The following is a 57,671-nucleotide window of genomic DNA, read 5'->3' as shown; positions in this document are numbered from 1 at the left end:
CCAGCGACCGTCTGTTCGCCGGCCAGATCGACCAGTTGGCCTGGTTCTCCCTGCGCTACCACACCCTGGAACATACCAGCCGCCAATTGCAGTCTTCGCTTTGGGGCCTGGGCGGCGTACGTGCCCAGCCGATCGCCCACCAATTGCACATTGCCCGTGAAGTGGCCGACCGCATCGCGCCACGGGTATTGCTGGCAGACGAAGTGGGCCTGGGCAAGACCATCGAAGCCGGCCTGGTCATTCACCGTCAGTTGCTGTCCGGCCGCGCCAACCGCGTCCTGATCCTGGTGCCGGAAAACCTCCAGCACCAGTGGCTGGTGGAAATGCGCCGACGCTTCAACCTGCAGGTCGCGCTGTTCGATGAAGAACGCTTCATCGAAAGCGATGCCAGCAACCCGTTCGAAGACACTCAGTTGGCCCTGGTGGCGCTGGAGTGGCTGGTGGACGACGAGAAGGCCCAGGACGCGCTGTTCGCCGCCGGCTGGGACCTGATGGTGGTCGACGAGGCCCATCACCTGGTGTGGCACGAAGACCAGGCCAGCCCGCAATACGCACTGGTCGAGCAGTTGGCCGAAACCATCCCGGGCGTATTGCTGCTGACCGCGACCCCGGAGCAACTGGGCCAGGACAGCCACTTCGCCCGCCTGCGCCTGCTGGACCCGAACCGTTTCCATGACCTCAAGGCCTTCCGCGCCGAGAGCGAAAACTATCGCCCGGTGGCTGAAGCCGTGCAGGAATTGCTGGACAAGGGCCGTCTCTCTCCTGGGGCCCACAAGACCATCCAGGGTTTCCTGGGGAACGAAGGCGAAGCGTTGCTCACCGCCGTCAGCGATGGCGACGTCGAAGCCAGTGCCCGCCTGGTGCGCGAACTGCTGGACCGCCACGGCACCGGCCGTGTGCTGTTCCGCAACACCCGCGCCGCGGTGCAGGGCTTCCCCGAGCGCAAGCTGCACGCCTACCCGCTGCCGTGCCCGGCCGAGTACCTGGAGTTGCCCCTGGGCGATCACCCCGAGCTGTACCCGGAAGTCAGCTTCCAAGCCCAGCCGGACGCCAGCGAAGAAGAACGCTGGTGGCGTTTCGACCCGAGGGTCGAGTGGCTGATCGACACCCTGAAGATGCTCAAGCGCACCAAAGTGCTGGTGATCTGTGCCCACGCCGAAACCGCCATGGACCTGGAAGACGCCCTGCGCGTGCGTTCCGGCATCCCGGCCACGGTGTTCCACGAAGGCATGAATATCCTGGAACGCGACCGCGCGGCGGCCTATTTCGCCGACGAAGAGTTCGGTGCCCAGGTGCTGATCTGCTCGGAAATCGGCAGTGAGGGGCGCAACTTCCAGTTCGCCCATCACTTGGTGCTGTTCGATCTGCCGGCGCACCCGGACCTGCTGGAGCAACGTATCGGTCGTCTGGACCGGATCGGCCAGAAGCACACCATCGAGCTGCATGCGCCGTACCTGGAAACCAGCCCGCAGGCGCGGCTGTTCCAGTGGTATCACGAAGCCCTGAACGCGTTCCTCAACACCTGCCCGACCGGCAACGCCTTGCAGCACCAGTTCGGCCCGCGCCTGCTGCCCTTGCTGGAAGAAGCCGACGATGGCCAGTGGCAAGCGCTGATCGATGAGGCCCGCGCCGAACGCGAGCGCCTGGAGGCCGAGTTGCACACCGGCCGTGACCGTTTGCTGGAACTCAACTCCGGGGGCGCCGGTGAAGGCGATGCCCTGGTGGAAGCCATTCTCGAACAGGACGACCAGTTTGCCCTGCCGATCTACATGGAAACCCTGTTCGACGCCTTTGGTATCGACAGCGAGGACCATTCGGAAAACGCGCTGATCCTCAAGCCGAGCGAAAAAATGCTCGACGCCAGCTTCCCGCTGGGGGACGACGAAGGCGTGACCATCACCTACGACCGCAACCAGGCACTGTCACGCGAAGACATGCAATTCATCACCTGGGAACATCCGATGGTGCAAGGCGGCATGGACTTGGTGCTGTCCGGCTCGATGGGCAACACCGCGGTGGCGCTGATCAAAAACAAGGCGCTCAAGCCCGGCACCGTGTTGCTGGAGCTGCTCTACGTCAGTGAAGTGGTTGCACCGCGCTCGCTGCAACTGGGCCGCTACCTGCCGCCGGCCGCCCTGCGCTGCCTGCTCGACGCCAACGGCAACGACCTGGCTGCCCGAGTCTCGTTCGAAACCCTGAACGACCAGCTCGAAAGCGTGCCCCGCGCCAGCGCCAACAAGTTCATCCAGGCCCAGCGCGACCAGCTCGCGCCACGGATCAACGCCGGCGAAGAGAAGATCGCCCCGCGTCACGCCGAACGCGTGGCCGAGGCCCAGCGCCGCCTGGCCGCCGATACCGATGAGGAACTGGCCCGCCTGACAGCCCTGCAAGCGGTCAACCCGACCGTGCGCGACAGCGAACTGGTGGCCCTGCGCCAACAGCGGGAGCAAGGCTTGGCGATGCTTGAGAAGGCGGCGTTGCGTTTGGAGGCGATTCGGGTGTTGGTGGCGGGGTGATTTCGGCTGGGGTGCCTTTTATCGGGTGTATATCCGTTTCTTTGGTAACGGATATACACCCAAAACTCAACTCTAAGGACTGTAATACCCCACAGCCACCAGAAAATGCCCAACCTTCTTCAGGTACGCATGCTTATCCTCGACCTTCCCGGTCACCGGGTTCTTCCAACGATACTCATATTCCCCCACGTCCTGCTTGCCGATCATGGCCAGGATCGGTTCCCCCACCGGTTTACCATCGGGGTCCTTGATCTTGGCAAAGTCGGTATTGATCAAGCGCAGGTTGGTGCCATGGCCCACATAGCGCCGGGTATCGAGGTCAACGACAAAGACATACAAATCATCCAGCAGATAACCGCCCTTGAGGGAGTTGACCGCCGTCAGCGTGGCCTTCTCGTTTTTCAACAGGTCATTCGAGGCCTTGTCCAGCAACGCCCTGGCCTGTTCGGCGGAAGCCCGGGGCAAGTAGTAGCCGACAGCCAGGATTCGCTCACCGACACGCTGGAAATACACATGTTTGCGTTCCACCTTGCCGTCCGCCCAGTTCTGCCAGCGGTACTCGGCTTGCTGGATGCCACTGGCCTCGGGGGTTTTCAGCGCGTCCTTGAAAGCTTTGCGCAAATCAGGCCCCAGCACCTCGGACACGTCTCGCCCGATCAACGCCGAGGACGGACCGCCGCTGGCGAGCATCACCCCCTGGGTATCCACCACAAATACGTAGCGATCCTTGTCGACGAATTCCCCTTGGCGGCTGAAGGCGGCAAAGGCTTTGTCGCCATTGTCGTGGTAATAAGCCAAGGCCTTCTCCAGCAGCGCCCGGGCCGCCTGGCCATCGTCCGCAGTGGCCGTCTGGGCCTGAGCCAGCCCCAGCATGAGCATTGCGCCCAGCCAGGCCATCCTGTGAAAAAAACCCATGCGCGTGCCCCTCGTTCTTGTTGGTATTTCAAGAGCGTAGACGGCGTGGGGTGATGTTGGAGTATTCAGGGGATTGCTGGGGAGTCGAGTCAGTGGGGATTGATATCGACTGAAATGGCGCTATCGCGAGCAAGCTCGCTCCCACACCAGACCGCGTTTCCTGTGGGAGCGAGCTTGCTCGCGGTGGCGGCGGCACATTCAGAATGTGCGCCTGATGCTTCACTATCGCGAACAAATGCCCGCAGGCTTATTGAGCCCCGCCGCGGAGTTGCTGCTGCAAGTTCTGGATCTGCGCCTGCAGGGTGTTGATATTACGGGTGACCTGTCCGCGGAAAGCGTCGAACTCGGCGGTGTTGCCGCCCTTGTCCTGCTGGCTCTTGAGCACGATCACGTCCTGTTCCAGGCGGTCGATGGCAGAGTTGGAGGTGGCTCTTTTCAAGGCGGTAATGTCAGCGCCGATGCTCTTGAGCTGGGCATCCAGCGCACCGCCCTCGCCCTGGCTTTTCAATGCGGCAACTTCGGCCGCCAAGGCCTTGACCTGGGCTTGAAGCTCCTTGTTGGACGCTTGCAACTGAGTGTTGGTGTTCTGCTGTTCAGAAGCCTGGGCGATGAGCTGGGCAAGTTCCTTGTCCAAGTCGGCAGACGGACCGAACGTGGCTTGTTGTTGCCGGTACTGCTCCTGCAGCTTGCTGTCGAATTGCCGGCTCTGTTCCTGCAGCTTGGTGTCCAACTGCTTGAGCTGCAACTTCAAGGCTTCACTGTCGCTCATGACGTTGGACTGCCCGGCGACCACCTTGCCGGAAATGTCCTGCAAGCGTCCCGCCGCATCCTCACTGATCCGGGCGAAGCTCTCCTGGGTCGCCACCAATTGTTGTTCCATCATGGAAATCTGCTGGAAGCTCCACCACGCAAGAAAGCCAATCGCACACAGCAGCGCGCCGATCAATGCCCACAGCGGCCCGGTGCTGGGCCCCTTGACCTTGGCGGCGGCAACGGGCGCCGGGCGCGCTTGCGCGTGGGGCTGGCGGTTGGGCAGGAAATCATCGTCATCGGGGATGTCGGCCCGCATCCGCAGGCTCGGTACATCATCGAAGTCGTCGTTGGCATCGTTACGCATGGGCATGGTTCGACCTTTGGGAAACCGGTAATGGCTTGATGCGACGAGTATAACCCTCTCGCCCGCCGCACCGATTGACCCCGAACCCGGCTATCGGTTCATGACGGGCCGATCAGCGGGCACTTTGGACCCGCCACCAGGCGCAAAATTCATCGAGGGCAGTCCACAAACTGACCTGCGGATCGTAATCGAGATAATGCCGGGCCCGGCTGATGTCCAGGGTGAAATTTCTGTTCATCACCTGCATGCCCAGGCGCGACAGCGTCGGTTCGGGGCGGCCCGGCCACAGTTTGCAGAGACCTTCATTCAGGGCGGCAACGCTGTAAGCCAAGCCGTAGGAACGATAACGTCGCACCTGTGGGACTTCCATCTGGCGCATCACATAGTTGACCACATCCCACAACGGGACCGGTGTGCCGTTGCTGATATTGTAGGCCTTGCCCAAGGCGGAATCGGTCGCCAGCAGACTGCTGAGCAACGCCTCATTGAGGTTTTGCACACTGGTGAAATCCACCTTGTTCAACCCGTTGCCGACAATGGCCAGGCGTCCCTTGCGCTGCATTTTCAGCAAGCGCGGGAAAATGCTCATGTCACCGGCGCCGGTCACGAAACGCGGGCGCAGGGCCAGCACTTCAAGGCCGAACTCCTGGGCGCCAAAGACTTTCTGCTCGGCCAGGTACTTGGTGGCGGCGTAAGGGTGTTTGAAGCGCTTGGGCACCTGCTCTTCGGTCAATCCGAGGTGGTCACGGCCGTCAAAGTAAATGGACGGCGAGGACAGATGAACCAGGCGACGCACCTTCTGCTTGAGGCAGGCCTCAACGACATTTTCCGTGACCTGGACGTTGCCCTGGTGGAAATCCTGATAGCGGCCCCACAGCCCCACGGAGCCTGCGCAATGCACCACGGCCTCGACATCCAGGCACAAGTCGCGGGCCAGCAGCGGATCGCTCAGGTCCCCTTGGACGAACTGCGCACCGCGCCGCACCAAGTGCTCCACACTCTCGGCCCGGCGACCAGTGACCCGTACATCCAGGCCCTGCTCCAGGGCGAAACGCGCAAAGCGCCCGCCAATGAAGCCGCTCGCGCCGGTGACCAAAATCTTCATGCATGCTCCTAAAAATCAGATTCGAGCTACAAGCTCCAAGCTTCAAGCCAAGCGCTCTTCACTTACCGCTTGCAGCGTGCTGCTTGCCGCTGCGATCAGTCGCTCGGTCAATAAGCCGAGCAACTGTCCACCATTGCGCCAATGATGCCAGTACAGCGGCACATCGATCGGTTTATCTGCCAACAATTCCACCAGTACGCCTCGCTCCAGCTGTTCGCGCACTTGCAGCTCCGGCACCAGTCCCCAGCCCAGTCCCGCTTCAGCAAGACGGATGAAACCTTCGGACGAGGGGCACAAATGGTGCTGGAAACCGCCCTCCACGCCCACGGACGCGAGGTAGCGGTGCTGTAGGAAATCATCCGGGCCGAACACCAGGGCCGGGGTACGGGCCAGTTGATCGGCCCGCACGCCGTCGGGAAAATGCCGAGCAATGAAGGCCGGGCTGGCCAACGCCCGGTACCGCATAGCCCCGAGCAACACGCTGCGGGCGCCCGCCACCGGGCGTTCGCTGGCACAGACACAGGCCGCCACTTCACCGGCGCGCATGCGCTTGAGGCCAACGGTCTGGTCTTCCACCACCAGGTCGAGCAACAGATGATGACTGGCGCAGAAATCGCCCACCGCAGCGGCCCACCAGGTCGCCAGGCTGTCGGCGTTCAAGGCGATGCGCAGACGCTCCGGCAGTCCTTCCTCATCCAGCGCCGGCACCAGGCTTTGCAGATCGCGCTCAAGCAGCCGCACCTGCTGCACATGATTGAGCAGCCGGCGGCCGATTTCCGTCGGCGCCGGCGGCGTGGCACGGACCAGAACGGGCTGGCCGACACGCGCCTCCAACAGCTTGATCCGTTGGGAAATGGCCGATTGCGACAAACCCAGCACCTGGGCCGCACGCTCGAAACCGGCCTGCTCGACCACGGCAGCCAGGGCAGAGAGCAATTTGTAATCGAACATCAGTTTCCCTAATGAGCAATCAGCAATATTGGTTTTTCTTATACAGCCAACCCCGGGAGAATGGCCAGCAATTCAGTAACTGACCGGGGGATAAAACGATGTGGCAAAGCTATCTGAACGGGCTCTTGGTGGCCCTCGGGCTGATCATGGCCATCGGCGCCCAGAACGCATTCGTGTTGGCCCAGAGCCTGCGTCGCGAGCATCACTTGCCCGTCGCGGCGTTGTGCATCACCTGCGACGCCCTGTTGGTCGCCGCAGGGGTTTTCGGCTTGGCGACTTTGTTGGCCCAGAGCCCGTTGCTGCTGTCGATTGCCCGTTGGGGCGGCGCCGCGTTCCTGCTCTGGTATGGCAGCCAGGCGTTGCGCCGGGCCTGTTCGAAGCAAAGCTTGCAACACGGCGCGAACCAGACCGTGCGCTCGCTGCGAACGGTGCTGCTCAGCGCGCTGGCGGTGACCCTGCTCAATCCCCACGTCTACCTCGACACCGTGCTGCTGATCGGTTCCCTTGGGGCCCAGCAGAGCGTGCCCGGCGCCTATGTGGTGGGGGCGGCCAGTGCCTCGCTGCTGTGGTTCCTCACCCTGGCCATCGGCGCGGCATGGCTGGCGCCGTGGTTGGCCCGCCCAAGCACCTGGCGGATCCTGGACCTGTTGGTGGCGGTGATGATGTTTACCGTGGCGATGCAATTGATTGTCGCCGGCTGATTATTCCAAACCGCTCTGGAACCTCTATTCCACACAGTTGTTGCGTGGTTATGCCGCACCCCCGGTGCTATGATCCGACTCCTGCGCCGCAAAGAGTACAAACTCCCCGGCGCTAGTCTGGCCGCCCGTGATCGGCCTTGCGCTCACCGCAACCTGACCTGATTAGGAGAATCACCATGGCTTTCGAATTGCCGCCTCTGCCCTATGCACACGATGCACTGCAGCCGCACATCTCCAAAGAGACTCTGGAATACCACCACGACAAGCACCACAACACCTATGTCGTGAACCTGAACAACCTGGTGCCTGGCACCGAGTTCGAAGGCAAGACCCTGGAAGAAATCGTCAAGACTTCCTCGGGCGGTATCTTCAACAACGCCGCTCAGGTCTGGAACCACACCTTCTACTGGAACTGCCTGGCGCCAAACGCCGGCGGTCAACCAACCGGCGCCCTGGCCGAAGCCATCAACGCAGCCTTCGGTTCGTTCGACAAGTTCAAGGAAGAGTTCAGCAAGACGTCCATCGGCACCTTCGGTTCCGGTTGGGGCTGGCTGGTGAAAAAGGCTGACGGCTCCCTGGCCCTGGCCAGCACCATCGGCGCCGGCAACCCGCTGACCAACGGCGACACCCCGCTGCTGACCTGCGACGTGTGGGAACACGCCTACTACATCGACTACCGCAACGTTCGTCCAAAATACGTCGAAGCGTTCTGGAACCTGGTCAACTGGAAATTCGTCGCCGAGCAGTTCGAAGGTAAAGCTTTCACTGCTTAAGCTCGATGCCAGACAAAGGAAACCCGGCACCGTGCCGGGTTTTTTTTGCGCGAAAAAAATTGACCGTGAGCAAAAATACCTCGCGTCTGGAATCCAAGAAAAAATCCCGACAGGCCTCAAGTTGCGGTGCCTTTCAACCGACACAATGGTCGTAGAGCAATCACTCTGGAAAAAACGTATACCGGTCAGGTTTCAAGCGAAAACCCTTGTGTTTGATTGTCCCTTTGACTGACCTCACAGGATTGCCAATACTCATGGCAACTTGACGCTACCCGCACGGAACAAGGAACCACTCTTTGAAGCTGGAACTCAAGAACAGCTTGTCTGTGAAGTTGCTCCGGGTCGTGCTCCTCTCGGCATTGATCGTTGGCGTGGTCTTGAGCTGCGCCCAGATTGTGTTCGATGCCTACAAAACCAACCAGGCCGTCGCCAGCGACGCCCAGCGTATCCTCGACATGTTTCGCGACCCTTCGACCCAGGCCGTCTACAGCCTGGACCGGGAAATGGGCATGCAAGTGATCGAAGGCCTGTTCCAGGACGAAGCCGTACGCATGGCGTCCATCGGCCATCCCCGTGAAACCATGCTCGCCGAAAAGTCCCGGCCCTTGCAGCACTCCGACAGCCGCTGGCTGACCGACCTGATCCTGGGCAAGGAGCGCACCTTCACCACGCAACTGGTGGGACGCGGCCCCTATAGCGAATATTACGGCGACCTGAGCATTACCCTCGACACCGCCACCTACGGCGAGGGCTTCATCGTCAGTTCGGTGATCATCTTCATCTCCGGGATGCTGCGGGCCCTGGCCATGGGCCTGGTGCTGTACCTGGTCTATCACTGGCTGCTGACCAAGCCGTTGTCGCGGATCATCGAGCACCTGACCGAAATCAACCCTGATCGCCCCAGCGCGCACAAGATCCCGCAGTTGCGCGGCCACGAGCAAAACGAGTTGGGCCTGTGGATCAACACGGCCAACCAACTGCTCGAATCCATCGAGCGCAACACACACTTGCGCCACGAAGCGGAAAACAGCCTGCTGCGCATGGCCCAGTACGACTTCCTCACCGGTCTGCCCAACCGCCAGCAGCTTCAGCAGCAACTGGACAAGATTTTGGTGGACGCCGGGCGCCTGCAACGGCGGGTGGCGGTGCTGTGTGTGGGGCTGGATGATTTCAAGGGCATCAACGAGCAGTTCAGCTACCAGACCGGCGACCAATTGCTGCTGGCCCTGGCGGATCGGTTGCGGGCCCACAGTGGTCGGCTCGGCGCGCTGGCGCGGCTGGGGGGCGACCAGTTCGCCCTGGTCCAGGCCGACATCGAGCAGCCGTACGAGGCCGCCGAGCTGGCCCAGAGCATCCTCGACGACCTGGAGGCGCCCTTTTGCATCGATGATCAACAAATTCGCCTGCGGGCCACCATCGGCATCACTCTTTTCCCCGAAGACGGCGATAGCACCGAGAAGCTGTTGCAGAAAGCCGAGCAGACCATGACCCTGGCCAAGAGCCGCTCGCGCAATCGCTACCAGTTCTACATCGCCAGCGTCGACAGCGAGATGCGCCGCCGTCGCGAACTGGAGAAAGACCTGCGCGAGGCCCTGGCCCGCGAGCAATTCACCCTGGTGTACCAGCCGCAGATCAGCTACCGCGACCTGCGAATCGTCGGGACCGAAGCCCTGATCCGCTGGCACCACCCCGAACATGGCCTGGTACCGCCGGACCTGTTCATTCCCCTGGCCGAGCAGAACGGCACCATCATCGCCATCGGCGAGTGGGTGCTGGACCAGGCCTGCAGGCAATTACGCGAATGGCACGACCAGGGTTTCCTCGACCTGCGCATGGCGGTCAACCTGTCGACGGTGCAACTGCACCACGCCGAACTGCCACGAGTGGTAAACAACCTCCTGCAGATGTACCGGCTGCCGCCGCGCAGCCTGGAGCTGGAAGTCACCGAGACCGGCCTGATGGAAGACATCACCACCGCAGCCCAGCACCTGCTGAGCCTGCGCCGCTCCGGTGCGCTGATTGCTATCGATGACTTTGGCACCGGCTATTCGTCCCTGAGCTACCTCAAGAGCCTGCCGCTGGACAAGATCAAGATCGACAAGAGCTTCGTCCAGGACCTGCTCGATGACGAGGACGATGCAACCATCGTCCGGGCCATTATCCAACTGGGCAAGAGCCTGGGGATGCAGGTCATTGCCGAAGGCGTCGAGACGGTCGAGCAGGAAGCCTACATCATCGCCGAGGGCTGCCACGAAGGTCAGGGGTACTACTACAGCAAACCGCTGCCGGCGCGGGAGTTGGGCATTTACCTGAAGCAGGCCGAGCGCAGCAAGGTTTCCATCATCTGATCAGTCTTCCAAGTGCCCACCCTGTAGGAGCTGGCGAAGCCTGCGATCCCTTGATGTTCGCTTGAGATTCAAGCATCCGTGGAAAGATCGCAGCCTCGCTTCGCTCGACAGCTCCTACAGACGCCGCCGAGAGGCGGTGATCTGCATTATTAAACAAGAAATATTTACAACCATAACCCTTTACACATAATGCAAATCTTTCGCATTATGTCGCAGTTTTGCGCACCCTCGCGCCTGTCCCATCCATTACCGAAGCAGGATGTTCGCCATGATTCGTATGCCCCTGGCTACCGCCAGTCTGCTGGCCATCGCTATTTCCCTCGCCGGTTGCGGCGAAGGCAAAGACAAGGCCGCCGCGCCGCAAGCGCCAACGCCGGCCGCCAGCACCGCGGCACCGGTCGCCCCTGCTGCTGCCGGTAAAGTCGACGAGACCGCCGCCAAGGCCGTTGTCGCGCACTATGCCGACATCGTCTATGCCGTCTACAGCGATGCCGAATCCACCGCGAAAACCCTGCAAACCGCCGTCGACGCGTTCCTGGCCAAGCCGAACGCCGAGACCTTGAAAGCCGCCAAGGCTGCCTGGGTCGCCGCACGCGTGCCGTACCTGCAAAGCGAAGTGTTCCGCTTCGGCAACACCATCATCGACGACTGGGAAGGCCAAGTGAACGCCTGGCCCCTGGACGAAGGCCTGATCGACTACGTCGACAAATCCTACGAGCACGCCTTGGGTAACCCGGGCGCCACCGCCAACATCATCGCCAACACCGAAGTCCAGGTTGGCGAAGACAAGGTCGACGTCAAAGACATCACCCCGGAAAAACTCGCCAGCCTGAACGAACTGGGCGGTTCCGAGGCCAACGTCGCTACCGGCTACCACGCCATCGAATTCCTGCTGTGGGGCCAAGACCTCAACGGTACCGGTCCGGGCGCTGGCAATCGCCCAGCGTCGGACTACCTGGAAGGCGCCGGCGCCACCGGCGGCCACAACGATCGTCGTCGTGCCTACCTCAAGTCCGTGACCCAACTGCTGGTCAATGACCTGCAGGAGATGGTCGGCAACTGGAAGCCGAACGTGGCCGACAACTACCGCGCCACCCTGGAAGCCGAGCCGGCTGAAAGCGGCCTGCGCAAGATGCTGTTCGGCATGGGCAGCCTGTCCCTGGGTGAACTGGCGGGCGAGCGCATGAAGGTGTCCCTGGAGGCCAACTCGCCAGAAGACGAGCAGGATTGCTTCAGCGATAACACCCACAACTCGCACTTCTACGATGCCAAAGGTGTTCGTAACGTGTACCTGGGCGAATACACCCGCGTCGACGGCAGCAAGATGACCGGCGCCAGCCTGTCGTCCCTGGTGGCCAAGGCCGATCCAGCCGCAGACACCGCGCTCAAGACCGACCTTGCCGACACCGAGGCCAAGATCCAGGTCATGGTCGATCACGCCAACAAGGGTGAGCACTACGACCAACTGATCGCCGCCGGCAACACCGCTGGCAACCAGATCGTGCGCGACGCCATCGCCGCACTGGTCAAGCAGACCGGTTCGATCGAACAGGCAGCGGGCAAACTGGGCATCAGCGACCTGAACCCGGACAACGCTGATCACGAGTTCTGATCAACGCCGGATGACTGAAAAGGCGACCTCCGGGTCGCCTTTTTGTTTGATGCCGCCGGCTCAGGGGCATAGGGCTAACTTTGTGGCGAGGGAGCTTGCTCCCGCTGGGATGCGCAGCAGCCCCACTCCCCTATGTAACTGACACACCGCAGGGGGCCGCTTCGCGGCCCAGCGGGAGCAAGCTCCCTCGCCACAACGGCATGCTCGGCTGTCCCTCGGCTATTACTGCAACCCGGCAAGCCTTGCTTCAATGAATCGCCGCTCCGGCAGTTGCTGCGTCAGTTCGAGCGCACGTCGGTAGGCGGCCCTCGCCTCGTCCACCTGCCCCAACTGCCGGCAGAACTCCGCCCGCGCCGAATGGGCCAGGTGGTAGTCCGTCAAATCGCCCCGGGCGAGTATCCCGTCAACCAAGCGTAACCCTTCCTGGGGCCCATCCCGCTTGGCCAGGGCGGCGGCGCGATTGAGTTCGATCACCGGCGACGGCACGGCCCGCAGCAATACATCATAGAGCCCGACGATCTGCGGCCAGTCGGTCTCCTCGGCCGTCGGCGCTTCGGCATGCACCGCCGCAATCGCCGCTTGCAGGCAATACGGCCCGAAACGCCGGGTCTTCAGCGCGGCTTCCACCAGGGCGCAGCCCTCGGCGATCAGCTCGGCATCCCACAAGGATCGCGCCTGTTCATCCAGCAGGATCAGCTCACCGGTTGACGAGGTTCGCGCCGGTCGCCGGGATTCATGCAGCAGCATCAACGCCAGCAGCCCCATGACCTCGGCCTCGGGCAGCAACTCCATCAACAGACGCCCAAGGCGGATGGCTTCGCGGGTCAGGTCTTCACGGGTCAGCTCGGCCCCCATCGACGCCGAGTACCCTTCGTTGAACACCAGGTAGATCACCCGCAGCACGCTGTCCAGGCGCTCCGGCAGTTCCGCGCGGGACGGCACCTGATAGGGAATCCTGGCATCGCGGATTTTCGCCTTGGCCCGCACGATGCGCTGGGCAATGGCCGCCGGGGCGGCAAGGAACGCCCGGGCGATTTGCTCGGTGGTCAGGTCGCAGACTTCCCGCAGCGTCAAAGGCACCTGGGCATCGGCCGCCAGCGCCGGGTGGCAACAGGTGAAAATCAGCCGCAGGCGATCATCTTCCACGTCTTCGTCACTCCACTGGCCTTGTTCCAATTCCTCGAGTTGAGCGATCAACATCGGTTGGGATGCGGCGAAACGTGCGCGCCGACGCAAACTGTCGATGGCCTTGAAGCGCCCGGCAGACACCAGCCAGGCCCGTGGATTATCCGGCACACCGTCGCGCTGCCAGCGCTCGACCGCAATGAAAAAGGCCTCGTGCAAGGCCTCTTCCGCGAGATCGAAGTCTCCCAGCAGGCGAATCAGCGTCGCCAGGATCCGCCGCGAGTCTTGCCGATAAACCTGCTCGACCCGCGCCTTGACCGTTTCGCCCGACATCAGTCGGGCATGCCCCGGGTAACCAGCGCTTCAAGCCGGTCCAGGCTCTCGCCCCAGCCCTCATGGAAGCCCATGGCTTCGTGTGCCTGGCGATCCTCCTCGCTCCAGTGCAGCGCACGGGCGGTGTAACGGGTTTTGCCGTCCACCTCCTCCAGCAGCACTTCGGCGGTCATGAAGGCCTTGCCAGAGGGGATCCAGCCGGGCAGGAACGCATCGGTGAACACCAGGCGCTGCGGCGCGAGAATTTCCAGGAACACGCCCATGGTCGGGTATTCACTGCCGTCGGGGGCGCGCATCAAGGTGCGAAACTGACCGCCGACCCACAGGTCCATGTCGCACTCCGGCGTGGTCATGCCGTGGGGGCCCCACCATTGCGTCAGCAAGGCCGGCTCGGTCCAGGCGCGGAAGATCTTCTGGCGCGGGGCGTCGATCACCCGGCTGATGGATAACGCGTAAGGGGCAGTTGTGAGGTTCATGAATGACATCCTGTTTGTGCTTGTTGTTCAGGGGTTCAGTTGGCGTACCGGTCGGACTTCAACGCAGCCGACCCGGGCCGCCGGAATGTTGCCGGCGACCTGGATGGCTTCATTGAGGTCCTTGGCGTCGATCAGGTAGAAGCCCGCCAGTTGCTCCTTGGTTTCGGCGAACGGGCCGTCAGTGATCGACAGCTTGCCGCCGCGCATGCGTACCGTGGTGGCGGTCTGTACCGACTCCAGGGCCTCGGCGGCAATCATGCGCCCGCTGCCCTGGATGGATTCGGCATAGGCCATGCACTCGGCGTCCTCCGGGCTGTCGGGCGAGTTGTGCAGCGTGTGTTCGTTGCTATACACCAGGCATAGGTACTTCATGGAAAGCTCCGTGATCGGACTGATCAACTATGGACGGCAGAATGACGCTCGGCGAAAAAACCGACGATCAGGGTTGCAGGTCGAACAGCGCCGTCCCGGCCATCGGGTCGAACGGGGCGGACCAATGTTCATGGACGATCCGCCATTGTCCGGCCACGCGCTGGTAGCAGGCCGTCACGCGCATCCAGCAGGCCTGCTCCTCGCCTTTTTCGTTGGTGCCGCCGCAATAGGCCAGCCAGTGGGCAAAGGCGATATTGTCGGCCGGGGTGATCTTGACCTGATGAAAGTCGAATTTGTGTGGGCCGGGGCACATCTCCATGCAGGCTTGCCAATGGGCCCGGTAGGCGGTCTTGCCCTTGAATTGCAAGGCCTGAATGGCATCGAACGAGACAATATCCTCATCATAGAGCGCCATGACCTTTTCAACGTCCTTGGTCATCACGGCCTGGCGATACGTGTCGATCAGGGCCTGGATTTCGCGTTCAGTGGCTTGGGTATTCATGGTGATTCTCCGCAGTTTTTTGTTGAAGACACCCTTTGTCGTTTGGAGAAACAGTGAATCGACAATCCAACAAAAATAATTCAAAGAAAAAAATTCGCTAGAATCCAGTTCTCATTTTGCCGGCAAACAATGGATGTTTTTGTGACCGCTCAGCTCGTCCCCTACGAAGACCTGACCCCGCTGCAACGGGAACAGGTCACCGCCATCGAAATCCACCCCGAACAGATCAAGTTCGCCGGTGATATCCACGGCGCCCTGCACACGCTGCTGTCCAAGCCCTGCCTCGGGGTCAAAGGCTTTGCGTTACTGGCTGAGGAGGTACCGGTGGCCTTCCTGCTGCTCAAGCGCCCGCCGGTACTGCCCGCCTGGGCCAACGAACACAGCGCCACCCTGCATGCCCTGCAAGTCGACCACCGGGCCCAGGGCAAAGGTTATGGCAAGGCGTGCCTGCAGGCGCTGCCCACCGTGGCGCAAGCCACCTGGCCGGAGATTCGCGGGCTGGAGCTCTCGGTCGATGCCGACAACGATTCGGCCATCGGCCTGTACACCCGGATGGGCTGGGTCGACAGTGGCGAAGCCTACAAGGGCCGCATCGGTTATGAGCGGCGGATGGGATTGCTGTTCTGATGGACCTTGCCCCACAGACTCAGGATGAATGAATGATGTTGACGTCGATTGAACAGTTGGAAGCCCTCTATGGCCAGCCCCACGAACGGGCAGTGCGTAAACAGATCCCGTTCCTGAACGAGGATTATCAGGCCATGGTCCGGGCCTCGCCGCTGGTGGTCATCGGTTCGGCAGGGCCCGACGGCCTCGATAGCTCGCCACGGGGCGATATGCCGGGTTTCGTGCAGATCCTCGACGAGCGCACCCTGGCCTTGCCGGATCGCCCCGGCAACAACCGCATCGACACGCTGCGCAACGTTCTGCACGATCCACGGGTATCGCTGCTGTTCCTCATTCCAGGTATTGGCGAGACCCTGCGGGTCAACGGCACCGCCCGCATCAGCGCCGAACCGGCCCTGCTGGAGCGCTTTGCGGTCAACGGCAAGCCGGCTCGCACGGTGCTGCTGGTGACGGTCGAAGCGGCATTTTTTCACTGTGCCAAAGCCATCGTGCGTTCAGACCTGTGGAACCCGGCCCACCACCTCGAGCGCTCGGCCCTGCCAAGCGCCGGAGCGATCCACAAGCGCTTGAATGATGGACAGTTCGATGCCGAGACTTATGACCGTGAAGCGCCTGCGCGGGTGCAGGCCAGTTTGTACTGATCAAGCATTGGAAGCTGCTGCCGGGTGAGCCTCGATCAGCTCGGCTTGAGCGGGATCCAGATTTCCAGGGTCCCTTGGCCGGTCCTGGGGTTGAAATCTTCGCTATAGCGCTCGAACTCCGGCAGCTCGGCCGCTTCGTGGCCGGAATGCGGCAGCCACTCGTTCCAGATGTATTGGAACGTGTCCGGCAGTTGTTTCAACGGCCCTTTGTGTTCGAAGACCGCGTAATACCCTGGCTGGATTTCGATCCAGCGGTATTGTTCCGTCAAATCGTCGAGCCGGCTGATCTCCACGCCAGCGATATATTCGAACCCACCCTTCCCGTCCGGGTTGCAACACACACCGTAGGTCACTTCATCTTTCTGCCCTGGCACCTTGCCGAGCCAGGGCAGGAACTTTTCCCAGAGCAAAGGGATGTCTAGGGCGGTTTCCGGGGTAAACCGGGCCCCAAAGCCGGCGATGAGCTGAAAACGTCCCTGTTCAAAGCGTGGTACGGCTGTGTAATCGCGTTTGGGCTTTTCCATGCGGCAACACTCCGGCAAAACGTGAAGTCGGGTTTGGCAGTATAGAAGCCAAACCGTAATTGCCAGGGCCGTTTCGCTTGTCAGATGCCCGGCAGGGCGCCGTTGACGGCTTTCCCTACAAACTCGTTGTAGCCAGAAACGATCACGTACACCGCGAAATAGCAGAAGATCGCTGCGGATGCCCAATAGGAATAACGCAACAGTTTATCCCCCAACAGTTTGCCGCCCTGGGTCGCCGCCAGGCACAGGGCCGCACACCACAGCAGCCCGGCGCAGAGAAAACCACTGAGGAACAGCGCCGAGCTGAGCAAGGTTCCGCCGCCCGAACGAGCGATCAGCGTGCCGCCCACCGCCGCAAACCAGAGGATGGCGCTGGGCGATGACATGGCCAGGAAAATTCCCCGGAAAAACTCCTGGCGCGAAGAGTTGCCCTGCACCTCGCCCGCCTCGGCCAGCACCGCGCTGTGATAGATCGCCGAGTGGATCATCTTCGCCGCGAAATACAGCAACAGCACCGAACCGCCAACCCACAGCACCCAGCGCACCGCCTCGTATTGCAGCAGTACGGTCATGCCGGCCAGGGCCAGGACGGCATAGACCAGGTCGCCCACGCAGGTGCCCAGGCCCAGGGCGAAACCCTGGAAATAGCCGCGCTGCATCGCCAGGGTGATCATCGCGATATTGGCCACGCCAATGTCCAGGCACAGGGAGAGGCTCAGCAGGAAACCGCTGGAAAATTCCATCATTCATTCCGTTCGATTGGGGTGCGGCGAATCAATTGCCCGCAGCTGCCGTTGATGGCTGCGTGGCAAGGGCGACAGTGTCGTCGAAAATAGTTGCGCGCCGCTACTGGACAATTGGCCATCAGCCCCCTTATCTTGCGCCGCAGGCCACCGCAGTGGCCAACGTCGCTCGGACGGTTCCGGGCGCTCACGTATCTCGAGGCAACAATGGCCGAACAAGGTTCGCCGCGCCGCTTTGCGCGCATCGATCGACTCCCCCCGTACGTATTCAATATCACTGCCGAGCTGAAGATGGCTGCGCGTCGGCGCGGCGAAGACATCATCGACTTGAGCATGGGTAACCCCGACGGCGCCACGCCCCCACACATCGTGGAGAAACTGGTCACCGTCGCCCAGCGTGAAGACACCCATGGCTACTCCACGTCCAAAGGCATCCCGCGCCTGCGCCGCGCCATTTCGCGCTGGTACAAGGACCGCTATGAAGTGGACATCGACCCGGAAAGCGAAGCCATCGTCACCATCGGTTCCAAGGAAGGCCTGGCACACCTGATGCTGGCCACCCTGGACCAGGGCGACACGGTGCTGGTGCCCAACCCCAGCTATCCGATCCACATCTACGGCGCGGTGATCGCCGGCGCCCAGGTGCGTTCGGTGCCGCTGGTGCCAGGTGTGGATTTCTTCGACGAGCTGGAGCGGGCCATTCGCGGCTCGATTCCCAAGCCGAAGATGATGATCCTGGGTTTTCCGTCCAACCCCACTGCCCAGTGCGTGGAGCTGGACTTCTTCGAGCGGGTCATCGCCCTCGCCAAGCAATACGACGTGCTGGTGATCCACGACCTGGCCTACGCCGACATCGTCTATGACGGCTGGAAAGCCCCGTCGATCATGCAGGTGCCTGGCGCGAAAGACATCGCGGTGGAATTTTTCACCCTGTCCAAGAGCTACAACATGGCCGGCTGGCGCATCGGTTTCATGGTGGGCAACCCGGAATTGGTCAGCGCCCTGGCGCGGATCAAGAGCTACCACGACTACGGCACCTTCACCCCGCTGCAAGTGGCCGCCATCGCCGCCCTTGAAGGCGACCAGCAATGCGTGCGCGACATCGCCGAGCAGTACCGCCAGCGCCGCAATGTGCTGGTCAAAGGCCTGCATGAGCTGGGCTGGATGGTGGAAAACCCCAAGGCATCGATGTACGTCTGGGCGAAGATTCCCGACGCCTATGCCCACTTGGGTTCATTGGAGTTTGCCAAGAAGCTGTTGGCCGAAGCCAAGGTATGCGTCTCACCGGGGGTGGGGTTCGGGGAATATGGGGATGATCACGTGCGCTTTGCGCTGATCGAGAACCAGGACCGGATTCGCCAGGCCGTGCGGGGGATCCGTGGGATGTTTCGGGCGGATGGGTTGACCGGCAAAGCCTGACAGCCAACCACAACCTCTGTGGCGAGGGAGCTTGCTCCCGCTCGACTGCGAAGCAGTCGCAAACCGGTCGCCTCACTCTATGAGTCGGAGTTGACTGGATTGGGGCCGCTTCGCGGCCCAGCGGGAGCAAGCTCCCTCGCCACAGTTAGTCCAGGGTGTTCTTAGATCACCAGCGACAACAGCAGGATGAAGATCAGCCCCACCACGGACAGGATGGTTTCCATCGCGGTCCAGGTCTTGAAGGTTTCGGCCACGGTCATGTTGAAGTACTGCTTGACCAGCCAGAAGCCCGCATCGTTGACGTGGGACAGGATCAACGAACCGGCACCGGTCGCCAGTACCAGCAGCTCACGGTTCACACCCGGCATCATCCCCACCACCGGCACCACGATCCCTGCACCGGTAATGGTCGCCACCGTCGCCGAGCCTGTGGCGATGCGGATCACCGCAGCCACCAGCCACGCCAACAGAATCGGCGAGATCTGCGCGCTGACCGCCATGTGACCGATCACATCGCCCACACCACTGGTCACCAGCATCTGCTTGAAGCCACCACCGGCACCGATGATCAGGATGATCGCGGCAGTCGGGGCCAGGCTTGCGTCCAGCCATTTGAGCATCTGGCTGGAGCCGATGCCCTGCTTGTAGCCAAAGGTGTACAGCGACAGCAGCAACGCCAGCAGCAAGGCCGAGATCGGGTGACCGATCATGTCCATCCAGACGCGGAAGAGGTTACCGTCCGGCAGCACGACGTCAGCAAAGGTCTTGAGCAGCATCAGGAACACTGGCGACAGCACGGTGATCAGGGTGATGCTGAAGCTTGGCAACTCGGCGGCGTTCGTCTCGCGGGCCAGTTGATCCACCAGTTCCTGGTTCGGATGGCCGGGGATGTGCTTGGCAATGAACGTACCGAAGATCGGCCCGGCAATGATGGCGGTCGGCAGCGCGACGATCAGGCCGTAGAGAATGGTCTTGCCGATGTCAGCGCCAAAGATGCCAATCGCCAGCAGCGGCCCCGGGTGCGGTGGCACCAGGCCGTGGACGGCGGAAAGGCCGGCCAGCAGCGGGATACCGATCTTGATGATCGACACGCCGGTGCGGCGCGCGACGATGAATACCAGCGGGATCAGCAGCACGAAGCCGATTTCGAAGAACAGCGGGATGCCCACCAGGAACGCGGCGAACATCATCGCCCATTGCACCTTGTCCTTGCCGAAGGCGCGGATCAGGGTCTGGGCAATCTGATCGGCCCCGCCCGACTCGGCCATCATTTTGCCGAGCATCGTGCCCAGCGCCAGGATGATGCCGACAAAGCCCAGCACGCCACCGAAGCCGTCCTGGAACGCCTTGATGATGGTGCCGGTCGGCATGCCCGACGTCAGGCCGAGGAACGCGGCGGCGATGGTCAGTGCAATGAACGGGTGGAATTTGAACTTGGTGATGAGGACGATGAGTCCGATCACCGTGACCACTGCATCAAGCAGTAGGAACGTCTCGTGGGACATGCCGAACATGGAAGGTGTCTCCTGATTTGTTGTTGTTATTGAAGCAGTTATTTATGGGCCGTCGGGACAGCGCTATCTTTCTGACGCAAATTTTTTGCAACTCAGCTGGCAAGCTTCAAGCCGTGGGCTACCCACCAGACGTAAGCCTGGCGTGCCAGTTCGTCGATGCTGTGGCTGGACGCGTCCAGAGCCAGGGTCAGGGGCTCGCCGACAGGGGATTCAAGGGTGGCGAACTGGCTGTCGATCAGGGTCGACGGCATGAAATGGCCGGGACGATGGGAAACACGGTCGGCGGCCACTTCTGGGGTCAATTCAAGGAATACGAAGCCCAGGCCGGGCAAGGCACTGCGCAAACGCTCGCGATAACTGTGCTTGAGGGCCGAGCAGGTCAGCACCGGGCGCTCGCCCGTGGCGTCGACACGGCGCAACTCATCGCACAGGCTGTCGAGCCAGCCGGCACGGTCGTCGTCGTTCAAGGGAATACCGGCGCTCATCTTCTGGATGTTGGCCGCGGGGTGGAACGTGTCGCCTTCGATGGCGGTGGCGCCGCTCAACTGGCACAAGGCCTGGCTGACGCAGGTTTTGCCGCAACCGGCAACGCCCATGATGACCAGGGCGGTGATGGGATTGTTCATGTAACACCTCAGCGCGCAGACAGCGCTACCTTTGCCAGTTATGACACCGCAGCAAAAGCAGAAGTTGCCGACGCCTTCTTGTCATTTTTGTGGTTGCAGCATGTTCGTTCACAACGCCAACGGATGGGGGATCAGGCAACCCCCGTTCACGCATTTGCAGCGGCGTCGAGACAGCGCTACCTTAGTACCTTGATTTTTGTTTGGCAAGCCACCCTGATGACCGTCCCTAAAAACGATAAGAATACTCGCACCACCGGTCGCCCCACGCTCAACGAAGTCGCACGCCTGGCCGGTGTCAGCCCCATCACCGCCTCCCGTGCCCTGCGCGGCGTCAGCACCGTCGCCTCGGATCTGGTGGAAAAGGTCCGCCAGGCCGCCGTGGAGCTCAACTACGTCGTCAATCCTGCCGCCCGCGCCCTGGCTTCGGCCCAGAGCCATTCGGTGGTGGTGCTGGTGCCGTCGTTGTCCAACCTGTTGTTCATCGACACCCTGGAAGCCATTCATCGGGTGCTGCGACCCAAGGGCTTCGAAGTGGTGATCGGCAACTACCACTACTCCCGGGACGAGGAAGAAGACCTGTTGCGCAACTACATGGCCTATCAGCCACGGGGGTTGCTGCTGACCGGTTTCGACCGCACCGAAAGTGCCCGGCGCATGATCGAGGCCAGCAACATTCCCTGCGTGTACATGATGGAGCTGGACCCCGGCGCCGGGCTCAACTGCGTCGGTTTTTCCCAGCTCAAGGCTGGCGAAACGGCGGCCGAACACTTGATTTCCAAAGGGCGCAAGCGCCTGGCCTACATCGGCGCGCAACTGGACCAACGCACCCTGCTGCGCGGCGAAGGCTTTCGCCGCGCCCTGCAGAAAGCCGGTTTGTATGACCCGGACCTGGAACTGCTGACCCCGCGTCCATCGTCGGTGGGCCTGGGTGGCGAATTGTTCCTGCAATTGCTCGACAGCCACCCGGATGTCGATGCGATTTTCTTCGGTAACGACGACCTGGCCCACGGCGCCTTGTTCGAGGCCCTGCGCTGCGGCATCAAGATCCCCGAGCAGGTCTCGGTCCTGGGCTTCAACGACCTGCCCGCCTCGGCCCACATGGTGCCGCGCCTGAGCAGTATCAGCACCCCACGGGAAGCCATTGGCCGCCGCGCAGCCGAACAGATGCTGACGCTGATGGCCGGCAACCGCATCGCCCAGCCGGTGGTGGACATGGGCTTTGAGCTCAAGGTGCGCGAAAGCACCTGAGCGGCTCCGGCACGAGGCGGTCGATCCATGCCGACGAACGGCAAGGATTGGCCGCCCCGCTCGCCGCAAGCCTGTCCAAAGCCCTTGGAATAAGGGCCTGGCGGTGGCGGCATGGGAATTGCTCCTGCCCATCGCTCAGCCATTACCTGCAGGTGCTCATCATGTTGGTCAGTGCAAAACAGCAAGCGATGATCTTGTCGCTCAAACGTCCGGGCGAAGATCCCACCGCCGAAGCCGCCAGCGGCCTGCAAAGCGCCGCGTTGCAGGCGTTGCGCGATAACGTCCAGGCCCAGGCCAGCCAGGGCAGTGCCCAGGTCCAGGACTCCTTCACCCGACAAGCCACGCAGCAGGTCAACGCCGCCACCGCCATCAGCGACAAGGTGGACGAGGCGTTCGCCAAGACGCGCGTGCACTTGCAGACCGTTGCTTCGTCAGCGTCCGAAGAAACCACGACGCTTGGCGGCTCCGCGACGGCAGAATTCAAGGACTACATGAGCAAGACGCCCGAAGAGCGCCTGCGCGACAGCATTCTTGAAGAGATGGGCATTACCCAGGAAGAGTTGGAGGCGATGCCGCCCGAGAAGCAGATGGCCGTCAGCCAAGAGATCGCCCAGCGCATGCAGGACAAAGCGGCGATGGCACAAGTGGAAAAGGCCCAGGAAAGCCGCACAGGCGACAAAGCCTCGGCCACGGACATGTTTCTCGCCTCGCTTTGAGCTTCGGCACCTAGCGAAGGGGTTGAGTTGGGGGTAACCGCCCCAGCTCAACCTGAGGCTCACCGAGACGATAGCGGTTCAATGACCGAACAGATTCACCTTCTTGGCCTTCTTGTCGGCACGCTTTTCATCAGCGCTCTTCGCCGGTTTTTTCTTTGCCGCTTTTTTTGAATCCATGCCTTTGGCCATGATACGTACTCCACTCATACGGGATGTGCAGTCAGGTATACACCTATCGCCGCACCTGCGTTCTTTTATAATCGCCTCCCCCTTCTACGCCACGACCCCTGCCATGTCCGACATCCATTACACGCAGCTCGAAGAGCCACTGTGGCCGCTGATGAACAAGTTTTACCGCGCCCACCAATCGTCGATGAAAGCGGTGCGTGACGCCCAGTTGTGGGTAGCAAGGCGCGATGAGATCGTCGCCGCCCTGTGCCTGCGGTCCGTGTCGGGCGGGCGTTGGTTGACCGGGTTGTTCGTCGACCCGGCGTGCCGCGTACAGGGCATCGCCGCGCGATTGATCGCCGAGGCGGTGAAAGGCGTGGATGAGCCGGTGTGGCTGTTCTGCCATCCGGACTTGCGCGGTTTTTATGAGCGACGCGGTTTCAGCTTCGACCCTGAACTGCCCTATGCCATGGCCGAACGCCTGAGCCGGTATGCCCGCAGCAAGCCGATGATTGCGATGGGGTTGGAACCCAAAATACTTTCTTGAGGCCAATGCAATCCATTGTGGGAGCGAGCCTGTTCGCGATTGCGGTTTTACATCCAGCAGAGGAGTTGGCTGATACACCGCTATCGCGAGCAGGCTCGCTCCCACAGGGGGGTATGTCGATCATGAGTTAATCGTCGGCCGTCGGGTCCAGGTCCGGGAACATCACTTCGGTAAAGCCGAACTTGCTGAAATCGGTGATGCGCGACGGGTACAAGCGCCCGATCAGGTGATCGCATTCATGCTGCACCACCCGCGCATGAAAGCCCGATGCGTAACGCACGATCGGCTCGCCCTTGGGATCGAAACCTTCATAGCGGATGTGCTGGTAGCGATCCACCGCACCGCGCAGGCCCGGCACCGACAGGCAACCTTCGAAGCCCTCTTCCATCTGTGGGCCCAATGGGGTGATCAGTGGATTGATCAGGATGGTCTGGGGCACCGCCTCGGCGTCGGGGTAACGGTCGCTGTGCTCGAAGCCGAAGATCACCAATTGCAGATCCACGCCGATCTGCGGCGCGGCCAGGCCGACACCACCAACACTTTCCATGGTCTGGAACATGTCGTCGATCAACTGCCACAACTCGGGACTGTCGAACATTTCTTCAGGCACCGGCGCAGCGATGCGCAGCAGGCGTTCGTCGCCCATTTTCAGGATTTCACGGATCATGGTCGGGCTTCGTCAGGGTGGGTATGGGGGATGGAATGGTCGCGGCCCAGGCCCGACACATGCTGTTTTTCGTGCTCGCCCGGGTTCTTTTCACCTGGGTTCTTGCCCTCGGCGGACATGTGCTCGATCACTGCATTCATCTCCGCACCAAGCAACAGCACCGCCGCGGAAATATAGAAATACAGCAACAACACGATGATCGCGCCGATGCTGCCATACATGGCGTTGTAGTTGGCAAAGGTCTTGACGTAGAACGCGAAGCCCAGGGAGGCAATGATCCACACCACCACCGCCAACACCGACCCCGGGGTGATGAAGCGAAACTCCTGCTTGACGTCAGGCATCACGTAATAGATCAGCGCCACGGCCACCATCAGCAAGAACACGATCACTGGCCAGCGCACGATCGTCCAGAGCGTGACAATGAACTCCTCCAAACCGACCTGGGCCGCGATCCAGCCCATCACCTGCGGCCCGAGCACCATCAGCGCCGCAGCGGCCAGCAGCATGCCGGCGATGCCGACCGTGTAGAAGATCGACAGCGGAAAGCGCTTCCAGGCCGGCCGGCCTTCCACCACGTCGTAGGCGGCGTTCATCGCGCTCATCATCAGCCGCACGCCCGCCGACGCGGTCCACAAGGCAATGACGATACCCACTGACAACAAGCCGCCCTTGGATTGCTGGAGCTGGTCGATCACCGGGTTGACCTGCTCCAGGGCCTGGGGCGGCAGCACCAGTTCCGATTGCAGGCGCAGCCAGGAGAAGAAGTCCGGCAGGTGCAGGAAGCCGATCAACGCGATCAGAAAGAGAATGAACGGGAACAGCGAAAACAACATCTGGTAGGCCAATGCCGAGGCGTAAGTCGACATCTCGTCGTCGAGAAACTCGGTCACGGTGCGCATCATCACACGATGCAAGGGCAAGCCTTTCAAGGCCGGGAACATCATGTGCGTCTCCTTTCGCCGCAAAAAAAGGTGGTCGCTGGGCGACTCGGGGCTGTTATCACGACAAAGTAGCCTGTTTGACGACGTTGGATCAATTTCGTCTTTTCATGCCTGACGCTGAGTTGACCGGCGATTGCCAAGCCAAGTTTCATCGTTCGTACAGGCGGGGCTTTATGTTTGCCCGGCAACCACCGAGAATGTCCCACGTATTCGGGCCGCGGCCTGAAGCTCCAACCCCGTAGGAACGTTATGAAACTCGATAAAAAACAGGCCATCGCCCGCAGGAACCAGGAACTGGGTGGCGCCGTACTGGGCGTCAACAACTGCCACTTCAGCGAATTGAACCGCAACCGCAACATCTTCTGGTTCAATATCCCAGTGGCGCGCCTGGCCATCGGTCAGTACGAATGGATCCACCTGCTGCTGCACACGCCGGCCACCGATGAGCTGCTGCACCTGAAGGTGCCGACCGTGTTCCTGCGCGAGAAAATGGAAGGCCTGGAAGTGCGCAACCAGGGCAAGCGCAAGGCCGCCTTGAGCCTGGAACTGAGCGCCGACAAGGACTCCTACCTGCAGGACATGCGGCCGGGTGGCACCCATCTGGATTTTGCGCAGTTCAGGTTGTAACCCCAAGCTCATGCCGTGGGGAAGCTGTTGTCGCGAGTAACCCGAATAAAAACCTTGCACTGACTAATGTCGATCAGTTAAGCCCTATCGCAGAGCTTTGAGCGCAAGAAATCAAAATCCGATGCCTGGACAGGCATCGGATTTTTTTATGCGTCACGCCTGGGCACTGGAACCGCCCCCCATCAAGCAGTCCCTTGAACAACCCTGCCCAGCGACGCGCTCCTCGCCTCGGTGATACAGCGCTGCGGCTCGCTCATTTCTCATCGTTGAGACTGATACCGAACTGATACCGAGCTGATACCGCCGTGGCCTGTCGCCATGAGCGCCTGCGACTCATATTGGCGCTACCCGATAAGGCCAAGGCCAAACTGCATAACGCAACTTCCTATCAACAATTATTGGGCAGGAGCAAACCATGAATGACGAAACGGACATGACAAGTGTCATCCAGGCCGCGGACTTCAATAAGCTCAACGGCGATCTCGGCTATGGTCGAAACCGCCTCAGCGCAGCCCGCGCACCGGATGAACGCGTATTTGACCCGGCATCCGGCACCGGCATCAATCGTCACACGGATACACGACGCGAAGATTACTCTTCGTTCTTCAGATCGATTCTGGACTATCGCCACACAACAAAGGCTGAATTCAATTCGACGGCCAGCTACGGTGAGTTCTCTGCAGAATTTCACCTCAACTTTGAAAAGAAATATACCTCCCATCAAGACAACACGGCCGCCGTGCGAATCCTGCGCCTCGTCTTCGGCGGCGCGAAGCTCGATGCGGTCTCGGCCGCAGCGCTCTCGCCCAAGTTCATCGAAGAAGCCGCCCGACTGCCGATGACGTTCAATCACGAGCAGGCGCATAAGTTCTATAGGTTCTTCGACATGTTCGGGACCGACGTGGTGACTTCAATCACGCTGGGCGGAAACCTGTACTTCCAGGCCCTGGTACAAAAATCCAAAGTGACGGAACTCGAAAAGATCAAGGTCGAACTGGAGGCCGAGTACGGCCTCTTCTTCACAGCCGACGGTTCGATCGATGATACGGTCGAGCGCAAGCAATACATGGAGAGCCGCGACGCCTCGGTCACCACCGAGGGCGGCGACAATGACATCTTCTCCGGCGTCATCTTCACGAAACCGAAGAAATATGACGACAAGACGAACCAATGGGTCGCTTCCGTCGGGAAAAAACCGGTTGTCGTCGGGCGGGAATTCAAGCCTGTTCACGCCTTCATTGCCGACGACAAGCGACGCATCGCGGCACAGACAGCCATGGATCACTACATGGGCCGCTATCTGAGCGTCCATTCGACCTGGGGCTACAGCAGCCTCACCGTCGGCAACATGACGCAGCGAGAGCTGGCGGCCGGTGCCGTCGGTACGCCCGGCATCAAGGTGCGCGTGATTGATCGCAAGACATTGCAGGGACGGGAAGAGTATTTCGCGGCCCCCGCCATCGGTAGCGCCGTATCCGATATCAATCAGTTCTGGAGTGCCTTCAAGTCCGGTGTCGAATCCATGGGGCTAGAACAGGCCATCGTACTGCTGGCGACGGAATTCTGGCCGCGGGAAAGCCGCTATAGCCCGCCGGATCACATCATCGCTTTCCTGAAAAACAAATGCGGCGGCTCGGAGGCGACACTGCATCGCTGGCGCGATGATTCCCTTCGCTGCGTGCCGTGTCCCTATGCCGGCGTCAGCTACGGGCTGATCGGCTACGGCAGCGGCACCTCCTATGACAAGGGTGGGGATGTCTACGTGATCGGTTTCGGCGATCCGGAGCGGACGCTGCGACCAGAGCTTGAGATCTTCGCTGACCTCTACACCACTGAAGACGGTACGGCGAAGTTCACGTGCAACGACATCTTCAAGGGGGAAGCCATCCCCTTCCTGAAGTTCCGCAGCCAGCATTGGAACACCTGGCAGATTGCCGTCGATCCCCATGTCCCGGAGCGCATCACCCTGGAAGACGATAGCGCGGGAGATGCCGCCAAGGCGCTGTGGTACGCGCAGCCGGCGGGAGCAAAATACGGCATGCACCCCTTTTACCTGATCAACGCCCAGACCTGCGGCGTCCTGCAATGGGACAGCGGCGGCGCGGCCCAGGAAAAGGAAGCCGTGCTGCGGCCTTTCGTGCCCAATCTCGACATCAATCTGTGGGACCTGCGCTATCCCTTCATTTTGTGCCTGTCCTACCAGCCGGATTGGGACCTGCGAGCCTTTGGAGATCGACGCGTGAAAGTGGCGTCGTACCGTGGCCGGGACACGGAACTGCGCTGGTCACCCAGTAACGTCAGTCGTGTGCTCTAACCCCCCCTACTTGAAAGGAGTATTGAAATGCCTAAGGGATATCAGTCGTTCCTGCAGAAATCGACCCGCACCACCTACTGCAGCAAGGAGAAATTTGCCAATCACGACCTCTCTGCAATATGGGTCGCCGCGGCGTTGAAGCACTTTGGTATCGAGGCATCGGACACCAAGGACTACAAATACCCGCTCGACAGCCAGCCGGCCCGAGCCAAGATCTGGCCGGCCTGACCGCAGACGTTCCAGGTACCGTGAAGGAAGGAGCCGGTCAGCCACTTCGCCGACGGATGGGGATGTAAAAACCGGCTCTGCGTAGCTAATGCCAGTCAGCTTGACGGACTGGCATTAGCCACCTTTTGCAGGGCTTGCGGGCAACATCCTTACTTCTTCAGACCCAACTTCCTGAGTTCTTCATCACGCAACTCACGGCGCAGGATCTTGCCCACGTTGGTGGTCGGCAGCGCGTCGCGGAACTCCACGGCCTTGGGCACCTTGTAGCCGGTGACGTTGGCACGCATGTGTTCCATCACCTGTTCCTTGGTCAACGTGACACCCGGCCGTGCGACGATGAAAATCTTGATCGCCTCGCCAGACTTCTCGTCCGGGATACCAATGGCCGCGCATTGCAGCACGCCCGGCAGGGTTGCCAGCACATCCTCCAGTTCGTTGGGGTACACGTTGAAACCGGAGATCAGGATCATGTCTTTCTTGCGATCGACAATGCGCATGTAGCCGTCCGGCTGGATCAGCGCAATGTCACCGGTCTTGAGCCAGCCTTCGCTGTCGAGGATCTCGTCGGTGGCTTCCTGGCGCTGCCAGTAGCCCTTCATGACCTGCGGACCTTTCACGCACAACTCGCCGATTTCGCCCAAGGGCTGTTCGACGCCCGCGTCATTGATCACCTTGCACAGTGTCGACGGCACGGGAATGCCGATGGTACCGACCTGGATGTTCTGGATCGGGTTGACCGTGGCCACCGGGCTGGTTTCGGTCATGCCGTAGCCTTCGCAGATCGGGCAACCGGTCACCGCTTTCCAGCGCTCGGCTGCTGCGAGTTGCAGGGCCATGCCGCCGGACAGGGTGACTTTCAGCGCCGAGAAGTCCAGCTTGCGGAAGGCTTCGTTGTTGCACAGAGCCACGAACAGCGTATTGAGGCCGACGAAACCGCTGAACTTCCACTTCGACAGTTCCTTGACCATCGCCGAGAGGTCGCGCGGGTTGCTGATCAGGATGTTGTGGTTGCCGATCAGCATCATCGCCATGCAATGAAAGGTGAAGGCATAGATGTGGTACAGCGGCAGTGGCGTGATCAGCACCTCGCAACCCTCATTGAGGTTGGAGCCCATCAGCGCCTTGCACTGCAGCATGTTCGCCACCAGGTTGCGGTGGCTGAGCATCGCGCCCTTGGCCACGCCGGTGGTGCCACCGGTGTATTGCAGCACCGCCACATCGTCGCTGGTGGGGTTGGCTTCGCTCACGGGTTGACCGTGGCCTTTGCTCAACACGTCGTTGAACTTGATGGCCTTGGGCAAGTGGTAGGCCGGGACCATCTTCTTGACGTACTTGATCACGCTGTTGATCAACAGGCGCTTGAGCGGCGGCAGCAGGTCGGCGACTTCGGTGACAATGACGTGCTTGACGCCCGTCTTCGGCACCACGGTTTCGGCCAGGTGCGCCATGTTCGCCAGGCACACCAGCGCCTTGGCGCCGGAGTCGTTGAATTGGTGTTCCATTTCCCGCGCGGTGTACAACGGGTTGGTGTTGACCACGATCAGCCCGGCACGGATCGCACCGAACACGGCCACCGGATACTGGAGAACGTTGGGCAACTGCACGGCGATTCGATCGCCCGGCTGTAAATCGGTATGCTGTTGCAGGTACGCGGCAAACGCCCCGGACAACTCGTAGAGCTCACCGTAGGTGATCGTCTTGCCGAGGTTGCTGAATGCCGGCTTGTTGGCAAAGCGTTGGCAGGACTGCTTCAACACCGCCTGAATATTCGGATACTCGTCTGGATTGATGTCGGCAGCAATCCCAGCTGGGTACTTATCCTTCCAAAAGTCTTCGATCATGGAAGCCCACTCCTCAGCAACGCGAATTCTCACCGCATTTGATGCGATTATTATTGGTGTGTGTTTATTGGTGAATCTGGCTTGAATCAAGGCCGAGAAGTCACAAAAGCGCGCCGAGAGTAGCAGCTTTGCCGAGGGTCGCCTAGAGCCAAAAACAACCCCCACAGTCATAAACATGACTCATGACTATCCAGTAGTCATTTTTAGAGTAAAAATTCCAAACCCAACTGAATCGCCCTGGATACACAAAAAAATGTGGGAGCGATCTTGCTCGCGATAGCGGTGTATCAGCCCACATCTCTGGCACTGATAGACCGTTATCGCGAGCAAGCTCGCTCCCACAAGGGTTCTACTGGGGCGCTCTGGCCTCAGGCGATATCCCGCAATTCCCGCCGCAGGATCTTGCCCACCGGTGTCATCGGCAACGATTCCCGCAACACGATGTGCTTGGGAATCTTATAGCCGGTGAAGTTCTCCTTGCAGTAGGCCTTGAGCTCTTCAAGGCTGACCCCGGCTTCCCGCGCCACCACGAACAGCTTCACCGCCTCTCCCGAACGCTCGTCCGGCACGCCGATTACCGCGCAGTTGGCCACCTTGGGGTGGGCCATCACCACGTCTTCGATTTCGTTGGGGTATACGTTGAAACCCGAGACGATGATCATGTCTTTCTTGCGATCGACGATGCGCACGAAACCGTCCGGGTCGATCACCGCGATATCGCCGGACTTGAACCAGCCGTCGCTGTCCAGCACTTCGGCCGTGGCCTCGGGTTTGTTCCAATAGCCCTTCATGATCTGCGGGCCCTTGATGCACAGCTCGCCACGCTCGCCCAGGGGCTGCTCGACGCCATCGTCGTTGACCACTTTCATCAACGTGCCGGGCACCGGCATTCCCACCGTGCCCAGCCGGGATTTGCCGCCATAAGGATTGGCACTCGCCACCGGCGAAGTTTCGGTCAGGCCATACCCTTCGGTAATGCCGCAACCGGTGATCTGCTGCCAGCGCTCGGCGGTGGCCTTGATCAGCGCGGTGCCGCCGGAATTGGTGACCTTGAGGTGGGAAAAATCCAGGGTCTTGAAGTCTGGATGGTCCATCAGCGCCACGAACAGCGTGTTGAGCCCCAGCAGCAACGAGAAACGCCAGTTCTTCAATTCCTTGATGAAGCCACCGATGTCCCGCGGATTGGTGATCAGCACGTTGTGGTTGCCGGTCACCATCATGCACATGCAGTTCGCCGTGAACGCATAGATATGGTACAGCGGCAGTGGCGCGATCATGACTTCCTGGCCTTCGCGCAACAGTGGCTGGCCGTCATCGCCGAGCTGCCCCAGGCACGCCCGGGCCTGTTGCATGTTGGCCACCAGGTTGCCGTGGGTCAGCATCGCGCCCTTCGCCAACCCGGTGGTGCCGCCGGTGTATTGCAGCACGGCGATGTCATCGAGGCTGACTTTCAACGGCTTGATGCCCTGGCCACGCCCCAGACGCAAGGCGCTCTTGAAGGCAATGGCCTGGGGCAGCGAATAGTCCGGGACCATTTTCTTGACCTTGCTCACCATCGTGTTGACCAGCCAGCCCTTGGCGGTGGGCATCAGGTCGCCCATCTTCGCTTCGATCAGGTATTGCAGGTCCGTATCGGGCAACACCTCCTGGACTTTCTGCCCGAACATGTTCAGGTACACCAGCGCCCGGGCGCCAGAGTCCTTGAACTGATGGCGCATTTCCCGCGGGGTGTACAGCGGGTTGGTGTTGACCACGACCAGCCCGGCGCGCAAGGCACCGAACACAGCGATCGGGTACTGCAGGACGTTGGGCATCTGCACCGCGATACGATCGCCCGGCGCCAGGTCGGTATGGGCTTGCAGGTAACCGGCGAAGGCCGCGCTGTGGCGCTCGAGCTCGGCATACGTGAGGGTCACTCCCATGTTGCTGAACGCCGGGCGGTCGGCGAATTTCTTGCAGGAACGCTCGAACACCTCGACCACCGACTTGTAGGCCCCGAGGTCGACATCCAAGGGCACGCCGGCCGGGCGTTTGTCATTCCAGAAATCAGGCTGCATTGTTTTTGTCCTCTTTACCTGAGCATATCCGGGCCGCGTCTGTATCGCTTGCAGAGGCGGAGCTCCTGGGACACTAGCAGCTATGGCGAATCAGGCAAATATGGCAACCTGCGTCATAGATTGTGTGAATCTTCTTGCCATGACGCAGGCTGATCAGGCGAGACGCAACGGATGCGCTATACAATGCTGCGACGCTGCACAAAAGGAATCGCCATGATCCACCAAACGTTCTGGCTGACCGCGACCGACCACAGCCGCCTGTTCGTCAACCAGTGGCTGCCCGAAACCGCTCCGGTGGCGGTGGTCATGCTGGCCCATGGCATGGCCGAACACAGCGGCCGCTACGCCCGCCTGGCCCAGGCGCTGTGCGATGAAGGCTACGGTGTCTACGCGATGGACCTGCGCGGCCATGGCAAGACCGGCGAGGAAGCGATTCTCGGTCACTTCGCCGACGAGGACGGCTGGGCCAAGGTCGTGGGCGACCTGGCCAGCCTCAACCATCACATCGGCCAACAGCATCCCGATACGCCCATCATTCTGCTGGGCCACAGCATGGGCAGCTATCTCGCCCAGGGTTACCTGCTGCATCACAGCGCCAGTCTGCACGGGGCGATTCTCAGCGGTTCGAACTTCCAGCCGGTGGCGCTCTACCGCAGCGCTCGCCTGATCGCCCGCTTCGAACGTCGACGCCAGGGTGCCGCGGGACGCAGCGCCTTGATCGAATGGCTGTCGTTCGGCAGCTTCAACAAGAAATTCAAACCAACCCGTACCCCCTTCGACTGGCTCAGCCGTGACCCGGTCGAAGTCGATAAATATGTCCACGACCCGCTGTGTGGCTTTCGCTGCACCAATCAACTGTGGGTCGACCTGCTCGGCGGCTTGCAGCAAATCAGCAAAGCGTCCAATCTCGCCCAGATCGATCCGGGCCTGCCCCTGCTGGTGATCGGTGGCGAATGTGATCCGGTGAGTGACGGCAAGCGTCTGAAGGATCTGGCCGACGCCCTGCGCGACGCCGGCAGCCAACACCTGCAATTGACGATCTACCCGCAGGCTCGGCACGAATTGTTCAATGAGACCAACCGCGATGAAGTGACCGCCGACGTGCTGGCCTGGATTGCCCAGGCCTTGAACCACAAACGGCCACCACGCAGCGAGTAGGCCTGCAACGTTTTTCTTTACTCCACAGGATCTGAAACAGATGACCCAGGTTACCAACACCCCTTACGAAGCCCTCGAGATCGGCCAGACCGCCAGCTACAGCAAGACCGTCGAAGAGCGTGACATCCAGCTGTTCGCGGCGATGTCGGGCGATCACAACCCGGTGCACCTGGACGCCGAATTCGCCGCGGCGAGCATGTTCAAGGAGCGCATCGCCCATGGCATGTTCAGCGGTGCGCTGATCAGTGCCGCGGTGGCGTGCGAGTTGCCTGGGCCGGGCACCATCTACATCGGCCAGCAGATGAGCTTCCAGAAACCGGTGAAAATCGGCGACACCCTGACCGTGCGCCTGGAAATCCTGGAAAAACTGCCAAAATTCCGCGTGCGTATCGCCACCCGCGTATTCAACCAGCGCGACGAGCTGGTGGTGGACGGCGAAGCCGAGATCCTCGCCCCGCGCAAGCAGCAGACCGTGACGTTGCCGACGTTGCCGGCGATCACCGTCGGTTGATTTCGAAGCGACACACCCTCTGTGGAGTGAATGAACTGTGGCGAGGGAGCTTGCTCCCGCTGGGGTGCGAAGCGCCCCAAAAAAAGCGCCTGCGTTGGATCTGATCAAACGCGGACGCTTTTTTTACGACGGCTTCGCCGCCGAGCGGGAGCAAGCTACCTCGCCACAGGGAATGCAGCGCGGCGGTTATTGCGGGCCTTCGCGCACCTGCACGCTCGCCGTCATCCCGGCGCTCAGGTTCACGCCCTCCGGCACCTTGTCCAACTTGATCCGCACCGGAATCCGCTGGGCCAGGCGTACCCAGTTGAAGGTCGGCTCGACCTCCGCCAGCAACTGCGCATCGGGGTTGGTGTTGCGGTCGGTAATGCCGCGGCTGATACTTTCGACATGGCCCTCCAGCGCATGGCCAGCACTCATCAGCCAGACTTTGACCGGGTCGCCCACACGAATCCTGGGCAATTTGGTCTCTTCGAAATAAGCCTGCACATAAAACGTCGAGTCATCGATCAGCGCCATGACCGGCTGCCCGGCATTCACGTAGTTGCCTTCGGCCAGGCGCAGGTTGGTGATGTGACCGCTGCGGGGGGCCAGGACCTGGCTGCGGGCGAGGTTGAGTTCGGCGACCTTGGCCTCGGCCTGGGCTTCGCGCAGTTCGCCGCGGGCGATGCCGGCGTTGATTTGGGCGTTTTCCCGCAATTCGGCACTGATGGCCTGGGGCCCCAGGGCGGCGCGGCGACTGGCCTCGTGTTCACGCAGACTCAACTGCTGCTGGCGTGTCTGGACCACGGCCCGGGCTTTCTCCAGCGCCGCCTCGAAACGCTCACGATCAATGCTCAACAGCAGATCGCCGGCCTTGACCTGCTGGTTATCCACCGCCTTTAGCTCGCGTACCCACCCCGACACGTCGGGTGCGATCACCACCACGTCGGCGCGGATCCGCGCATCGCGGGTCCAGGGCGTAAGCATGTAGTACTGCCACAGGTGAAACCCGGCGAAGATCGCCACGACCACCATGCACAGCGTGACGGCGACACGTACGGAAGTACGCATGTTCAACTCCTATAGCGGCCCGAGGACCACGGTAATAACAGTCAGGACACAGACATACAGGGCGCAGTCGAACAAGGCTTCATGCCAGATCCAGCGCCCGGCCGGCACCAGGCTGAGCAACAGGCGCAGCGCGCCGGTCACCAGCAAGGCCAGCACCACATAAATCAGGAACGGGCTGAGCAACACCCCACCCATCGACCACTCACGCAAGCCCATGGCTGTGCTCCCGTCGTTCAGGTTCGTGCTGGCGGCACCAGGCGCGCCAACTGTTTTGCAATTGCACCACCGCGCCCTGGGCCAACGTCAATGCGTCACTGGCCGGCTGGGCAGACAGCACGTTCAGGAACTCGGCGCTCGCCGAAGCCAGCGCATCGGCCTGGTCACCGGCCGGGCCGCGCTCGAGCACCTGTTCCAACGCTTCGAAATAACGGCGCTGCGCCCGGGTATCCGGCACTTGGGCGACGGCCAGGCTCAGGCGCAGATGCAACAATTCATCGCCAATGTCCAGGCCAAGCAGACCATCGTCCCAACGGCTGCGCGCCTGCACCGGCAGTTCGGGGTAATGCCGCGCCAACTGCAACAACCGGTCGGCCATGCGCCCGCCGAACCAGCTCTCGGCACCGCGCAGGCTGCGATGGGTCAGGCGCACCAAGTCGTGGAGGGTCGCGGCCAGCAGGCGACGGCTGTGCCAGGCCGGGTTGCGCAAGATCAGTAGATTGAAAGCCAGCACCGCCGCGCCCACGCCGATCATCATCGCCTGGGCGTTGTTGAAGAACGCCGCGACGTCGTATTTCATGGCATTGAGCGGCGAAATCAGCACCACGAAATGCAGGCAGAACGACGTCGCCGTGGCGAATATCTGCGGCTTGGCCATGCCCAATGCCCCGAAGAACAACGGCACGCCCATGGCCATGCACAGCATCGCGAAACTGCTCCATTGCGGGAGTATGAGCTCGCCGATCACGAACGCCGTCGGCACGGCCAAAAAGATGCCCCGCAGAAAACTCATGCCGATCTGCGCGCCGTTTTCGCGGCTGGCGAACAGGCTGCACACCACGCACGTCAGCACCAGCGCGCCCGACGCGGCAGGCCAGGCGGTCGCCAGCCAGAAACAGGCCACTGCCAGGAATGCCAGGGCGCTGCGAGCGCCAAAGACCATGGCCAGGGACAGATCGCGATGAGGCGTCAAGGTGCGAGGTGGATCCGCCGCTTCCCTGCCCTCCTGCACCGCCGTCAAGGCGGCGCAGGCGGCCAAGGCGGTATCGAGCAACAGGGCGAAACGCGCCAGGCAATAACTTTGCGCCGCGCTGAACTGCGGGTCGTGGGAGGCATCCCACACCCGGGGACGCAAGGCTTGCAGGGTCGCACTGTCGGCGTCGAGGGCTTGCTGCACCTCGTTCATCCACGGCTGGAGCGCCACCGTTTCCTCGGGATCGAGCTGTTTCCACTGCCGCCGCACCGAGCGTGAAAGACGCAACAGCATCAGCAATTTCTGGCTCAAGCCGCTGATGGCCCGGGCGCGCTGTCGGCCACGGCTGCCTTCGAACCAGGCATGTTCGCGCTGGGCATCCACCGCGACAATCCTGCCAAGGATTTCCAGCAACCCTTTACGGGCCTGGGCATCGCCGGCCAGGGTCGCACGGGCGGCCTGCATGCCGCTTTGCCAGGCAGCCAGGGCCTGACCGGCCAGTTGCCGCTCGACCCGCAAGGGCCAGAGCAAGGCACTGGCCGCCGTGGCGCAGACGATGCCCAGGCTGATCTCGGTGCAGCGCGCCACTGCCTGGTCGAACACCCCCAGCGGATGGGAAATGGCTGGCAGGGCAATGATCGCCACCGTGTAGCCAGCCAACACGAATGAATACGACCAGGCACTGCGCAGCAGCGTCGAACAGGCCGTGCACAGGCCCAGCCAGAGCGCCAAGGCCAGCAGGAACAACCAGGGCGCCTGGGCAAACAGGCCCATGAACACCACCGACATGACCGTGCCCACCAATGTACCGACCAATCGCGCCAAGCCCTTCTGCACCACCATCCCGGACAGTGGCTGGGCGACGATGATTGCGGTCATCAGCGCCCATGACGGTTGCTCCAGCCCCCAGCGCAACGCCAACCATAACGCCAGTCCACCGCCAAGCACGGTCTTGATGGCGAACTGCAAAGCGAGGCGGTCGGGGGCGAACAAGGCCTGGAAGGTAATGGGCACGCGGAAAACTCTTTGGGGGACGCCAGTAACGATAGATGCAATACGAGGAGATAGGCGATGCAATTATTAGCTAGCTACCTATTTGAGTCCAGAGTTGTTTGTCGCCCCGCCATGCGAAGGCTTTTTTTGGCGAGGGAGCTTGCTCCCGCCGGGCTCTGTAGGAGCTGGCGAAGCCTGCGATCTTTTGATCTTGATCTTTCGCTCTCGACTCAATTGTCAGTGGAAGATCGCAGCCTCGTTGCACTCGTCAGCTCCTACACAGCTCCTACACGCAGCCCAGCGGGAGCAAGCTCCCTCGCCACAACAGCGTTCACCTTCAATCTGAGTCGTCCCCCACAAAAAAACGCCAGGCGTGCTGGCGTTTTTTTTTCGGCGTTGGCTACGCGTTTAACTCCGGGCGCGCGCCTGGTTACGCAGCGCCTTGACCTGGTCATGGTTGCGTTGCACACCATGGTACTGGCGCTCAACCAGATCACGAATACCCACCAGGTTGTGCTTGGTGATTTTCTCAAGCGCTTCCTTGTAGGCCTTGAGCGCATGGTCTTCACCACGCTCGGCTTCGTTGAGCACCGCTTCTTCATCCTTGCCGGTGAACATGGCTTTCACGTCTACCCAGCGACGGTGCAGGTCACCGGAGACGCTGGTGGAGGTTTCCGGATCGCCACCCAAGGAGCGAACCGCTGCCTGCAGTTCGGCCGCGGCGGTTGCGCAATCGGCGGCACGTTGGACGAACAGCGACTTGAGTTCCGGATGCTTGATGTCTTCAGCGCAGGTCTTGAAGCCTTCCTGGCCATCCTTACTGGTCTCGATCAGGTCGTTCAAGACGGAGATGGATTCTTTGTTGATGTCAGTCATTTTTCAGTTCCTTTGCTGGTGAATAGAAAACCTGCAAGGGATATTGCATCGGCCATGCCAGCCATCCACATTAATAAAATCACTTTAAAATCAATAAGTTAATAACAATCCACAAATCTGTATCCGCGCTATTTGCATGATCTGTCATTTGGCCTGCATGCAGAATGCCTGTATTTTCGAGACAGTTTTGAATCAAGACAATTGCCATGAATCCGGAAAAGCTCGAATTGCTCGTCACACGTCAAATGCCCTTCGGTAAATACAAGGGCCGAATCCTCGCCGACCTGCCGGGTCAATACCTGAACTGGTTCGCTCGTGAGGGTTTCCCCAAGGGGGAACTGGGCGGTTTGCTGGCCTTGATGCAGGAAATCGACCACAACGGTTTGTCCGACCTGCTGGACCCGCTGCGCGCCAAACATGGCCTGCCCAAACCTCGCCATTGACTGACTGAGACCCGCCATGCCCGAAAACACGTTACGCGCCCACGACGAAGCTTTCTGGAAAACCTTTGTCGACCGCTACGACATCGATCCTGCCGGGCCGCTCAACCTGGAAAACGGCTACTTCGGGCGCATGTCCCGCACCGTGGTGGAGGAATACCAGCGCAACATCGAGTTCATCAACCGGGGCAATTCGGTGTACGTGCGCCAGCATTTCGACCAGGAGCACGGCGAAGCCATTCGGCGGCAGGTGGCCCGGCTGATCCATGCATCCCCCCAGAGCGTCGGGTTGGCCGGCAGCGCGGTGGATGCCTTGCAAACGTTGATTCGCAACTACAACCGCCTCAAGCCGGGCGATCAGGTACTGATCTGTGACGTGGAATACGCCTCGGTCAAAAGTGCCATGCGTTGGCTGGCCCGCCAGCGTGGCGTGGAGGTGATCGAAATCGTCCACCAGCACCCCGCCAGTTTCGAACGCCTGGTGGGCACTTATCGCGAAGCGTTCATTCGCTACCCGCGCCTCAAACTGATGGCGCTGACCTACGTCAACCATCTCACCGGGCTGGTGATGCCGGTCAAGGCCATTGCCGAGAGCGCCCGGGAGTTTGCCGTCGATATCATCCTCGACGGCGCCCACGCCCTGGGCCAGATCGATTTCGACCTGAAGAAGCTCGGAATCGAATTTGCCGGTTTCAACCTGCAGAAGTGGATCGGCGGCCCGCTTTCCCTGGGCTTCCTGTACATCGCCCCGCAGCGGCTGGCCGACATCGACCCGGACATGGACGAAGACAGTTACCCCGCCACCGATGTCCGCTCACGCACGCCCCACAGCACGCCGAACATCCCGGCCTTGCTGACCCTGCCTCTGGTTTTCGAAGAACACCGGGCCCTGGGCGGTGCCTTGGCCAAAGGCGCGCGCCTGTGTTACCTGCGCGACCTGTGGGTGAACGCCGTGCGCGATGTGCCGGGCATCGAAGTCATGACCCCGGATGACCGGCGCCTCTATTGCGGCATCACGGCGATGCGCTTCACCGGCCATGCCGATCAACAGGCGATGGCCGATCGACTGCTCAATGAGCATGGGATCTTCACAGTGGTGCGCAACACCAGCGTCGGGCCGTGCATTCGCGTTACTCCGGGGTTGATTACCTTGGCGAGTGATATCGAGCGGTTGACCCAAGCACTTACTCACCTGAGCCGTACCTAGCTCCCTTGCTCCCGCTGGGCTCTGTAGGAGCTGGCGAAGCCTGCGATCTTTTGATCTTGATCTTTCGCTCTCGACTCAATTGTCAGTGGAAAGATCGCAGCCTCGTTGCACTCGTCAGCTCCTACACAGCTCCTACATGCAGCCCAGCGGGAGCAAGCTCCCTCGCCACAGGAAATCTGTGCAGGCATAAAACCCCAGGCAAAAAAAAACGGTGCGCCGACCAAGCGCACCGTAAAACCGTAGAACACCCAACGAGGTTCGGTAAATCAATCAGTCCAGCAGCGCCAAGGCCTCGGCGGTGCATTCCTGAATGCGGGCCCAGTCGCCGTTCTTGATCCACTCCGGATCAAGCATCCAGCTTCCGCCCACGCACATCACGTTTTTCAACGCCATGTAGCTCTTGATGTTGGCTGGGCTGACGCCGCCGGTCGGGCAGAATTTCACTTCGCCAAATGGGCCGCCCAAGGCCTTGATGGCCGCGACGCCGCCGCTGACTTCGGCCGGGAACAGTTTGAAGCGGCGATAGCCCAGGCCGTAGCCTTCCATGATGCCCGAGGCGTTGCTGATGCCTGGCAGCAAGGGGATCGGGCTGTAGACGCTGGCCTCGAGCAGATCACGGGTGATGCCCGGGGTGACGATGAACTGCGAACCGGCCGCCTCGGCCGCGGCCAGCATGTGGCGGTCGAGCACTGTGCCGGCGCCGGTTACCAGTTCCGGACGCTGCTCGCGCAGCACCTGGATGGCCTTGAGCCCGTATTGGGAACGCAACGTCACTTCCAGCGCCGTCAGGCCACCGGCGGCCAGGGCATCGGCCAGCGGCAGGATGTCCTGTTCACGGGCGATGGTGATCACCGGCAGGATCCGCGCCTTGGCGCAAAGGCTGTCGATCAGGGCAACTTTGTCCGCCATGGAAACGGTCGGGGATGGGTTTGTCATAGCGGCTGATCCTTGGTTCATGGGCACCAGTAAATCTCTAACGTAGGTTGCAAAAACGCGCGGATCGGCATCTCGGCGACATCGTCACCCGCCACCGCGGCGTTCAGGGTGGTCAATTTCGACTGACCGGAAATCGACAGCACTTTGTGTTGCGCCGAGGCCAGCAAGGCACGGCTCATGGTCAAGCGCTGGTGCGGCACGGTCGGCGCCAGCATCGGCCAGCAGCGTCGTACGCCATTGGCGTCCAGGGCCTGGGACAGGTTCGGACTGTCGGGGAACAGCGAGGCGGTGTGCCCGTCATCGCCCATGCCCAATACCAGCACGTCGATGGGCGGCAGCTCAGCCAGCAAACGATCGGCCTGCTCGGCAGCCGCTTCCAGGTTGGCGCTGGCGCTGTAGAGGCTCAGGAACTGGGCCTTGGCCGCGGCGCCTTGCAACAGGTAACGCTTGAGCAGGCCGGCGTTGCTGTCGGCGTGTTCAACCGGTACCCAGCGTTCGTCAGCCAGGCTGACCACGACCTTGGACCAGTCCAGCGCCTGCTTGGCCAGGTGCTGGAAAAACGCCACCGGGCTGCGGCCACCGGAGACCACCAGGGTCGCTGCACCGCGCGCGTCGATCGCACTGCGCAACTGCTCGGCCACCTTCAGCGCCAGGCCTTCAGCCAGCAGCACCGGGTTCTTGAATTCATGGGCGCTGACGCCCTGCGGCAGTTTCACTTCAGATATCGCCATACCATGACCTCCCATCCCGCGTGATCAGTGCAATGGAGCTCATCGGCCCCCAGGACCCGGCCGCATACGGCTTGGGCGCATCGCCGGATTTTTTCCACCCGGCGATCAACTGGTCACACCACGTCCACGCGGCTTCAATTTCATCTTTACGGACAAACAGGTTCTGATTGCCGTTCATGACTTCCAGCAACAACCGCTCGTAGGCATCGGGAATACGTGCGCTGCGATAGGTGTCGGAGAAGTTGAGTTGCAGCGGACCGCTGCGCAATTGCATGCCCTTGTCCAGACCCTGCTCCTTGGTCATCACCCGCAAGGAAATCCCTTCGTCCGGTTGCAGGCGGATGATCAGCTTGTTGCTGATCTGCAAGCGCTGCTCAGGGGCGAAGATGTAGTGGGACGGTTCCTTGAAGTGGATGACGATCTGCGACAGCTTCTGCGGCATGCGCTTGCCGGTACGCAGGTAAAACGGCACACCGGCCCAACGCCAGTTGCGGATGTCGGCGCGCAGGGCGACGAACGTCTCGGTGTCGCTCTGCGTATTGGAATTAGGTTCTTCAAGGTAGCCAGGCACCGACTTGCCCTCGCTGTGGCCGGCAATGTACTGGCCGCGCACCACCTGGGTGGTCAAGCCTTCCGGGCTGATTGGCGCCAGGGCCTTGAGCACCTTGACCTTCTCGTCACGGATGCTGTCGGCGGACAAGTCAGCCGGAGGGTCCATGGCGATCAGGCACAGCAGCTGCAACAGGTGATTCTGGATCATGTCGCGCAGTTGGCCAGCCTTGTCGAAATAACCCCAGCGACCTTCGATACCGACTTTCTCGGCCACGGTGATTTCCACGTGGGAGATGTAGTTCTGGTTCCACTGGGTTTCGAACAGGCTATTGGCGAACCGCAGCGCGATCAGGTTCTGGACCGTCTCTTTGCCCAGGTAGTGGTCGATGCGATAGGTGCGGTTTTCCGGGAAGAACTGTGCCACGGCATCGTTGACCTTGCGCGACGACTCCAGGTCCGAACCAATGGGTTTTTCCAGCACGACACGGGTGTTTTCGCTCAAGCCGACCTTCGCCAGGTTCTCGCAGATCGCTCCATACACCGCCGCCGGGGTGGCGAAATAGGCAATGACCTGCTGGGCCGAACCGGCCGCTTCGGCCAGGGCGACGTAATCGTCGGCCTTGAGGAAATCCACGTGCAGATAGGACAAACGTGCGAGGAAGCGCTCGAGCACGGCTTCGTCCAGGTCTTTTTCACCCACGTAGCGACGCAGCTCGGCAGTGATGAATGCCAGGTGCTGTTGCTCGCTGCCGGGTTCACGGGCCAGCGCAATGATCCGCGTGTCCTCGTGCAGCAACTGGGCGCCATCGAGCTGGTACAGGGCAGGAAAGAGCTTGCGCAAGGCCAGATCGCCCAACGCGCCGAACAAGGCAAAGGTGCACGGTTCAACCGTAATCGAAGGCATGATGTTTGTTCTTTTATCAAGTTAAACTACAAATACCTTTTTTCAAGGCATCACTCAAGGAAAAATGTAGTAATAACCACAACATTTTTCGAAAATACCGATTCCGAGTGGTGGTCCGTCGGAGCCATCAGTAGGATAGGCCACCGCAAAGGGTCGTATCAAAGACCCGTCTTCCTAGGAATCTTGTATGGACCGCGTGCGAAACTTACTGGAACAGATCCAGAGTCGCCTTGAAGACCTGAACAAGGCCGAACGCAAGGTGGCCGAGATCATCCTGCTTAACCCACAGCAGGCGACCCGCTTCAGCATCGCCGCCCTCGCCCAGGCCGCTTCGGTCAGCGAACCGACCGTCAACCGTTTCTGCCGCTCGTTCGGCGTCAGCGGTTATCCGGAACTCAAGCTGCAATTGGCCCAGAGCCTGGCCAGCGGCGCCGCTTATGTCAGCCGCGCGGTGGAGGCCGATGACAACCCGGAAGCCTATACCCGCAAGATCTTTGGCAGTGCCATTGCCTCATTGGACAGCGCCTGCCAGGCCCTTGATCCCAATTTGATCAGTCGCGCCGTGGATTTGCTGATCCAGGCCCGGCAGATCCACTTCTTCGGCCTCGGCGCCTCCGCCCCGGTGGCGCTGGATGCCCAGCACAAGTTTTTCCGTTTCAACCTGGCGGTAACCGCTCACGCCGACGTGCTGATGCAGCGCATGATCGCGTCGGTGGCCCATACCGGCGAGCTGTTCGTGATCATTTCCTACACCGGCCGCACCCGCGAGCTGGTGGAAGTGGCGCGCATCGCCCGGGAAAACGGCGCCTCGGTGCTGGGCTTGACCGCCGAAAATTCGCCGCTGGCCAAGGCCAGTACCCTGAGCCTGAACATTCCCCTGCCCGAAGACACGGACATCTACATGCCGATGACCTCGCGGATCATCCAACTGACCGTGCTGGACGTGCTCGCCACCGGCATGACCCTGCGTCGAGGCGTGGACTTCCAGCCGCACCTGCGCAAGATCAAGGAAAGCCTGAATGCCAGCCGGTATCCGGTGGGGGATGAGTTCAACTGATTCGATCCAGAATCCTCGGTGTCTGATGGTCCCTTTTCGCGAGCAGGCTCGCTCCCACACTGGATCTTTGATGTTCACAAAAACCCTGTGGGAGCGAGCCTGCTCCGGGCGGCGATCCGACGATGAGGCCAGCAGCCTCACCCAATAACCTGAATCAAGCCCCCACCCGCGCCTGCAAACTCAGGTGCGCCCGCTCCCCCGGCGCCAGGCACAGGCTGTCGGTGCCGCCACTGGCCGCTTCGACACAGACAAACTCGCTGATCTCATCCCAACTCACCCCCAGCAACGGCCGCGCGCCGGGATGCCAGACCACGGTGTCGGCGCTGTCGCCGGTGTCGATGCACAATTCGCGCTGCCACGCGTGGTCCTTGAGTTGCAATTCGCCCTCATGCTGGAACACCCGCTGGCAGCCGCCCTCGACCCGCAACTCGCCTTCCTGCTGGCAAACCGCACGGTTCAATTGATCGTAACCCTGGGCACCTTCGAGCCCAGACAGCGCTACCTCGCCGACGTCACCAATACGCCAGTAAGCGTGCAAAGCCTGGCTCAACTGGCACGGCAGGCTGTCCTGGTGCTCGGTGCTCAAGCGCAGCTCCATGCGCTCACCCAAGTCGGCGTGCAGGTCCACTTGCCAATCGCACAGTTGCAGTTGCCAGTGCAAATGCACACCGTCTTCATCGCTGCGGCTGTCGAGCAGCTTCCAGTCGATCAACCGCGCCCAACCGTGGGACGGCCAGGCGTTTTCGCTGGGATGGCGGCCATACCACGGCCAGCACACCGGCACCCCGCCGCGGATCGCCCCGACTTGTGGCCACTTGGCCGCGCACCACAACCAGGGTTTCTGGCCACGCGGCTGGAAGTGCAGCAACTGCGCGCCCTGGCGACTGAACACCGCCTGGCACAACGGGTGATCGATCACCAACACATCGCGCTGCCGATAGCGCTCCCACGCGAACACCGGGCGTTCGCGCAAGGATCTGAAAAAGCGTTGTAGCGGATGCTCATGCATGGGCCGCGGTCCTGGAAATCATTCAATACTCAACGTTGGTACGACGCTTTTTTGTGGCCAGAGATTGCTCCCGATCGGCTGTGTAGGAGCTGCCGAGCGAAGCGAGGCTGCGATCTTTCCACAGCCCATTGAATCGAGAGCGAAAGATCACAATCAAAAGATCGCAGGCTTCGCCAGCTCCTACAGAGCCCAGCGGGAGCAATCTCTGGCCACAGGTTCTGCACAACCCAACGCTCGCCGCAAAAAAAAGCGGACAGCCTTGGCTGTCCGCAAATATGCGCACATAGAGAGGAGCTTATCGCAACAGCGTTAGAACACCGACTGAATTTTCAGGCCGGCCACCAGCGCGTTGTCGACTTCATCCACACCACCCGGGTGAGTAATGTACTGCAGGTTCGGACGCACGGTCAGCCAGTTGGTGACGTGGAAGCCGTAGTTGATTTCGTAGTTGTACTCGGTGCTGCGCAACGGCGCGAACAGCGGATCGTCGTAGTCGCTGACACCATTGGCGGCGTTGACCAGCTCAGCGTTTTTCTTCACGTCTTCGTTGACATGGATACGCGAGAAACCGATGCCGACATCGTCTTTTGGACGTGCATCGAACGGCCCCTTGTACACGAACATCAACGACTGGTAGTTGTCGACGACGTTGGTTTCCTTGTCATGGAAGGTGGCGTTGGCCGCGATGTTCAGGCCGCGCGAAGCATCACCGTTGTGGCTGGTGAGCTGTTGTTGCACGACGAGCCAGTAGCCGTCCTTGCTGCTGTGGCTGCGATAGGCGTTGCGGGTGGTCGCAGCGTCGTTGCCATCCTCGTCTTCACGGACGTCGTCAGCCTTGGCTGTACTTTTGTAGTAACCGACACGGTACTCGCCCGGCAGGTTATTGATCTTCGGCGACCAGACCAACTCGACCGGAATGAGAGTACCCTTGGTACCGCTGCCGCTGAGCTTGTAGCGGTTGTTGTTTTCCAGCTGCGAAGGGTTCTGGTTGTAGGCACCGATCTGCGCATAGAGCTCAGGCGTGAGGTTGTATTTGACGCGAATCGCCGCCTGCATGATCGGCCAGTTGTACCAGATGCCGGTCGCCCAGTTACCCGCTTGTGAACCGCAGAACGCCAGGTTCTGGAATTCACACGGGAAGGTGTTGAAGTCTTCGCCCTCACCGAAATAACCGGCTTTGACATCCAGCTTGCTATCGAAGTATTTCTGCTTGATCCACAACTGGGTCAGACGCGTGGTTTGTCCACGGCCCCAGACTTCCTGGGAAGAACTGAGGGTACCGGCACGTGGATCACCGATGCGGTCGTTGGAGATGTTGCGACCGTCACGCCGGGTGAACTGGATCTTGGCTTCCGTATCGCCCCAGCCCGCCAGTTTTTCCAGGTCGAGCGCGACCCCAAGGCCAAACTGCTGGGACCAGCGCGCAGTCTTGTCATCGTTGTAGCCGCCGTGGAGGTTGGCACCCATCTCACCGACGAAGTCCGCCTTGATATCGATACCTTGCTCGATCAGCTTGGTCCGTTCGCCGCCCCAGTCGCCCGTCATCCACTTCGAGTCGGCGCTGAACGCGTCGGCTGCGTGTGCGCTACCGGCCAGCATCATCGCCGCAACGGCTGATAACTGGCAGATAAGCTGGGCATTGTTTTTCTTTTTCATCCCTACATCCTCGTCTTTATTTATTGTTATTAACTGTTTTTATCTAACGCGGTTTACAACGATTGCGGCGAATGTCCCCATCCACCGCATACTCCTTTCCTGTGGGAGCAGGCTTGCTCCCACATTCATTCTTCAACGGCCTTTGAACTGCGCCACGTTCGCCGTTCGGGCATCTGTTTGCGGCTGGCCGGCCACACCCAGGCGCTCGCCGGACTGGGCGTCGAACAGCAGCACTTTCGACGGATCGAATTGCAGCGTCAGGGTTTCCCCCGGTTGCGGTGCCACGTCCGGCGCCAAACGGCAGCAGACCTTGGTGTCGTTGAGGTTGACGAATACCAGGGTGTCCGGCCCGGTAGGCTCGGTGACCTGGACTTCAGCACGAATGGTCGGCAGGCCATTGGGCTCGCTGCCCGCCAACGCGATCTGTTCCGGACGCATGCCGAGGATCACTTCGCGGTCTTCCAGGCCGGCGTCCTGCATGCCCAGCGGCAGCTCGCAACGGGCCTGGCCGCTGTCGAGCAACGCCAGCAGGCGACCGTCCTTGCGTTGCAGGCGCAGCGGGATGAAGTTCATCGGAGGCGAACCGATGAAGCTCGCCACGAACAGGTTGGCCGGGTTGGTGTAGATGTCTTTCGGCGTGCCGAACTGCTGGATGATCCCGTCCTTCATCACCGCCACTTTGTCGCCCAGGGTCATGGCTTCGATCTGGTCGTGGGTCACGTAGACCGTGGTGGTCTTCAGGCGCTGGTGCATCAGTTTCATTTCGGTGCGCATCTCGACCCGCAGCTTGGCGTCGAGGTTGGACAGCGGTTCGTCGAACAGGTAGATCTTCGGCCGCCGCGCCAGGGCCCGCCCCATGGCCACGCGCTGTTGCTGGCCGCCGGAGAGCTGGCCGGGCTTGCGATTGAGCAGGTGCTCGATCTGCAGCAGCTTGGCCACGCGGTTGACTTCTTCGTCGATGTCCGACTGTTTCATCTTGCGGATTTTCAGGCCGAACTCGATGTTCTCGCGCACGCTCATGGTCGGGTACAGCGCGTAGGACTGGAACACCATGGCGATGTCGCGATCCTTCGGGCTCATGCCGCTGACATCCTGGTCACCGATCATGATCGCGCCGCCGGTAATGGTCTCCAGGCCAGCGATGCAGTTCATCAGTGTCGACTTGCCGCAGCCCGAGGGTCCGACGAGGATCAGGAACTCACCGTCCTTGATCGACAACTCGATGTTCTTCAGGGTGTCCGGCAGGCCGGCACCATAGGTCTTGTTTACGTTGCGAAGTTCAAGCGTTGCCATGATTACCCCTTGACTGCGCCGGCCGTCAGGCCGCGCACGAAATACTTGCCTGCCACCACATAGACCAGCAGGGTCGGCAGCCCGGCGATCATCGCCGCCGCCATGTCCACGTTGTATTCCTTGGCCCCGGTACTGGTGTTGACCAGGTTGTTCAGCGCCACGGTGATGGGTTGCGAATCACCGCTGGAGAACACCACGCCGAACAGGAAGTCGTTCCAGATCTGCGTGAACTGCCAGATCAGGCAGACCATGATGATCGGGGTGGACATCGGCAGGATGATCCGCCGGAAAATGGTGAAGAACCCCGCACCGTCCAGTCGCGCCGCCTTCACCAGTGCATCGGGAATGCTCACGTAGTAGTTGCGGAAGAACAGCGTGGTGAAGGCCAGGCCGTAGACCACGTGCACGAACACCAGGCCCGTGGTGGTACTGGCCAGGCCCATCTTGCCGAGGGTGAACGAGGCCGGCAGCAGGACGGTCTGGAACGGCAGGAAGCAGCCGAACAGCAACAGGCCGAAGAACAACTGCGAACCGCGAAAGCGCCACATCGACAACACGTAGCCGTTCAAGGCACCGATGGCGGTAGAGATCAACACCGCCGGGACGGTGATCTTGATCGAGTTCCAGAAGTAGCCGTCGACCGTGGCCCAGGCCTTGACCCAACCGATGCCACTGACCACGGTCGGCCAGCTCAGCAGGTTGCCGGAGCTGATGTCTTCCGGGGTCTTGAAGCTGGTCAACAGCATGACCACCAACGGCACCAGGTAAAGCACTACGGCGAGGATCAGCACCGCGTAGATCGCGATGCGACTCAGGCTGATGGAAGGTTTGGCAGCGAGACTAGTCATGACGCTTGGTCCTCAGCTCGGAGTACAGGTAAGGCACGATGATCGCGAGGATCGCGCCGAGCATCAGGATTGCGCTGGCCGAGCCCATGCCCATCTGGCCGCGACTGAAGGTGAACGAATACATGAACATCGCCGGCAGGTCGGAGGAATAACCCGGGCCACCGGCCGTCATCGCCGCCACCAGGTCGAAGCTCTTGATCGCGATGTGCGCCAGGATCATCACGGCGCTGAAGAACACGGGGCGCAGGCTCGGCAGTACCACTTTCCAGTAGATGCGCGGCATGCTCGCGCCATCGATCTGCGCGGCACGGATGATCGATTGATCGACACCGCGCAGGCCGGCCAGGAACATCGCCATGATGAAGCCCGAGGCCTGCCACACCGCCGCGATCACCAGGCAGTACACCACCCGATCCGGGTCGATCAGCCAATCAAGGCGGAAGCCTTCCCAGCCCCAGTCACGCAACAATTTGTCCAGGCCCATGCCTGGGTTGAGCAGCCATTTCCAGGCCGTACCGGTGACGATCATCGACAACGCCATCGGGTACAGGTAAATGGTGCGGATAAAACCTTCGCGACGAATGCGCTGGTCGAGAAATACCGCCAGCAGTACGCCGATCACCAGGGTGATGCCGATGAACAGGCCACCGAACAGCGCCAGGTTCTTGCTCGCCACCCACCAACGGTCGTTGTCCATCAGCCGCGCATACTGCGCCAGGCCTGCCCACTTGTAGTTCGGCAGGAACGTCGAGGTGGTGAACGACAGGACGAACGTCCACAAGATATAGCCATAGAAGCCCACCAGAACGATGAACATGCTCGGCGCCAGCACCAGTTTCGGGAGCCAGCGCTGCAATGCATCGAACGGCGAGGCCTTGCTGAACACAGCAACAGAACTCATGGGAAGATCCAGTACAAGAGAAAAGGACTACAGAACATTCCCAATGTGGCAGCGAGCTTGTGTGGGAGCTGAGCTTGCTCGCGATGAAGGCACCTCGGTCTTTCTAATGACCGCGTTATCGTTCATCGCGAGCAAGTTTTGCTCCCACAGCCTCGCTCCCACAAGGGAAGCGGCGCTAGTTACTTCGCAGACTGAACCGCTGCGCCGAGTTTCTTGGCAGCGTCGGCCGGGTCGGCTTTCGGGTCGTTGATGTAATTGGTCACCACATCGAAGAACGCACCCTGTACCGCCAGCGTGGTCGCCATGTTGTGCGCCATGCTCGGCTGCAGGCCGCCGGACTTGGCGTCCGTCAGGAAGTCCTTGGCCGCGGTCTGGGCGCAGGAATCGAAACCGTACTTGGCCATGTCGCCCAGCATGTCGTTGCGCACCGGGATCGAGCCCTTGTTGATGCTGAAGACTTTCTGGAAGTTCTCACCCAGCACGACCTTGGCGATATCCTGCTGACCCGCCGCAGTGCCCTTGTCTTTCTGTTTGAACACCGCCAGGGAGTCGATGTTGTAGGTGAAGGCCTTGTCGGTGCCCGGGAAGGCCACGCACTCGTAGTCCTTGCCGGCGACTTTCTTCGCCGCGGTCCACTCGCTCTTGGCCCAGTCACCCATAATCTGCATGCCGGCCTTGCCGTTGATGACCTTGGCCGCTTCCAGGTTCCAGTCCTGGCCCTTGCCGTCGGCGTCCATGTAGGTCGCGACTTTCTTCAGCTCGGTCAGCGCCTTGACCATGTCCGGACCGGTCAGGGCCTTGTCATCCAGGTCGACCAGGGCCTTCTTGTAGCCATCGGCGCCCATGACCGAAAGCACCACGGCTTCGAACACGGTGCTGTCCTGCCAAGGCTGGCCACCGTGGGCAAGCGCGATGAAACCCGCGGCCTTGAGCTTGTCGCCAGCGGCGTAGAACTCTTCGAGGGTGGTTGGGTTCTTGGTGATGCCGGCTTTCTTGAAGACTTCCGGGTTGATCCACAGCCAGTTGACGCGGTGGATGTTCACCGGCACGGCGACGTAGTCACCTTCGTACTTCACGGTGTCGGAGACTTTCTTGTCGAGCAGGCTGTCCCACTTCTCGGCCTTGGCCACGTCCTTGAGGATGTCGGTGTCGAGCAGCCCGGTGGATGCCCATTCCTGGATGTCCGGGCCCTTGATCTGGGCGACACCCGGTGGGTTGCCGGCCACGGCACGGCTCTTGAGCACGGTCATGGCGGTGGAACCGCCACCGCCGGCGACAGCGCCGTCCTTCCAGGTAAAGCCGTCTTTTTCTACCTGGGCCTTGAGCACATCGACCGCGGCTTTTTCACCACCCGACGTCCACCAGTGGACGACTTCCACGGAACCTTTGGATTCGGCGGCAAGGGTGGTGACAGGGAAGGCTGCGACGGGAAGCAGGGAAGCAAGAGAAATGACAGTAGCGAGGCGAGAAATCGCATTCATCTAGAATTACCTTTCTTGTTGTTATGCATGCAAGTCTGGAGCTTGCGCTGCATGGATTCTAATCAGAGGGAATCCCTTCGCAGGTAACGAAGGGACGTGCAAATGTCACGGCATGGTTACACAGGCGCAGGGCTGGATAACCGCGCCAGGGCTGACGCCATGCTCGGTGCCAGGGGCAGGCGCGGAATCAAGACCGCTTGCCAGGCGTGATACAGGTCCGGCTTGCCGGGCCAGATGTCGGCGCTGGGACGGTTTTGCGGATCGAGTTCGTGATGCCAGCTGCCGTTGCAGCGATCGATGAAATGTTTGTCACAGAACTCCCAGAAGCACCGGTACCAGGCCTCGTACTTCGCCTCGTCGGTGCGCTTGAGCAAGGCGCTGGCAGCGGCCGCTGCTTCGGCGTGGACCCAATGCAGGCGGTGGCGAACCACGGCGCGATTGTCCCAGTCCAGGGTGTAGACAATGCCCGGCGCGCCATCGACGTCCCAACCGTGGCGGCAGTTCTGGTCGAAGAGTTTTTGCGCGTCGTGGGCCAACCAACCTGGGGTCAGCATGCCGATCTGCACCCGCGCGGCTTCCAGGTGCAGCAGCAGCCGCGCCCATTCGAAACCGTGGCCGGGCGTCGTGCCGTAGGGGCGGAAACCATCGGCGGGATTGTCCTGGTTGTAGTCGCGCAGCGGCTGCCAGTGGCGGTCGAAATGCTCCACCACCAGATAATCGTTGGCGGCGGCATGGCCGTGGATCACCCGTTCGACAATGCGCAGGGCACGCACCAGCCAACGAGGATCGTCGGTGGCATCGGCCAGGGCCAGGAAGGCTTCGGTGGCGTGCATGTTGCTGTTGGCGCCGCGATAGGCCTCCTCCTCGCTCCAGTCGCGATTGAAGGATTCGCGCAGGGCGCCCTCCTCCTCACACCAGAAATGCTCATCGATGATCCGCACCGCTTCGTCCAGCAACGCCGGCGCACCGGGACGCTGGGCCACCACCGCCGAACTGGCCGCCAGGGCGACGAACGCATGCAAGTAGGCGGCTTTGCCAGCGCCGTCTTCATCAGGCCGCGTCGTGGCGAACCAGCCGCCATGTTCGGCGTCGCGCAGGGGGCCGTTGAGGGCCTGGATACCGTGGTCCACCAACTCGGCGAAACCCGGCAGGCCCTGGATATGGGCCATGGCGAAGCTGTGGGTCATGCGCGCGGTGTTCATGGTCTCGGCCCGGGCATCGGCCGGCAGGTGGCCGCACTCGTCCAGGTTGCCAAAGCCGTCCGGCAGCTTCGAGGCCTTGGCGAACGCCAGCAGCCGCAAGCCTTCATCGGCAAGCCATTGCTGGTGGGCAGGGGTGTTCAGCCAACTGCTGAAGGCCGGTTGGAAGGTGTCCATCGGGGTACCTTTTTTGTTGTTTTGACAGAGGGAGTCTAAACAAGGGAGGGCGAGGGGCAGGTAACGAACGGGGCGAGTTATGTCACCGAGTTGTGACATTTACCTGGGAGATGGGGTGATGATCGTTCCCACGCTCCGCGTGGGAATGCATCAACGGACGCTCCGCGTTCGGCTTTAGATGGGACGCAGAGCGTCCCGGGCTGCATTCCCACGCAGAGCGTGGGAACGATCAGTCAACAGGGCTGGCTACTCCACACTGCGAGGCAACTGCAACGTCACCCGCAACCCGCCTTCACGCAGGTTCTGCAAGCTCACTTCGCCGCCATGGCTGTGGGCGATGTTGCGGGCAATGCCCAGGCCCAGGCCATAGCCCTGCTGTTGCCCGGCGAGGCGGAAGTGCGGTTCGAAAACTTGCTCCAGGCGTTGCTCAGGCACGCCGGGGCCTTCGTCGTCGACGTGCAGGATGAAGGCGGTTTCATCGTCATCGATGTGCAGGTGGGCGTTCTGTCCGTATTTCAAGGCGTTGTCGATCAGGTTGCCGATGCAGCGCTTGAGGGCCAGCGGCTTGCCGGGGTACGGCGCCAGCGCCCGGCCATCCTGGGTCACTCGGCCGTTGCCGTTGGGTGCCAGGTAAGGTTCGACCAGGCAATCGAGCACATGGTTGAGGTCCACCGGCTCGATGTTTTCGTGGATGTCGGTGTCCTTGACGCATTGCAGCGCGCCTTTGACCAGCAGCTCCAGCTCATCCAGGTCACGGCCGAACTTGGCTTGCAGGTTTTCGTCTTCCAACAGCTCGACCCGCAGGCGCAATCGAGTGATAGGCGTGCGCAAGTCGTGGGAAATCGCGCTGAACAACTGGCTGCGCTCCGTCAGGTAACGGCTGATGCGTTCGCGCATGGCATTGAACGCCCGACCCACTTCCACCACTTCGCTGCCGCCGCCCTCGGCCACCGGCTCCACTTCGGCGCCCAGGGACATGTCCCGCGCGGCTCGGGCCAGACGCTTGAGGGGCCGGCTCTGCCAGTGCACCAGCAAACCGATGAACAGCAACAACAGGCTGCTGGTGAGCACGATGAAACCGACCTGTTGCTTGGGCAGGTCTTGCTCTTCGAGGCTGGTGTAGGGTTCGGGCAGCAGCGAGGCGATGTACAGCCACTCACCCGGCGCCATCTGAATCTGCGTGACCAGCACCGGCGGATTCACCGGTTCCAGGGTCAAGGCATAGTGGGCCCACGAACGGGGCAGTTCATCGAGCTTGAGCCCCGCGTTGAAAATCCGCAGGTCGTCGGGGCTGACGAACGTCACCGAGATGTCGGCGTTATGACCCAAGGAACGGCGCAGCACTTCATCCACGGCCGTGAGCACCGCCTGCTTGCGCGGCGTCACCGGCAGCACGTCCATGCCCAAGGGTTTGTCGTTGAGGGTGACGACAAACCGCGTGCCGCCCATGCTGCGCAACTGGTCCAGCACCAACGGCCGGTACGCCACCGGCAGCGAGCGCAGGTAACTGACGCTGGCCGTCATCGAATGGGCCAGGCTGCGGGCGCTGGTGACCAGGCCTTCAAGTTGGGTGGCACGCAATTGCGAAACCCAGATCAGGCTGGACAGGGTCTGGGCGAACAGCACCACCAGCAGGGTCAGCAGCAGCATCCGGCCCAGCAACGAACGTGGTACCGGTACCCGCCGGGCAACTTTTTTGATCCAGTCAATGACCATTGCTGGCAACCACACTGGCCGCCAGTTGATAACCGCTGCCCCGCACCGTGCGAATCAGCCGCGGCGGCTTGTCGGTGTCACGCAGGCGCTGGCGCAGGCGACTGACCGCCATGTCGACGATCCGGTCCAGGGGCATCAACTCGCGGCCACGGGTCGCGTTGCCGATGGTGTCGCGATCGAGGATCTCCTGGGGATGGTCGAGAAACAACTTGAGCAGGGCGAAGTCGGCACCGGAGAGAATCACTTCTTCACCGTCGGTGTGAAACAGCCGATGGCTGACCATGTCCAGCCGCCACTCATCGAAGGCCAGCACTTCGCCGCCGGCGCGCTCCTGGCCGAATTGCGCCCGGCGCAGCAGCGCCTTGATGCGCGCCTGCAATTCACGCGGGCTGAAGGGTTTGCCCAGGTAATCATCGGCGCCCAGCTCAAGGCCGATGACCCGGTCGGCCTCGTCGGAACTGGCGGTGAGCATGATGATCGGCACGTGCGCCTGGCGTGGATGCTGGCGAACCCAGCGGCAAAGGCTGAAACCGTCTTCATCGGGCAGCATCACATCGAGGATCACCAGGTCGCTCGGTGCATCGTTCAACGCCTGGCGAAACCCGGCGCCGTCGGGCGTGGTCCGCACCTGGAACCCCGCACGGCTGAGGTAGGTGTCCAGCAGTTCGCGAATCTCCTGGTCGTCGTCGACCAACAAAATCGATTTGTTTACTGAACTCACGGGCCTCGTCCTTGTTGTTTGGATTGGGGCGATTATGCCTGATGGATAAAGCCTACAAACACACTGCAAAAAAACCTGTGGGAGCGAGCTTGCTCGCGATAGCGGTGTATCAGTCAATATCAATGGCGACTGGCACTCCGTCATCGCGAGCAAGCTCGCTCCCACAGGGTGGGCACATCTCAAACGTCAGGCGATAGCCGATTGCTCCAACGCCACGCCCGCCCCCATCAGGCCGGAGTACGGCGCGGTCACCAGCCAGACTGGAATGCCCTTGAAATAATCGCTCATGCAGCCCTTGTCGGCGAAGCACCGGACGAAACCGCTTTCGAGGAAAAAATCGGCAAAACGCGGGACCACGCCACCGACGATGTAGACGCCGCCGCGCCCGCCCAGCGTCAACACATTGTTGCCGGCCACGCGCCCCAGCCAACGGCAGAACTGCTCGAGCACTTCCAGGGCAATGGGGTCGCCGGCCAGGCCAGCCGCAGTGATGGATTCGGGGGTATCGAGTACCGGCACATGGCCGTCCACAGCGCAAATGGCCCGGTACACCCGAGGCAACCCGCTGCCGCTCAAGGCGGTTTCGGCGCTGACGTGGCCGATCTCGTTGTAGATGTGCTGCCACAGCTGGGTTTCCCGAGGGCTGCTCATGGGCAGGTCGACATGGCCGCCCTCCCCCGGCAACGCCGCGAAACGCCCCTCACCCAGATCCAACAGCGTGCCGACGCCCAGCCCGGTGCCCGGCCCGATCACCACCGCCGGACGCATCGGCTCCGGGGTGCCTTCACACACGACCCGATACTCATCGGGACGCAAGCGGGTCATGCCCAGGGCCATGGCCGAGAAGTCGTTGACCAGCAACAGCTTCTCCACCTGCAACCTCTCGCAGAATGCCAGGTTGCTCAAGCGCCAGTGATTGTTGGTGAAGCGAAACTCATCGCCGCTCACGGGACCGGCCACCGACAGGCACACCGAACCGATAGCGCCCGGCTTCAGGCCCATGCCGCTCAAGTAAACCTCGATGGCATCTTCCGGGCAGGCGTAATCCGCCGTGGCCAGCACCTGGATGTTTTCCAGGGTGTGGTTTTTCCACAGCGCAAAACGCGCGTTGGTCCCTCCGATGTCACCGACCAAAGCCAGTTTCAATTAAGCGTCTCCAGGGCAGATGTGAAGGCGCTGGCGCCCTGCTCCGCCGAGCTGAAGGCCATGCGCATGAAACCGAACAGCTCGCGGCCAGTGCCAATGTTGTTGCCCAACAGGCCCTTGGCCGGCTCGCGCGCGGCGAATTCCTCGGCGTCCACTTTCAATTCCAAAGTGCCTTTGACGCCATCGACACGGATGATATCGCCCTCCTGCACCCGGGCCAACGCACCACCGACATAAGCTTCGGGGCTGACATGGATGGCCGCCGGGATTTTCCCCGACGCGCCGGACATGCGCCCATCGGTCACCAGCGCCACTTTGAAGCCACGGTCCTGCAACACACCGAGGAATGGCGTCATCTTGTGCAGTTCCGGCATCCCGTTGGAGCGTGGGCCCTGGAAGCGCATCACCGCGACAAAATCTTTCTCCAGCAGACCGGCCTTGAACGCGTCCGCCAGGTCTTGTTGATCCTGGAAGACCATGGCCGGTGCTTCGACAATCTGGTTTTCCAGGGCCACGGCCGAAACCTTCATCACCCCACGGCCCAGGTTGCCTTCCATCACCCGCAACCCACCTTCTGGCGAGAAGGCACGAGCCACCGGGCGCAGGATGTTTTCGTCGAGGCTTTCGATCGGACCGTCGCGCCATACCAGTTCGCCATCCTCGAGGAACGGCTCCTGGGTGTAGCGGCTCAGGCCGTGACCGAGCACGGTGTTGACGTTCTCATGAAGCAAACCGGCTTCCAGCAACTCACGGATCAGGAACGACATGCCGCCCGCCGCCTGGAAGTGGTTGATGTCAGCCTTGCCGTTCGGGTAGACGTGGCTCAGGGTCGGCACCACCTCGGAGAGGTCGGCCATGTCCTGCCAGGTCAGCTGGATGCCCGCCGCCATGGCGATGGCCGGCATGTGCAGGGTGTGGTTGGTGGAGCCGCCGGTGGCGTGCAGCGCAACGATGGAGTTGACCAGCGAACGTTCGTCGACAATCTCGCCGATGGGCATGAAGTTGCCGCTTTGCTTGGTCATGCGCGTCACCTGGAACGCCGCCTCACGGGTCAGGGCATCGCGCAGCGGCGTGTTCGGGTTGACGAACGAGGCGCCCGGCAAATGCAGGCCCATCACTTCCATCAGCAACTGGTTGGTGTTGGCGGTGCCGTAGAAGGTGCAGGTGCCAGGGCTGTGGTAGGACTTCATCTCCGATTCCAGCAGCTCTTCGCGGGTGGCCTTGCCTTCGGCGTAGCGCTGGCGCACGTCGGCTTTTTCCTTGTTGGAAATGCCCGAGACCATCGGCCCGCCGGGCACGAAGATCGTCGGCAAATGACCGAAGCGCAGCGCGCCCATCATCAGGCCCGGAACGATCTTGTCGCAGATGCCGAGCATCAGCGCGCCGTCGAACATGTTGTGGGACAGCGCCACCGCCGTGGACAGCGCGATCACTTCGCGGCTCGGCAGGCTCAGTTCCATTCCCGCCTCGCCCTGGGTCACGCCGTCGCACATCGCGGGCGTGCCACCGGCGAACTGGCCGACCGAACCGATCTCGCGCAGGGCTTTCTTGATCTGTTCCGGGAAGGTTTCGTAGGGCTGGTGGGCCGAGAGCATGTCGTTATAGGACGACACGATGGCGATG

At 61.3% G+C, this 57,671-nt stretch carries 53 protein-coding genes (2 of these 53 only partly in view); 19 read left to right on the top strand and 34 right to left on the bottom strand.

Annotation, left to right across the window (positions count from 1 at the left end):
• Positions 1-2,516, top strand: partial view of an RNA polymerase-associated protein RapA gene (rapA, locus tag AD659_RS05810; protein WP_053119181.1) — the 3' portion only. The gene continues 331 nt to the left of window position 1, outside the view; only the last 2,516 of its 2,847 coding nucleotides appear in the window; its start codon lies beyond the left edge, outside the window; its stop codon occupies positions 2,514-2,516.
• A gap of 72 nt (positions 2,517-2,588) precedes the next feature.
• Here the strand turns inward: rapA and AD659_RS05805 are convergent, their stop codons facing one another.
• The 4 genes from AD659_RS05805 to AD659_RS05790 all read right to left on the bottom strand — a co-directional run bounded on the left by AD659_RS05805 (position 2,589) and on the right by AD659_RS05790 (position 6,604).
• Positions 2,589-3,431: a cache domain-containing protein gene (locus AD659_RS05805; RefSeq protein ID WP_053119179.1), complete on the bottom strand. Its 843-nt coding sequence runs from the start codon at positions 3,429-3,431 to the stop codon at positions 2,589-2,591.
• A 247-nt stretch (positions 3,432-3,678) separates the two neighbouring features.
• Complete coding sequence (locus AD659_RS05800) at positions 3,679-4,554, bottom strand: ATPase (RefSeq protein ID WP_053119177.1); 876 nt, start codon at positions 4,552-4,554, stop codon at positions 3,679-3,681.
• Positions 4,555-4,660: 106 nt separating this feature from the next.
• A complete protein-coding gene (locus AD659_RS05795) occupies positions 4,661-5,653 on the bottom strand; it encodes an NAD-dependent epimerase/dehydratase family protein (protein ID WP_053119176.1) in 993 nt (330 codons plus the stop codon).
• Between the two features lie 42 nt (positions 5,654-5,695).
• On the bottom strand, positions 5,696-6,604 hold the full coding sequence (locus tag AD659_RS05790; protein ID WP_053119174.1) for a LysR family transcriptional regulator ArgP: 909 nt from the start codon (positions 6,602-6,604) through the stop codon (positions 5,696-5,698).
• 98 nt (positions 6,605-6,702) lie between these two features.
• On the opposite strand from AD659_RS05790, the gene AD659_RS05785 reads away from it, so the two are divergent.
• From AD659_RS05785 to AD659_RS05770, 4 genes are all read left to right on the top strand, one after another.
• Positions 6,703-7,305, top strand: a complete 603-nt coding sequence (locus tag AD659_RS05785; protein WP_053119172.1) for a LysE/ArgO family amino acid transporter — start codon at positions 6,703-6,705, stop codon at positions 7,303-7,305.
• 176 nt (positions 7,306-7,481) lie between these two features.
• Positions 7,482-8,078 carry a superoxide dismutase gene (locus tag AD659_RS05780; RefSeq protein WP_053119170.1) on the top strand — a complete coding sequence of 199 codons (597 nt, stop codon included), beginning with the start codon at positions 7,482-7,484 and terminating at the stop codon, positions 8,076-8,078.
• A gap of 296 nt (positions 8,079-8,374) precedes the next feature.
• On the top strand, positions 8,375-10,426 hold the full coding sequence (locus AD659_RS05775) for a putative bifunctional diguanylate cyclase/phosphodiesterase (protein ID WP_053119168.1): 2,052 nt from the start codon (positions 8,375-8,377) through the stop codon (positions 10,424-10,426).
• 268 nt (positions 10,427-10,694) lie between these two features.
• Positions 10,695-12,038: an imelysin family protein gene (locus AD659_RS05770; RefSeq protein ID WP_053119166.1), complete on the top strand. Its 1,344-nt coding sequence runs from the start codon at positions 10,695-10,697 to the stop codon at positions 12,036-12,038.
• Between the two features lie 222 nt (positions 12,039-12,260).
• Here AD659_RS05770 and AD659_RS05765 read toward each other — a convergent pair whose 3' ends face one another.
• The 4 genes from AD659_RS05765 to AD659_RS05750 form a co-directional block, all read right to left on the bottom strand.
• Positions 12,261-13,496 carry an RNA polymerase sigma factor gene (locus AD659_RS05765; RefSeq protein WP_053119164.1) on the bottom strand — a complete coding sequence of 412 codons (1,236 nt, stop codon included), beginning with the start codon at positions 13,494-13,496 and terminating at the stop codon, positions 12,261-12,263.
• A complete protein-coding gene (locus AD659_RS05760; RefSeq protein ID WP_172681706.1) occupies positions 13,496-13,972 on the bottom strand; it encodes an SRPBCC family protein in 477 nt (158 codons plus the stop codon). The genes AD659_RS05765 and AD659_RS05760 overlap by 1 nt, the downstream gene beginning before the upstream one ends.
• Before the next feature lie 27 nt (positions 13,973-13,999).
• Complete coding sequence (locus AD659_RS05755) at positions 14,000-14,344, bottom strand: YciI family protein (protein ID WP_053119159.1); 345 nt, start codon at positions 14,342-14,344, stop codon at positions 14,000-14,002.
• 67 nt (positions 14,345-14,411) lie between these two features.
• On the bottom strand, positions 14,412-14,846 hold the full coding sequence (locus AD659_RS05750) for a YybH family protein (RefSeq protein WP_053119158.1): 435 nt from the start codon (positions 14,844-14,846) through the stop codon (positions 14,412-14,414).
• A 141-nt stretch (positions 14,847-14,987) separates the two neighbouring features.
• Here AD659_RS05750 and AD659_RS05745 point away from each other — a divergent pair, with 141 nt between their 5' ends.
• Both AD659_RS05745 and AD659_RS05740 read left to right on the top strand, forming a co-directional pair.
• Positions 14,988-15,473 carry a GNAT family N-acetyltransferase gene (locus AD659_RS05745; RefSeq protein WP_053119155.1) on the top strand — a complete coding sequence of 162 codons (486 nt, stop codon included), beginning with the start codon at positions 14,988-14,990 and terminating at the stop codon, positions 15,471-15,473.
• Between the two features lie 35 nt (positions 15,474-15,508).
• Positions 15,509-16,114, top strand: a complete 606-nt coding sequence (locus AD659_RS05740; protein ID WP_053119214.1) for a pyridoxamine 5'-phosphate oxidase family protein — start codon at positions 15,509-15,511, stop codon at positions 16,112-16,114.
• 35 nt (positions 16,115-16,149) lie between these two features.
• On the opposite strand, the gene AD659_RS05735 is transcribed toward AD659_RS05740, so the two are convergent.
• The gene (locus tag AD659_RS05735) at positions 16,150-16,638 is read right to left on the bottom strand and encodes a GyrI-like domain-containing protein (protein ID WP_053119154.1); all 489 of its coding nucleotides are present in this window, start codon (positions 16,636-16,638) and stop codon (positions 16,150-16,152) included.
• A gap of 80 nt (positions 16,639-16,718) precedes the next feature.
• A complete protein-coding gene (locus AD659_RS05730) occupies positions 16,719-17,381 on the bottom strand; it encodes a LysE family translocator (protein WP_053119152.1) in 663 nt (220 codons plus the stop codon).
• 207 nt (positions 17,382-17,588) lie between these two features.
• Between AD659_RS05730 and alaC the strand changes: the two genes are divergently transcribed.
• Positions 17,589-18,800: an alanine transaminase gene (gene alaC / locus AD659_RS05725; RefSeq protein WP_053119150.1), complete on the top strand. Its 1,212-nt coding sequence runs from the start codon at positions 17,589-17,591 to the stop codon at positions 18,798-18,800.
• 161 nt (positions 18,801-18,961) lie between these two features.
• On the opposite strand, the gene AD659_RS05720 is transcribed toward alaC, so the two are convergent.
• Positions 18,962-20,314: a GntP family permease gene (locus AD659_RS05720; protein ID WP_053119148.1), complete on the bottom strand. Its 1,353-nt coding sequence runs from the start codon at positions 20,312-20,314 to the stop codon at positions 18,962-18,964.
• 92 nt (positions 20,315-20,406) lie between these two features.
• Positions 20,407-20,940: a gluconokinase gene (locus tag AD659_RS05715; RefSeq protein ID WP_053119146.1), complete on the bottom strand. Its 534-nt coding sequence runs from the start codon at positions 20,938-20,940 to the stop codon at positions 20,407-20,409.
• 216 nt (positions 20,941-21,156) lie between these two features.
• Here AD659_RS05715 and gntR point away from each other — a divergent pair, with 216 nt between their 5' ends.
• From gntR to AD659_RS05700, 3 genes are all read left to right on the top strand, one after another.
• Entirely contained in the window at positions 21,157-22,188 is a 1,032-nt protein-coding gene (gene gntR / locus AD659_RS05710; RefSeq protein WP_053119144.1) for an HTH-type transcriptional regulator GntR, read from the top strand.
• A gap of 161 nt (positions 22,189-22,349) precedes the next feature.
• The gene (locus AD659_RS05705) at positions 22,350-22,904 is read left to right on the top strand and encodes a hypothetical protein (protein ID WP_053119143.1); all 555 of its coding nucleotides are present in this window, start codon (positions 22,350-22,352) and stop codon (positions 22,902-22,904) included.
• A gap of 292 nt (positions 22,905-23,196) precedes the next feature.
• Entirely contained in the window at positions 23,197-23,619 is a 423-nt protein-coding gene (locus tag AD659_RS05700) for a GNAT family N-acetyltransferase (protein ID WP_053119141.1), read from the top strand.
• A 127-nt stretch (positions 23,620-23,746) separates the two neighbouring features.
• Here the strand turns inward: AD659_RS05700 and def are convergent, their stop codons facing one another.
• Positions 23,747-24,286 (bottom strand): peptide deformylase, encoded by a 540-nt coding sequence (gene def, locus AD659_RS05695; RefSeq protein ID WP_053119139.1) that lies wholly within the window; start codon positions 24,284-24,286, stop codon positions 23,747-23,749.
• Positions 24,283-25,233, bottom strand: coding sequence for a YihY/virulence factor BrkB family protein (locus AD659_RS05690; RefSeq protein WP_053119137.1), 951 nt, complete (start codon positions 25,231-25,233; stop codon positions 24,283-24,285). The genes def and AD659_RS05690 overlap by 4 nt, the downstream gene beginning before the upstream one ends.
• Before the next feature lie 246 nt (positions 25,234-25,479).
• Between AD659_RS05690 and AD659_RS05685 the strand changes: the two genes are divergently transcribed.
• From AD659_RS05685 to AD659_RS05675, 3 genes are all read left to right on the top strand, one after another.
• Complete coding sequence (locus AD659_RS05685; protein ID WP_014336935.1) at positions 25,480-25,857, top strand: hypothetical protein; 378 nt, start codon at positions 25,480-25,482, stop codon at positions 25,855-25,857.
• A 415-nt stretch (positions 25,858-26,272) separates the two neighbouring features.
• Positions 26,273-28,171: an MAC/perforin domain-containing protein gene (locus AD659_RS05680; protein ID WP_053119135.1), complete on the top strand. Its 1,899-nt coding sequence runs from the start codon at positions 26,273-26,275 to the stop codon at positions 28,169-28,171.
• A 27-nt stretch (positions 28,172-28,198) separates the two neighbouring features.
• Entirely contained in the window at positions 28,199-28,399 is a 201-nt protein-coding gene (locus AD659_RS05675; RefSeq protein WP_053119133.1) for a hypothetical protein, read from the top strand.
• A 149-nt stretch (positions 28,400-28,548) separates the two neighbouring features.
• Here AD659_RS05675 and fadD1 read toward each other — a convergent pair whose 3' ends face one another.
• Both fadD1 and fadD2 read right to left on the bottom strand, forming a co-directional pair.
• Positions 28,549-30,240 (bottom strand): long-chain-fatty-acid--CoA ligase FadD1, encoded by a 1,692-nt coding sequence (gene fadD1 / locus AD659_RS05670; RefSeq protein WP_053119131.1) that lies wholly within the window; start codon positions 30,238-30,240, stop codon positions 28,549-28,551.
• A gap of 368 nt (positions 30,241-30,608) precedes the next feature.
• The gene (gene fadD2, locus AD659_RS05665; RefSeq protein WP_053119129.1) at positions 30,609-32,297 is read right to left on the bottom strand and encodes a long-chain-fatty-acid--CoA ligase FadD2; all 1,689 of its coding nucleotides are present in this window, start codon (positions 32,295-32,297) and stop codon (positions 30,609-30,611) included.
• 213 nt (positions 32,298-32,510) lie between these two features.
• On the opposite strand from fadD2, the gene AD659_RS05660 reads away from it, so the two are divergent.
• Together AD659_RS05660 and AD659_RS05655 are read left to right on the top strand one after the other, a co-directional pair.
• On the top strand, positions 32,511-33,455 hold the full coding sequence (locus AD659_RS05660) for an alpha/beta hydrolase (protein ID WP_053119127.1): 945 nt from the start codon (positions 32,511-32,513) through the stop codon (positions 33,453-33,455).
• 40 nt (positions 33,456-33,495) lie between these two features.
• Entirely contained in the window at positions 33,496-33,966 is a 471-nt protein-coding gene (locus tag AD659_RS05655; RefSeq protein WP_014336929.1) for a MaoC family dehydratase, read from the top strand.
• 186 nt (positions 33,967-34,152) lie between these two features.
• Here the strand turns inward: AD659_RS05655 and AD659_RS05650 are convergent, their stop codons facing one another.
• The 4 genes from AD659_RS05650 to AD659_RS05635 form a co-directional block, all read right to left on the bottom strand.
• On the bottom strand, positions 34,153-35,016 hold the full coding sequence (locus tag AD659_RS05650; RefSeq protein WP_053119125.1) for an efflux RND transporter periplasmic adaptor subunit: 864 nt from the start codon (positions 35,014-35,016) through the stop codon (positions 34,153-34,155).
• 9 nt (positions 35,017-35,025) lie between these two features.
• Positions 35,026-35,232, bottom strand: a complete 207-nt coding sequence (locus AD659_RS05645) for a DUF1656 domain-containing protein (protein ID WP_053119123.1) — start codon at positions 35,230-35,232, stop codon at positions 35,026-35,028.
• Complete coding sequence (locus tag AD659_RS05640) at positions 35,219-37,219, bottom strand: FUSC family protein (RefSeq protein WP_053119121.1); 2,001 nt, start codon at positions 37,217-37,219, stop codon at positions 35,219-35,221. Before AD659_RS05640 ends, AD659_RS05645 begins: the two co-directional genes overlap by 14 nt.
• A 387-nt stretch (positions 37,220-37,606) precedes the next feature.
• The gene (locus AD659_RS05635; protein ID WP_053119119.1) at positions 37,607-38,074 is read right to left on the bottom strand and encodes a PA2169 family four-helix-bundle protein; all 468 of its coding nucleotides are present in this window, start codon (positions 38,072-38,074) and stop codon (positions 37,607-37,609) included.
• 206 nt (positions 38,075-38,280) lie between these two features.
• Here AD659_RS05635 and AD659_RS05630 point away from each other — a divergent pair, with 206 nt between their 5' ends.
• Both AD659_RS05630 and AD659_RS05625 read left to right on the top strand, forming a co-directional pair.
• Entirely contained in the window at positions 38,281-38,517 is a 237-nt protein-coding gene (locus AD659_RS05630) for a DUF3820 family protein (protein ID WP_053119117.1), read from the top strand.
• A 16-nt stretch (positions 38,518-38,533) separates the two neighbouring features.
• Entirely contained in the window at positions 38,534-39,721 is a 1,188-nt protein-coding gene (locus AD659_RS05625; protein ID WP_053119114.1) for an aminotransferase class V-fold PLP-dependent enzyme, read from the top strand.
• A 270-nt stretch (positions 39,722-39,991) separates the two neighbouring features.
• Here AD659_RS05625 and AD659_RS05620 read toward each other — a convergent pair whose 3' ends face one another.
• Genes AD659_RS05620 through zwf form a run of 3 tightly spaced genes read right to left on the bottom strand, consistent with a single transcriptional unit; the run spans position 39,992 to position 42,844 of the window.
• Positions 39,992-40,657 carry a bifunctional 4-hydroxy-2-oxoglutarate aldolase/2-dehydro-3-deoxy-phosphogluconate aldolase gene (locus tag AD659_RS05620; RefSeq protein ID WP_053119112.1) on the bottom strand — a complete coding sequence of 222 codons (666 nt, stop codon included), beginning with the start codon at positions 40,655-40,657 and terminating at the stop codon, positions 39,992-39,994.
• A 17-nt stretch (positions 40,658-40,674) separates the two neighbouring features.
• The gene (gene pgl, locus AD659_RS05615; RefSeq protein ID WP_053119111.1) at positions 40,675-41,388 is read right to left on the bottom strand and encodes a 6-phosphogluconolactonase; all 714 of its coding nucleotides are present in this window, start codon (positions 41,386-41,388) and stop codon (positions 40,675-40,677) included.
• The gene (gene zwf, locus AD659_RS05610) at positions 41,375-42,844 is read right to left on the bottom strand and encodes a glucose-6-phosphate dehydrogenase (RefSeq protein WP_053119109.1); all 1,470 of its coding nucleotides are present in this window, start codon (positions 42,842-42,844) and stop codon (positions 41,375-41,377) included. Before zwf ends, pgl begins: the two co-directional genes overlap by 14 nt.
• A gap of 196 nt (positions 42,845-43,040) precedes the next feature.
• Here zwf and AD659_RS05605 point away from each other — a divergent pair, with 196 nt between their 5' ends.
• Entirely contained in the window at positions 43,041-43,901 is an 861-nt protein-coding gene (locus tag AD659_RS05605; protein WP_172681709.1) for a MurR/RpiR family transcriptional regulator, read from the top strand.
• A gap of 154 nt (positions 43,902-44,055) precedes the next feature.
• Here the strand turns inward: AD659_RS05605 and AD659_RS05600 are convergent, their stop codons facing one another.
• From AD659_RS05600 to edd, 11 genes are all read right to left on the bottom strand, one after another.
• Complete coding sequence (locus AD659_RS05600) at positions 44,056-44,910, bottom strand: D-hexose-6-phosphate mutarotase (protein WP_053119105.1); 855 nt, start codon at positions 44,908-44,910, stop codon at positions 44,056-44,058.
• Positions 44,911-45,219: 309 nt separating this feature from the next.
• Entirely contained in the window at positions 45,220-46,566 is a 1,347-nt protein-coding gene (locus AD659_RS05595) for a carbohydrate porin (protein WP_053119103.1), read from the bottom strand.
• Positions 46,567-46,698: 132 nt separating this feature from the next.
• The gene (locus AD659_RS05590; protein WP_053119101.1) at positions 46,699-47,859 is read right to left on the bottom strand and encodes an ABC transporter ATP-binding protein; all 1,161 of its coding nucleotides are present in this window, start codon (positions 47,857-47,859) and stop codon (positions 46,699-46,701) included.
• 2 nt (positions 47,860-47,861) lie between these two features.
• On the bottom strand, positions 47,862-48,707 hold the full coding sequence (locus tag AD659_RS05585) for a carbohydrate ABC transporter permease (protein ID WP_053119097.1): 846 nt from the start codon (positions 48,705-48,707) through the stop codon (positions 47,862-47,864).
• Positions 48,700-49,608 (bottom strand): carbohydrate ABC transporter permease, encoded by a 909-nt coding sequence (locus AD659_RS05580; protein WP_003198535.1) that lies wholly within the window; start codon positions 49,606-49,608, stop codon positions 48,700-48,702. Before AD659_RS05580 ends, AD659_RS05585 begins: the two co-directional genes overlap by 8 nt.
• A 179-nt stretch (positions 49,609-49,787) precedes the next feature.
• Positions 49,788-51,089 carry an ABC transporter substrate-binding protein gene (locus tag AD659_RS05575; RefSeq protein ID WP_053119095.1) on the bottom strand — a complete coding sequence of 434 codons (1,302 nt, stop codon included), beginning with the start codon at positions 51,087-51,089 and terminating at the stop codon, positions 49,788-49,790.
• 116 nt (positions 51,090-51,205) lie between these two features.
• Positions 51,206-52,465 carry a D-mannose isomerase gene (locus AD659_RS05570; protein WP_053119093.1) on the bottom strand — a complete coding sequence of 420 codons (1,260 nt, stop codon included), beginning with the start codon at positions 52,463-52,465 and terminating at the stop codon, positions 51,206-51,208.
• 246 nt (positions 52,466-52,711) lie between these two features.
• Entirely contained in the window at positions 52,712-54,181 is a 1,470-nt protein-coding gene (locus AD659_RS05565) for an ATP-binding protein (protein WP_053119092.1), read from the bottom strand.
• Positions 54,171-54,902: a response regulator gene (locus AD659_RS05560; protein ID WP_014336913.1), complete on the bottom strand. Its 732-nt coding sequence runs from the start codon at positions 54,900-54,902 to the stop codon at positions 54,171-54,173. The genes AD659_RS05565 and AD659_RS05560 overlap by 11 nt, the downstream gene beginning before the upstream one ends.
• 186 nt (positions 54,903-55,088) lie before the next feature.
• Complete coding sequence (locus tag AD659_RS05555; protein WP_053119090.1) at positions 55,089-56,048, bottom strand: glucokinase; 960 nt, start codon at positions 56,046-56,048, stop codon at positions 55,089-55,091.
• Positions 56,045-57,671: the 3' portion of a phosphogluconate dehydratase gene (edd, locus tag AD659_RS05550; RefSeq protein WP_053119088.1), read on the bottom strand. It continues 200 nt past the right edge of the window; the window shows 1,627 of its 1,827 coding nt (coding positions 201-1,827); its start codon lies off the right edge, out of view; the stop codon is at positions 56,045-56,047. The genes AD659_RS05555 and edd overlap by 4 nt, the downstream gene beginning before the upstream one ends.

Source organism: Pseudomonas thivervalensis, assembly GCF_001269655.1.
In the GTDB taxonomy this organism is placed as follows: Bacteria; Pseudomonadota; Gammaproteobacteria; order Pseudomonadales; family Pseudomonadaceae; genus Aquipseudomonas; species Aquipseudomonas thivervalensis.
Note: the sequence above shows the minus strand (reverse complement) of the source record. Positions and strands in the feature narration are given on the sequence as shown.

Coding starts and splice junctions, on each gene's coding strand:
- AD659_RS05805 (WP_053119179.1), bottom strand. CDS start 3,431: ATGGGTTTTTTTCACAGGATGGCCTGGCTGGGCGCAATGCTCATGCTG.
- AD659_RS05800 (WP_053119177.1), bottom strand. CDS start 4,554: ATGCCCATGCGTAACGATGCCAACGACGACTTCGATGATGTACCGAGC.
- AD659_RS05795 (WP_053119176.1), bottom strand. CDS start 5,653: ATGAAGATTTTGGTCACCGGCGCGAGCGGCTTCATTGGCGGGCGCTTT.
- AD659_RS05790 (WP_053119174.1), bottom strand. CDS start 6,604: ATGTTCGATTACAAATTGCTCTCTGCCCTGGCTGCCGTGGTCGAGCAG.
- AD659_RS05785 (WP_053119172.1), top strand. CDS start 6,703: ATGTGGCAAAGCTATCTGAACGGGCTCTTGGTGGCCCTCGGGCTGATC.
- AD659_RS05780 (WP_053119170.1), top strand. CDS start 7,482: ATGGCTTTCGAATTGCCGCCTCTGCCCTATGCACACGATGCACTGCAG.
- AD659_RS05770 (WP_053119166.1), top strand. CDS start 10,695: ATGATTCGTATGCCCCTGGCTACCGCCAGTCTGCTGGCCATCGCTATT.
- AD659_RS05765 (WP_053119164.1), bottom strand. CDS start 13,496: ATGTCGGGCGAAACGGTCAAGGCGCGGGTCGAGCAGGTTTATCGGCAA.
- AD659_RS05760 (WP_172681706.1), bottom strand. CDS start 13,972: ATGAACCTCACAACTGCCCCTTACGCGTTATCCATCAGCCGGGTGATC.
- AD659_RS05755 (WP_053119159.1), bottom strand. CDS start 14,344: ATGAAGTACCTATGCCTGGTGTATAGCAACGAACACACGCTGCACAAC.
- AD659_RS05750 (WP_053119158.1), bottom strand. CDS start 14,846: ATGAATACCCAAGCCACTGAACGCGAAATCCAGGCCCTGATCGACACG.
- AD659_RS05740 (WP_053119214.1), top strand. CDS start 15,509: ATGTTGACGTCGATTGAACAGTTGGAAGCCCTCTATGGCCAGCCCCAC.
- AD659_RS05735 (WP_053119154.1), bottom strand. CDS start 16,638: ATGGAAAAGCCCAAACGCGATTACACAGCCGTACCACGCTTTGAACAG.
- AD659_RS05730 (WP_053119152.1), bottom strand. CDS start 17,381: ATGGAATTTTCCAGCGGTTTCCTGCTGAGCCTCTCCCTGTGCCTGGAC.
- alaC (WP_053119150.1), top strand. CDS start 17,589: ATGGCCGAACAAGGTTCGCCGCGCCGCTTTGCGCGCATCGATCGACTC.
- AD659_RS05720 (WP_053119148.1), bottom strand. CDS start 20,314: ATGTTCGGCATGTCCCACGAGACGTTCCTACTGCTTGATGCAGTGGTC.
- AD659_RS05715 (WP_053119146.1), bottom strand. CDS start 20,940: ATGAACAATCCCATCACCGCCCTGGTCATCATGGGCGTTGCCGGTTGC.
- gntR (WP_053119144.1), top strand. CDS start 21,157: ATGACCGTCCCTAAAAACGATAAGAATACTCGCACCACCGGTCGCCCC.
- AD659_RS05705 (WP_053119143.1), top strand. CDS start 22,350: ATGTTGGTCAGTGCAAAACAGCAAGCGATGATCTTGTCGCTCAAACGT.
- AD659_RS05700 (WP_053119141.1), top strand. CDS start 23,197: ATGTCCGACATCCATTACACGCAGCTCGAAGAGCCACTGTGGCCGCTG.
- def (WP_053119139.1), bottom strand. CDS start 24,286: ATGATCCGTGAAATCCTGAAAATGGGCGACGAACGCCTGCTGCGCATC.
- AD659_RS05690 (WP_053119137.1), bottom strand. CDS start 25,233: ATGATGTTCCCGGCCTTGAAAGGCTTGCCCTTGCATCGTGTGATGATG.
- AD659_RS05685 (WP_014336935.1), top strand. CDS start 25,480: ATGAAACTCGATAAAAAACAGGCCATCGCCCGCAGGAACCAGGAACTG.
- AD659_RS05680 (WP_053119135.1), top strand. CDS start 26,273: ATGAATGACGAAACGGACATGACAAGTGTCATCCAGGCCGCGGACTTC.
- AD659_RS05675 (WP_053119133.1), top strand. CDS start 28,199: ATGCCTAAGGGATATCAGTCGTTCCTGCAGAAATCGACCCGCACCACC.
- fadD1 (WP_053119131.1), bottom strand. CDS start 30,240: ATGATCGAAGACTTTTGGAAGGATAAGTACCCAGCTGGGATTGCTGCC.
- fadD2 (WP_053119129.1), bottom strand. CDS start 32,297: ATGCAGCCTGATTTCTGGAATGACAAACGCCCGGCCGGCGTGCCCTTG.
- AD659_RS05660 (WP_053119127.1), top strand. CDS start 32,511: ATGATCCACCAAACGTTCTGGCTGACCGCGACCGACCACAGCCGCCTG.
- AD659_RS05655 (WP_014336929.1), top strand. CDS start 33,496: ATGACCCAGGTTACCAACACCCCTTACGAAGCCCTCGAGATCGGCCAG.
- AD659_RS05650 (WP_053119125.1), bottom strand. CDS start 35,016: ATGCGTACTTCCGTACGTGTCGCCGTCACGCTGTGCATGGTGGTCGTG.
- AD659_RS05645 (WP_053119123.1), bottom strand. CDS start 35,232: ATGGGCTTGCGTGAGTGGTCGATGGGTGGGGTGTTGCTCAGCCCGTTC.
- AD659_RS05635 (WP_053119119.1), bottom strand. CDS start 38,074: ATGACTGACATCAACAAAGAATCCATCTCCGTCTTGAACGACCTGATC.
- AD659_RS05630 (WP_053119117.1), top strand. CDS start 38,281: ATGAATCCGGAAAAGCTCGAATTGCTCGTCACACGTCAAATGCCCTTC.
- AD659_RS05625 (WP_053119114.1), top strand. CDS start 38,534: ATGCCCGAAAACACGTTACGCGCCCACGACGAAGCTTTCTGGAAAACC.
- AD659_RS05620 (WP_053119112.1), bottom strand. CDS start 40,657: ATGACAAACCCATCCCCGACCGTTTCCATGGCGGACAAAGTTGCCCTG.
- pgl (WP_053119111.1), bottom strand. CDS start 41,388: ATGGCGATATCTGAAGTGAAACTGCCGCAGGGCGTCAGCGCCCATGAA.
- zwf (WP_053119109.1), bottom strand. CDS start 42,844: ATGCCTTCGATTACGGTTGAACCGTGCACCTTTGCCTTGTTCGGCGCG.
- AD659_RS05600 (WP_053119105.1), bottom strand. CDS start 44,910: ATGCATGAGCATCCGCTACAACGCTTTTTCAGATCCTTGCGCGAACGC.
- AD659_RS05595 (WP_053119103.1), bottom strand. CDS start 46,566: ATGAAAAAGAAAAACAATGCCCAGCTTATCTGCCAGTTATCAGCCGTT.
- AD659_RS05590 (WP_053119101.1), bottom strand. CDS start 47,859: ATGGCAACGCTTGAACTTCGCAACGTAAACAAGACCTATGGTGCCGGC.
- AD659_RS05585 (WP_053119097.1), bottom strand. CDS start 48,707: ATGACTAGTCTCGCTGCCAAACCTTCCATCAGCCTGAGTCGCATCGCG.
- AD659_RS05580 (WP_003198535.1), bottom strand. CDS start 49,608: ATGAGTTCTGTTGCTGTGTTCAGCAAGGCCTCGCCGTTCGATGCATTG.
- AD659_RS05575 (WP_053119095.1), bottom strand. CDS start 51,089: ATGAATGCGATTTCTCGCCTCGCTACTGTCATTTCTCTTGCTTCCCTG.
- AD659_RS05570 (WP_053119093.1), bottom strand. CDS start 52,465: ATGGACACCTTCCAACCGGCCTTCAGCAGTTGGCTGAACACCCCTGCC.
- AD659_RS05565 (WP_053119092.1), bottom strand. CDS start 54,181: ATGGTCATTGACTGGATCAAAAAAGTTGCCCGGCGGGTACCGGTACCA.